This window comes from Variovorax ginsengisoli, from assembly GCF_030811835.1.
Classification (GTDB): domain Bacteria; phylum Pseudomonadota; class Gammaproteobacteria; order Burkholderiales; family Burkholderiaceae_C; genus Variovorax; species Variovorax ginsengisoli_C.
Window position 1 is genome coordinate 167,356 of record NZ_JAUSRO010000006.1, and the last position, 56,412, is coordinate 223,767.

The 56,412-nt window shown below is 65.4% G+C and carries 54 protein-coding genes and 1 pseudogene (1 of these 55 only partly in view); 35 read left to right on the top strand and 20 right to left on the bottom strand.

The window, feature by feature from the left end:
- Positions 1-42: 42 nt before the first annotated feature.
- From J2W36_RS10975 to bfr, 6 genes are all read right to left on the bottom strand, one after another.
- Complete coding sequence (locus J2W36_RS10975; protein WP_307689764.1) at positions 43-1,404, bottom strand: sulfite reductase subunit alpha; 1,362 nt, start codon at positions 1,402-1,404, stop codon at positions 43-45.
- Between the two features lie 3 nt (positions 1,405-1,407).
- Positions 1,408-2,454, bottom strand: coding sequence for an FAD:protein FMN transferase (locus tag J2W36_RS10980; RefSeq protein ID WP_307689765.1), 1,047 nt, complete (start codon positions 2,452-2,454; stop codon positions 1,408-1,410).
- 14 nt (positions 2,455-2,468) lie between these two features.
- A complete protein-coding gene (locus J2W36_RS10985; RefSeq protein WP_307689766.1) occupies positions 2,469-3,278 on the bottom strand; it encodes a DUF4198 domain-containing protein in 810 nt (269 codons plus the stop codon).
- A gap of 83 nt (positions 3,279-3,361) precedes the next feature.
- Entirely contained in the window at positions 3,362-3,892 is a 531-nt protein-coding gene (locus J2W36_RS10990; RefSeq protein WP_307689767.1) for a DUF2271 domain-containing protein, read from the bottom strand.
- A gap of 23 nt (positions 3,893-3,915) precedes the next feature.
- Positions 3,916-4,563 (bottom strand): PepSY-associated TM helix domain-containing protein, encoded by a 648-nt coding sequence (locus J2W36_RS10995; protein ID WP_307689768.1) that lies wholly within the window; start codon positions 4,561-4,563, stop codon positions 3,916-3,918.
- A gap of 183 nt (positions 4,564-4,746) precedes the next feature.
- Positions 4,747-5,223: a bacterioferritin gene (bfr, locus tag J2W36_RS11000; protein WP_307689769.1), complete on the bottom strand. Its 477-nt coding sequence runs from the start codon at positions 5,221-5,223 to the stop codon at positions 4,747-4,749.
- Positions 5,224-5,465: 242 nt separating this feature from the next.
- Here bfr and ahpC point away from each other — a divergent pair, with 242 nt between their 5' ends.
- The gene (ahpC, locus tag J2W36_RS11005) at positions 5,466-6,029 is read left to right on the top strand and encodes an alkyl hydroperoxide reductase subunit C (protein ID WP_307689770.1); all 564 of its coding nucleotides are present in this window, start codon (positions 5,466-5,468) and stop codon (positions 6,027-6,029) included.
- A gap of 88 nt (positions 6,030-6,117) precedes the next feature.
- Entirely contained in the window at positions 6,118-7,716 is a 1,599-nt protein-coding gene (gene ahpF, locus J2W36_RS11010; RefSeq protein WP_307689771.1) for an alkyl hydroperoxide reductase subunit F, read from the top strand.
- Between the two features lie 21 nt (positions 7,717-7,737).
- Here ahpF and ppsR read toward each other — a convergent pair whose 3' ends face one another.
- Entirely contained in the window at positions 7,738-8,559 is an 822-nt protein-coding gene (ppsR, locus tag J2W36_RS11015) for a posphoenolpyruvate synthetase regulatory kinase/phosphorylase PpsR (RefSeq protein ID WP_307689772.1), read from the bottom strand.
- A 197-nt stretch (positions 8,560-8,756) separates the two neighbouring features.
- On the opposite strand from ppsR, the gene ppsA reads away from it, so the two are divergent.
- From ppsA to dnaB, 6 genes are all read left to right on the top strand, one after another.
- Positions 8,757-11,150, top strand: a complete 2,394-nt coding sequence (gene ppsA / locus J2W36_RS11020) for a phosphoenolpyruvate synthase (RefSeq protein ID WP_307689773.1) — start codon at positions 8,757-8,759, stop codon at positions 11,148-11,150.
- A gap of 228 nt (positions 11,151-11,378) precedes the next feature.
- Complete coding sequence (gene rpsF, locus J2W36_RS11025; protein WP_307689774.1) at positions 11,379-11,756, top strand: 30S ribosomal protein S6; 378 nt, start codon at positions 11,379-11,381, stop codon at positions 11,754-11,756.
- Positions 11,757-11,772: 16 nt separating this feature from the next.
- Entirely contained in the window at positions 11,773-12,075 is a 303-nt protein-coding gene (gene priB / locus J2W36_RS11030; protein WP_307689775.1) for a primosomal replication protein N, read from the top strand.
- 21 nt (positions 12,076-12,096) lie between these two features.
- On the top strand, positions 12,097-12,378 hold the full coding sequence (rpsR, locus tag J2W36_RS11035; protein WP_007830781.1) for a 30S ribosomal protein S18: 282 nt from the start codon (positions 12,097-12,099) through the stop codon (positions 12,376-12,378).
- A gap of 15 nt (positions 12,379-12,393) precedes the next feature.
- A complete protein-coding gene (gene rplI / locus J2W36_RS11040; RefSeq protein WP_307689776.1) occupies positions 12,394-12,846 on the top strand; it encodes a 50S ribosomal protein L9 in 453 nt (150 codons plus the stop codon).
- Between the two features lie 180 nt (positions 12,847-13,026).
- Entirely contained in the window at positions 13,027-14,436 is a 1,410-nt protein-coding gene (dnaB, locus tag J2W36_RS11045; RefSeq protein ID WP_307689777.1) for a replicative DNA helicase, read from the top strand.
- 33 nt (positions 14,437-14,469) lie between these two features.
- Here dnaB and J2W36_RS11050 read toward each other — a convergent pair whose 3' ends face one another.
- The 3 genes from J2W36_RS11050 to J2W36_RS11060 all read right to left on the bottom strand — a co-directional run bounded on the left by J2W36_RS11050 (position 14,470) and on the right by J2W36_RS11060 (position 17,459).
- On the bottom strand, positions 14,470-16,266 hold the full coding sequence (locus J2W36_RS11050) for a PhoH family protein (protein WP_307689778.1): 1,797 nt from the start codon (positions 16,264-16,266) through the stop codon (positions 14,470-14,472).
- Between the two features lie 154 nt (positions 16,267-16,420).
- On the bottom strand, positions 16,421-16,897 hold the full coding sequence (locus tag J2W36_RS11055) for a peroxiredoxin (protein ID WP_307689779.1): 477 nt from the start codon (positions 16,895-16,897) through the stop codon (positions 16,421-16,423).
- 175 nt (positions 16,898-17,072) lie between these two features.
- Entirely contained in the window at positions 17,073-17,459 is a 387-nt protein-coding gene (locus J2W36_RS11060; protein ID WP_307689948.1) for an Mth938-like domain-containing protein, read from the bottom strand.
- A gap of 67 nt (positions 17,460-17,526) precedes the next feature.
- Here J2W36_RS11060 and J2W36_RS11065 point away from each other — a divergent pair, with 67 nt between their 5' ends.
- Genes J2W36_RS11065 through J2W36_RS11095 form a run of 7 tightly spaced genes read left to right on the top strand, consistent with a single transcriptional unit; the run spans position 17,527 to position 24,592 of the window.
- Positions 17,527-18,759 (top strand): pyridoxal phosphate-dependent aminotransferase, encoded by a 1,233-nt coding sequence (locus tag J2W36_RS11065; protein ID WP_307689780.1) that lies wholly within the window; start codon positions 17,527-17,529, stop codon positions 18,757-18,759.
- Positions 18,756-19,784 (top strand): DUF1176 domain-containing protein, encoded by a 1,029-nt coding sequence (locus J2W36_RS11070; RefSeq protein ID WP_307689781.1) that lies wholly within the window; start codon positions 18,756-18,758, stop codon positions 19,782-19,784. Before J2W36_RS11065 ends, J2W36_RS11070 begins: the two co-directional genes overlap by 4 nt.
- A 14-nt stretch (positions 19,785-19,798) precedes the next feature.
- Positions 19,799-21,121: a homoserine dehydrogenase gene (locus tag J2W36_RS11075; RefSeq protein WP_307689782.1), complete on the top strand. Its 1,323-nt coding sequence runs from the start codon at positions 19,799-19,801 to the stop codon at positions 21,119-21,121.
- The gene (gene thrC, locus J2W36_RS11080; RefSeq protein WP_307689783.1) at positions 21,121-22,536 is read left to right on the top strand and encodes a threonine synthase; all 1,416 of its coding nucleotides are present in this window, start codon (positions 21,121-21,123) and stop codon (positions 22,534-22,536) included. The genes J2W36_RS11075 and thrC overlap by 1 nt, the downstream gene beginning before the upstream one ends.
- Positions 22,532-23,101, top strand: a complete 570-nt coding sequence (gene mobB / locus J2W36_RS11085; protein ID WP_307689949.1) for a molybdopterin-guanine dinucleotide biosynthesis protein B — start codon at positions 22,532-22,534, stop codon at positions 23,099-23,101. Before thrC ends, mobB begins: the two co-directional genes overlap by 5 nt.
- On the top strand, positions 23,094-24,347 hold the full coding sequence (locus J2W36_RS11090) for a molybdopterin molybdotransferase MoeA (protein WP_307689784.1): 1,254 nt from the start codon (positions 23,094-23,096) through the stop codon (positions 24,345-24,347). The genes mobB and J2W36_RS11090 overlap by 8 nt, the downstream gene beginning before the upstream one ends.
- Complete coding sequence (locus J2W36_RS11095) at positions 24,344-24,592, top strand: MoaD/ThiS family protein (protein WP_307689785.1); 249 nt, start codon at positions 24,344-24,346, stop codon at positions 24,590-24,592. The genes J2W36_RS11090 and J2W36_RS11095 overlap by 4 nt, the downstream gene beginning before the upstream one ends.
- On the opposite strand, the gene J2W36_RS11100 is transcribed toward J2W36_RS11095, so the two are convergent.
- The gene (locus J2W36_RS11100) at positions 24,579-25,487 is read right to left on the bottom strand and encodes a 4-hydroxy-tetrahydrodipicolinate synthase family protein (protein WP_307689786.1); all 909 of its coding nucleotides are present in this window, start codon (positions 25,485-25,487) and stop codon (positions 24,579-24,581) included. The two genes, J2W36_RS11095 and J2W36_RS11100, sit on opposite strands and share 14 nt — an antisense overlap.
- Before the next feature lie 253 nt (positions 25,488-25,740).
- On the opposite strand from J2W36_RS11100, the gene J2W36_RS11105 reads away from it, so the two are divergent.
- Complete coding sequence (locus tag J2W36_RS11105) at positions 25,741-26,217, top strand: molybdenum cofactor biosynthesis protein MoaE (RefSeq protein WP_307689787.1); 477 nt, start codon at positions 25,741-25,743, stop codon at positions 26,215-26,217.
- Positions 26,218-26,226: 9 nt separating this feature from the next.
- On the opposite strand, the gene J2W36_RS11110 is transcribed toward J2W36_RS11105, so the two are convergent.
- The 5 genes from J2W36_RS11110 to J2W36_RS11130 all read right to left on the bottom strand — a co-directional run bounded on the left by J2W36_RS11110 (position 26,227) and on the right by J2W36_RS11130 (position 31,937).
- Positions 26,227-26,769 (bottom strand): hypothetical protein, encoded by a 543-nt coding sequence (locus J2W36_RS11110; protein WP_307689788.1) that lies wholly within the window; start codon positions 26,767-26,769, stop codon positions 26,227-26,229.
- Positions 26,770-26,818: 49 nt separating this feature from the next.
- On the bottom strand, positions 26,819-28,519 hold the full coding sequence (locus tag J2W36_RS11115; protein WP_307689789.1) for a hypothetical protein: 1,701 nt from the start codon (positions 28,517-28,519) through the stop codon (positions 26,819-26,821).
- 3 nt (positions 28,520-28,522) lie between these two features.
- Positions 28,523-29,845, bottom strand: coding sequence for a hypothetical protein (locus J2W36_RS11120; protein WP_307689790.1), 1,323 nt, complete (start codon positions 29,843-29,845; stop codon positions 28,523-28,525).
- Between the two features lie 130 nt (positions 29,846-29,975).
- Positions 29,976-30,812 (bottom strand): hypothetical protein, encoded by an 837-nt coding sequence (locus tag J2W36_RS11125; protein WP_307689791.1) that lies wholly within the window; start codon positions 30,810-30,812, stop codon positions 29,976-29,978.
- Positions 30,813-30,980: 168 nt separating this feature from the next.
- Entirely contained in the window at positions 30,981-31,937 is a 957-nt protein-coding gene (locus J2W36_RS11130) for a Bug family tripartite tricarboxylate transporter substrate binding protein (RefSeq protein ID WP_307689950.1), read from the bottom strand.
- A gap of 210 nt (positions 31,938-32,147) precedes the next feature.
- Between J2W36_RS11130 and clpB the strand changes: the two genes are divergently transcribed.
- The 10 genes from clpB (at position 32,148) to arfB (ending at position 42,903) form a co-directional block, all read left to right on the top strand.
- Complete coding sequence (gene clpB / locus J2W36_RS11135; protein WP_307689792.1) at positions 32,148-34,769, top strand: ATP-dependent chaperone ClpB; 2,622 nt, start codon at positions 32,148-32,150, stop codon at positions 34,767-34,769.
- Between the two features lie 6 nt (positions 34,770-34,775).
- Positions 34,776-35,099 (top strand): hypothetical protein, encoded by a 324-nt coding sequence (locus J2W36_RS11140; protein ID WP_307689793.1) that lies wholly within the window; start codon positions 34,776-34,778, stop codon positions 35,097-35,099.
- Positions 35,100-35,178: 79 nt separating this feature from the next.
- Complete coding sequence (locus J2W36_RS11145; protein ID WP_307689794.1) at positions 35,179-36,096, top strand: LysR family transcriptional regulator; 918 nt, start codon at positions 35,179-35,181, stop codon at positions 36,094-36,096.
- Positions 36,097-36,237: 141 nt separating this feature from the next.
- Positions 36,238-36,924 carry a DUF4286 family protein gene (locus tag J2W36_RS11150; protein ID WP_307689795.1) on the top strand — a complete coding sequence of 229 codons (687 nt, stop codon included), beginning with the start codon at positions 36,238-36,240 and terminating at the stop codon, positions 36,922-36,924.
- A gap of 45 nt (positions 36,925-36,969) precedes the next feature.
- Positions 36,970-38,295: an MFS transporter gene (locus J2W36_RS11155; RefSeq protein ID WP_307689796.1), complete on the top strand. Its 1,326-nt coding sequence runs from the start codon at positions 36,970-36,972 to the stop codon at positions 38,293-38,295.
- Positions 38,296-38,302: 7 nt separating this feature from the next.
- Positions 38,303-39,019, top strand: coding sequence for a DUF2848 domain-containing protein (locus J2W36_RS11160; protein WP_307689951.1), 717 nt, complete (start codon positions 38,303-38,305; stop codon positions 39,017-39,019).
- Between the two features lie 5 nt (positions 39,020-39,024).
- A complete protein-coding gene (locus J2W36_RS11165; protein WP_307689797.1) occupies positions 39,025-40,362 on the top strand; it encodes an amidase in 1,338 nt (445 codons plus the stop codon).
- 105 nt (positions 40,363-40,467) lie between these two features.
- Complete coding sequence (locus J2W36_RS11170) at positions 40,468-41,250, top strand: enoyl-CoA hydratase/isomerase family protein (RefSeq protein WP_307689798.1); 783 nt, start codon at positions 40,468-40,470, stop codon at positions 41,248-41,250.
- Positions 41,251-41,281: 31 nt separating this feature from the next.
- The gene (locus tag J2W36_RS11175) at positions 41,282-42,466 is read left to right on the top strand and encodes an acetyl-CoA C-acyltransferase family protein (RefSeq protein ID WP_307689799.1); all 1,185 of its coding nucleotides are present in this window, start codon (positions 41,282-41,284) and stop codon (positions 42,464-42,466) included.
- A 23-nt stretch (positions 42,467-42,489) separates the two neighbouring features.
- Positions 42,490-42,903: an alternative ribosome rescue aminoacyl-tRNA hydrolase ArfB gene (arfB, locus tag J2W36_RS11180; protein WP_307689800.1), complete on the top strand. Its 414-nt coding sequence runs from the start codon at positions 42,490-42,492 to the stop codon at positions 42,901-42,903.
- Between the two features lie 9 nt (positions 42,904-42,912).
- Here the strand turns inward: arfB and J2W36_RS11185 are convergent, their stop codons facing one another.
- Positions 42,913-43,872 carry a LysR substrate-binding domain-containing protein gene (locus J2W36_RS11185; RefSeq protein ID WP_307689801.1) on the bottom strand — a complete coding sequence of 320 codons (960 nt, stop codon included), beginning with the start codon at positions 43,870-43,872 and terminating at the stop codon, positions 42,913-42,915.
- Between the two features lie 161 nt (positions 43,873-44,033).
- On the opposite strand from J2W36_RS11185, the gene J2W36_RS11190 reads away from it, so the two are divergent.
- The 6 genes from J2W36_RS11190 to J2W36_RS11215 are packed head-to-tail and all read left to right on the top strand — an operon-like array spanning position 44,034 to position 49,766.
- Positions 44,034-45,266 (top strand): metal-dependent hydrolase family protein, encoded by a 1,233-nt coding sequence (locus J2W36_RS11190; RefSeq protein ID WP_307689802.1) that lies wholly within the window; start codon positions 44,034-44,036, stop codon positions 45,264-45,266.
- Positions 45,267-45,299: 33 nt separating this feature from the next.
- A complete protein-coding gene (locus J2W36_RS11195) occupies positions 45,300-46,520 on the top strand; it encodes an ABC transporter substrate-binding protein (RefSeq protein WP_307689803.1) in 1,221 nt (406 codons plus the stop codon).
- Between the two features lie 7 nt (positions 46,521-46,527).
- On the top strand, positions 46,528-47,403 hold the full coding sequence (locus J2W36_RS11200; RefSeq protein ID WP_307689804.1) for a branched-chain amino acid ABC transporter permease: 876 nt from the start codon (positions 46,528-46,530) through the stop codon (positions 47,401-47,403).
- A 16-nt stretch (positions 47,404-47,419) separates the two neighbouring features.
- Complete coding sequence (locus J2W36_RS11205; RefSeq protein ID WP_307689805.1) at positions 47,420-48,301, top strand: branched-chain amino acid ABC transporter permease; 882 nt, start codon at positions 47,420-47,422, stop codon at positions 48,299-48,301.
- Positions 48,298-49,056, top strand: a complete 759-nt coding sequence (locus J2W36_RS11210; RefSeq protein WP_307689806.1) for an ABC transporter ATP-binding protein — start codon at positions 48,298-48,300, stop codon at positions 49,054-49,056. The genes J2W36_RS11205 and J2W36_RS11210 overlap by 4 nt, the downstream gene beginning before the upstream one ends.
- Positions 49,053-49,766 carry an ABC transporter ATP-binding protein gene (locus tag J2W36_RS11215; RefSeq protein ID WP_307689807.1) on the top strand — a complete coding sequence of 238 codons (714 nt, stop codon included), beginning with the start codon at positions 49,053-49,055 and terminating at the stop codon, positions 49,764-49,766. The genes J2W36_RS11210 and J2W36_RS11215 overlap by 4 nt, the downstream gene beginning before the upstream one ends.
- A 21-nt stretch (positions 49,767-49,787) precedes the next feature.
- On the opposite strand, the gene J2W36_RS11220 is transcribed toward J2W36_RS11215, so the two are convergent.
- Positions 49,788-50,672, bottom strand: a complete 885-nt coding sequence (locus tag J2W36_RS11220; protein WP_307689808.1) for a LysR family transcriptional regulator — start codon at positions 50,670-50,672, stop codon at positions 49,788-49,790.
- Positions 50,673-50,770: 98 nt separating this feature from the next.
- Here J2W36_RS11220 and J2W36_RS11225 point away from each other — a divergent pair.
- Both J2W36_RS11225 and dkgB read left to right on the top strand, forming a co-directional pair.
- Positions 50,771-51,925, top strand: a pseudogene (locus tag J2W36_RS11225) (MFS transporter); the annotation flags it as partial.
- 129 nt (positions 51,926-52,054) lie between these two features.
- A complete protein-coding gene (gene dkgB / locus J2W36_RS11230) occupies positions 52,055-52,867 on the top strand; it encodes a 2,5-didehydrogluconate reductase DkgB (RefSeq protein WP_307689809.1) in 813 nt (270 codons plus the stop codon).
- A 33-nt stretch (positions 52,868-52,900) separates the two neighbouring features.
- On the opposite strand, the gene J2W36_RS11235 is transcribed toward dkgB, so the two are convergent.
- Both J2W36_RS11235 and J2W36_RS11240 read right to left on the bottom strand, forming a co-directional pair.
- Positions 52,901-54,574 carry a SulP family inorganic anion transporter gene (locus J2W36_RS11235; RefSeq protein WP_307689810.1) on the bottom strand — a complete coding sequence of 558 codons (1,674 nt, stop codon included), beginning with the start codon at positions 54,572-54,574 and terminating at the stop codon, positions 52,901-52,903.
- A 71-nt stretch (positions 54,575-54,645) separates the two neighbouring features.
- Complete coding sequence (locus J2W36_RS11240) at positions 54,646-55,476, bottom strand: AraC family transcriptional regulator (RefSeq protein WP_307689811.1); 831 nt, start codon at positions 55,474-55,476, stop codon at positions 54,646-54,648.
- 106 nt (positions 55,477-55,582) lie between these two features.
- On the opposite strand from J2W36_RS11240, the gene J2W36_RS11245 reads away from it, so the two are divergent.
- Positions 55,583-56,412 carry the 5' portion of an MFS transporter gene (locus tag J2W36_RS11245; RefSeq protein ID WP_307689812.1) on the top strand. 430 nt of this gene lie beyond the right edge of the window, so 830 of the gene's 1,260 nt are visible here — the first part of the coding sequence; its start codon is at positions 55,583-55,585; the stop codon falls past the right edge of the window.

The window sequence follows — 56,412 nt, forward strand, 5'->3', positions numbered from 1 at the left end:
CGATGCTCCGCGTTGTAGCCGAGCAACGCTCTTGCGCGGCTGTCAGTAAACGTCGCGCCGGTACCTGCCGCTGAGCGTCAGCTCTCGAACGGCTGCATCGCCGAAGATCTGCCTGAGCGCTGCGTCCACGCCCGATGCCATGCCTTCGAGGCTGCCGCACACGTACAGCGCGGCGTCGCGCGCCAGCCAGGCTTCGAGTGTGTCGGCGGCCTGCAGCAGTCGATGCTGCACGTAGCAGCGGCTTTCCTGGTCACGGGAGAAGGCGAGGTCCAGCCGTTGCAACACGCCTCGGCGCTGCCAGTCCTCGATTTCGCCATGGCACAGATGGTCGTGTGCAGCGTTGCGTTCCCCAAAGATCAGCCAATTGGCGTGGTGTCCGGCCCGGTCTCGGGCGCGCAAATGGCTGCGCAACCCGGCCAGGCCGGTGCCATTGCCGATCAGGATCAGGGGTCTGGCCGTGTTCGCATCGAGGCGGAAAGTGGGATGGGGTCTCAGACGCAACGCGACGGAATCGCCGACCGACAGGTGCGCCGTGAGCCAGCCCGAAGCGGCGCCCAGGCTGCCATCACTGCGCCGTTCCTGGCGCACGATGAGTTGCAGTTCACCATCGGCAGGGATCGAGGCGATGGAATAGTCGCGCGGTCGTGAGGGATCGCTCGTGAGTTCGATCCGCGCCAGATCGCCCGAGGTCCAGAACGGCAGGGCAGCGCCGTCGTGGTCGGGTCGAAATGCCAGTTCGAACACGGGTGCGCCGGCGCTCCCCGCGTTGAGCAATCTGCGCGCATGCAGGCGCCATGCGGTTGGCTCGTCAGGCGCCTGCCCGGCAGCGCCGTCGGCGCCCCAGGATGCCAGCCAGGTGGCCAGCAGCACGGGGTCGCCGTTGTCGACGTCCATCCGTGGCTGCAGGGGCGTGGCGCCGCTGGCCTGCAGCCAGCTGTCGAGCGCGCGGCCGAAGGCGCAGAAGTGCGTGTACTGGCGATCGCCGAGTGCCAGCACGGCGTAGCGCAGTCCGGGCAAGGAGGCGGCCTGCTGCATGGGCTCGGCAGCGAAAACGCCGGCGCCGTCGGGTGCATCGCCTTCGCCGTACGTGCTGGCGATGAAGAGCGCTTGCGCGGTGCCCGCAAGCGTCGGTAGATCGAGCGCGTCGAGCGAAAGCACGCGTACAGGCTTGCCCTGTGCCTGCAAGCCGCGCGCGGTCTGCCAAGCCAGGGCTTGCGCCTGCCCGGTCTGACTCGCGAAGAGCACGAGCACCGGCGCGACGGCCCCATCGCCAGCCAGCGTGGCCGCTTCGCGCGCCACAGCAGCACGACGGCGGCGCTGGCGCAGGTAGATGCCGGCGCACATCAGGCCATAGGCCAGCAAGATCGCGCCCGCGCCGAGTGCGCGCCAGGTGGTCTCGTTCATCCGTCAGCGGGGCGCCGCGCCCAGGGCCAGGTGCGTGTGCCAGGCCGTGCTGGCGAGGAGCCGCTGGGCGTGCCCGTCGCGGCAGACAAAGAGGGCTGCCACCGCATGCGCATCGGCGAAGGCCGGGCCGTCGACCGGGCCCAGCACCGTGAGCGCGGTGGCGAGCGCATCGGCGTGCATGCACTGCGCATGCAGTACGCTGACAGAGGCCAGCGCGGCGCTCGCGGGTTCACCGGTCCGTGGATCGATGGTGTGGCTCCAGCGGCGTCCACCCTGCGTGTGTCCATGCCAGCGATCGCCGGAGGTGGCGATTGCGAGGTCGGCCAGCGCGATGCGTGGTGCCGGCGCGTCGCCGGCGTCGACCTGCACCTGCCAGGCGCTGCCGTCGGGCCTGCGGCCGACGCCGCGCAATTCACCGCCCACTTCCATGAGCAGTTGCGTGATTTCCATGGCTTGCAGGGCGGCCACGACATGGTCGACGGCGAAGCCCTTGGCCACGCCGGAGAAATCGAGCGCCATGCCGCCGGGCTGCAGCACGGTGCGCGTGTTGCGGTCGAATGCAATGCGATGCCAGCCCACCCGTGCGCGCGCGTCGGCCAGCGAAGCGAGCCGTGGGTCGCGCAGTGGCCAGGCGGGCGGGTCCTGGGCTTCAGCACCGAAGCCCCACCAGGCGACCAGGGGGCCGACGGTCGGGTCGATCGCCCCGCCGCTGGCCTGAGCCCAATGCAGCGCGCAGTCGAGCACCTGCGCGAATTCGGGCGGCACGGCGCAGCGACTGCCTGGGGTCGCACGGCCGTAGCGGCTGATGTCCGAGTCGGGCTCCCACGTGCTCATCTGTTCGATCACCTGAGCCAGTGCCTGCTCGACCGCCTGCGCGATCGGCGCGAGTGGGCGCATCTGCGGGTTGTCGAACTTCAGCGTCCAGGTGGTGCCCATGGTGCGGCCCGAGAGGGTCTGCAGGCGTGACGGATCGGCGCGCCGTGCAAGGGCGACGTTCGCATAGCCGCCGGCCGGCCAGGTGGCGAAATTGGGGCGCGCGGCGGCGTTCACCTGGCGGTCGCGCGTCAGGGCATCACTTCGAGGGTCGCGGCGTAACTCACGCGGCGCTCCTTGGCCTGCGGCACCGAGGTCTTGCTGTCCTTGGTGCTGGCATCCAGCCAGTACATCCCGGCGGCAGGCCAGGTCACGTTGAATTGGCCCTTGTCGTCGGTCTTGAGCTTGAGCTCGGCCAACTGGTCGCGGTACTGGGTGTTGCCTGCCGTCACGGTGACGTCGAGGTCCCTGGCAGGCTGTCCGTCGAGCAGAAAGGTGAACGTGGCTTTTTCACCCTTGGCCAGGTCGGTGGGGCTGCCGGCGGCCACGAGTTCCAGACCCAGGCCGACCGGCTTGAGCGCGGTCGGCTTGCCGACCGTCACAAAGGTCTCGGTGCGCGAAACCGACTGGGTGATGGCCACGTCCTGGGCGTCGGCGGGGATGTCCTTGCCGATGGTCTCGGCCGTGCCACGGGCGCGCTTGGGCTGGCCCGTGGCCTTGTCCTTCCACATGGCGAAGGCGCCGGCATTGACCACGGCGATGCGGTAGGTGCCGGGCAGCGACGCGTTCACGTCGAACACCGAACGGTGCTTGAGGCGGGCTTCGGTCTCTGGCTTGAGCGTGCTGCCGTCGGGGGCGGTGATCTGCAGGTTGTCCAGGCGCAGCGGCGCATGGTTGGCCACGAAGAGGTCATTCGACACGGCCGCGTCGAAGGTGATGGTGTCGCCCTTGGAGAGCACGGTGCTCGACGGCAGCAGCCAGGCGTTGTGGGCCTGGGCCAGGCCGGCAGCGCCGGTCAGGAGGGCGGCGAAGGCGGCGGCGCGCAGGGAAAATTGAGTCATGACGGGGCTCCTGAGGTCGGGTGGGATCGGTGTGGATCGGGCGGTGGTGTGTCGTGTCTGCGGCAACGGGTCGCCGCGCGGCCTCAGGGCTTGAGTTCGAGCTTGATCTCGCCGAGCTCGGTGCTGCCGGCGGCGCTGAGCTGCTGCGCCTGGGTCGGCGGCCACTGGAAGGGCACCGTCACGACTTCGCGGCCACCCACTTCGCGGGCTGCTTCGACCACGAATTTGTAGGCACCCGGCGCCAGTCGGGGCAGCGCGGCGGAGCCTTCATTCAGGTTGATCGCATGCTTGCCGGCGGGCTTGGTCGCGCTGCTGACGCCGTCGATGGGCATCTGGAGTTCACGCCCGGTACGGCGCCACCACTGGCGCAGGTCCTTGAGCCACTTGGTCCCTTCGCCTTCGGGATTCTTGGTGGTGCGCGTGTCGTACCAGACGGCGGCCGTGCTGGCCACGGTGTTGTCCGCACGTTCGATCCACGCCGCCACATACGGGCGGTGGTACTCGGCGGCGTTGAGCCGGGGAACCTCGATGCTGACACCAAGCCCGGCCGAGAAGGCGGGCGCGCCGAACAGCGCGGCCAGGGCGGGAAGGGCGAGCGAATAGCGGACGTGCACGAAGAAACCTCTGTGTTGTAGGACTAGTGAATGAACAGCAGCGCGAGCAGCACGGGGATGACCAGTCCCATGCCGACCATCGGCCAGGTGAAGGGGCGGTTGCCCGCATGCATCTTGAGAATGAACAGGCCGGTGATGGAGAACAGCAGCGCTGCGCCGGCGAAGATGTCCAGGAACCAGCTCCAGGCCACGCCCGTGTGGCGGCCCTTGTGAAGGTCGTTGAAGTAGGAGATCCAGCCGCGGTCGGTGCGCTCGTATTCGGCTGCACCGTCCGCCAGGTTCACCCGCAGCCATGCGTCGCCACCCGGCCTCGGCAGCGAGAGATAGATTTCCTCGGCGGTCCATTCCGCGTCGCGCCCGGAAGTGTCGATGGCCCATTGCCGGTGGGCCCAGTCCTGCAGCGCGGCGGGCAGCGGCGCACGCCCCTTGGTGGCCGACTGGACGCGCGTCTGCTCGACCGCGAGGCTGGCGCGCAGCGCTTCGTCGATCGCGGCCTGCCGGTTCGTGACGTGGGGTTTGGCCTCGATCTGCGCGGAATGGTTGAGCGTGAAGCCCGTCACGCTGAACAGGATCATGCCGATAAGACACAGGGCCGAACTCACCCAATGCCATTCATGCAGCGTCTTGAGCCAGTAGGCGCGTCGGCGGTTGTCAGGAGGGGCGGCAGTCATGGGCGCTGCCGATTCTATCCTTGTAGATGAGAATGAATATTGTTTGTGTAGATTTTTTGTGCCGACGATTGGGTAGAAAGGACCGTCTTTACTGATGATCGCGCTATGAATTCAGGAGTGTGTGAAGTTCGGTAAAGCAAAAAAAACGGGACCGAAGTCCCGTTGTTCATGACCGGCCGAAGCTCAGGCGAGTTCGCCCATCTGCGACTGCAGGTAGTTCTGCAGCCCGACCTTGCCGATCAGGTCGATCTGGGTCTCGAGGAAGTCGATGTGCTCTTCGGTATCGTCCAGGATCTTCTGCAGCAGGTCGCGCGACACGTAATCGCGCACGGCTTCGCAATGCGCCATGCCGGCCTTGACGGTCGCTTGTGCGCCGTATTCGGCTTTCAGGTCGCACGCCAGCAGTTCCGGCACGTCTTCACCGACATTCAGCTTGGCGAGGTCTTGCAGGTTCGGCAGGCCGTCGAGCATGAAAATGCGGTCCATGAGCCAGTCGGCGTGTTTCATCTCGCCGATCGACTCTTCGTATTCTTTCTTCGCCAGCTTGTCCAGACCCCAATGCTTGAGCATCCGGTAGTGCAGGAAGTACTGGTTGATCGCAGTCAGCTCGTTCTTGAGTTGCGCCTGCAGGTGTTCGATGACTTGTGGGTCGCCCTTCATGTTCTTCTCCTTGGTTCCAAAACACCGATTGTCAGGGTTCTCCACGGGGTGTTGCAACGAGAGGCCCCGCCTTGGCAGTCTGCATGCGGCTGAGGGTGATAAGCGTTCGTGTTGTGTGTCGGCGTGATGTCTGTTTCATAGCGCTGGCCGATGCAATTGATAGTTCAATACTATCAAATATGTGTTTTTGGTAGCTATACTCATGGCTTACCTTTTCTTCACCGCACTGCCAAGGAAGCACCATGTCCCTGATCAATACCTCCGTCCAACCGTTCAAGACCCAGGCCTATCTCAACGGCAAGTTCATCGATGTGTCCGACGAGACGCTCAAGGGCAAATGGTCGGTCCTGATCTTCATGCCTGCCGCGTTCACCTTCAACTGCCCGACCGAAGTGGAAGATGCGGCCGACAACTACCCTGAATTCCAGAAGCTCAATACCGAGGTCTACATCGTCACGACCGACACGCACTTCTCGCACAAGGTGTGGCACGACACGTCGCCTGCCGTGGGCAAGGCCAAGTTTCCGCTGGTGGGCGACCCGACCCACACGCTGACCAACGCTTTCGGCGTGCACATTCCCGAAGAAGGCCTCGCACTGCGCGGCACCTTCGTGATCAACCCGGACGGCATCATCAAGACCGCCGAAGTGCATTCCAACGAAATCGCCCGCGACGTCAAGGAAACCCTGCGCAAGCTCAAGGCTGCGCAATACACGGCAGCCCACCCGAACGAAGTGTGCCCGGCCAAGTGGAATGACGGCGACAAGACCCTCGCCCCGTCGTTCGACCTCGTCGGCAAGATCTAAGCGTCCAGGCGCGCGAACCCGGGTGCATGATGACCCGGGTTTTTTTGTCCCCAGTTGATAGTTTTTAGATATCGAAAGTGAGTTCACCATGCTCGACACCGCCACCAAAGCCCAGTTGAAGAGTTACCTCGATCGCGCTACACAGCCGATCGAAATCGTCGCTTCGCTCGACGACAGCAAGGCGTCGGGCGAGGTCCTTTCGCTGCTCAAGGACGTTGCCGAAAGTTCACCGCTCGTGAAGCTCACGGAAAGCCGTGACGACAACCATCGCAAGCCCTCGTTCTCGGTCAACCGGCCGAGCGAAAACCACGGCCCGCGCTTTGCCGGCTTGCCGATGGGCCATGAATTCACGTCGCTGATCCTCGCCTTGCTGCAGATCGGCGGCTATCCGCCCAAGGTCGAGCAGGAAGTGCTCGAGCAGATCCGTGCGCTCGACGGCGACTTCGAATTCGAGATCTACGTCTCGCTGACTTGCCATAACTGCCCCGACGTTGTTCAGGCGCTGAACCTGATGGCCGTGCAGAACCCGCGCATCCGCGCCACGATGATCGAAGGTGGCACCTTCCAGGACGAAGTCAAGGAGCGCCAGATCATGGCCGTGCCGACCGTGTTCCTCAACGGAACCGAATTCGGCCAGGGCCGCATGTCGCTCGAAGAAATCCTCGCCAAGATCGACACCGGTGGTGTCGAGCGCGAGGCCCGCAAGATCAGCGAAAAGGCGCCTTTCGACGTGCTCGTGGTGGGTGGCGGTCCCGCTGGCGCGGCCGCGGCGGTGTATGCCGCGCGCAAGGGCATCCGCACCGGTGTCGCCTCGGAGCGCTTCGGCGGCCAGGTGCTCGACACGTTGGGCATCGAGAACTTCATCTCGATCAAGGAAACCGAAGGACCGAAGTTCGCCCATGCGTTGGAAGAGCACGTGCGCGACTACGACGTGGACATCATGAACCTGCAGCGCGCCAAGTCGCTGCAGTCGCAGGACGGCATGATCGAGATTGAACTCGAAAGCGGCGCGCGCCTGAAGAGTCGCAGCGTGATCATCTCGACCGGCGCGCGCTGGCGCAACATCAACGTGCCCGGCGAGCACGAATACAAGAACAAGGGCGTGGCCTATTGCCCGCATTGCGACGGCCCGCTGTTCAAGGGCAAGCGTGTGGCGGTCATCGGTGGCGGCAACTCAGGTGTGGAAGCGGCGATCGATCTGGCCGGTATCGTCGGCCACGTGACGCTGATCGAGTTCGACAAGCAGTTGCGCGCCGATGCCGTGCTGCAGCGCAAGCTGCTGAGCCTGAAAAACGTCAGCGTGCACATGAATGCGCAGACCACCGAGATCACCGGCGACGGACAGAAGGTCAATGGCCTGGTCTACAAGGACCGCGTCTCGGGCGAGAGCCACACGGTGCCGCTCGAAGGCGTGTTCGTGCAGATCGGCCTGGTGCCCAACACCGACTGGCTCAAGGGCACGGTCGAACTGTCCAAGCACGGCGAAATCGTGGTGGATGCGAAGGGTCAGACCTCGCTGCCGGGCGTGTTCGCCGCCGGCGATGCGACGACGGTGCCGTACAAGCAGATCATCATCGCCGCAGGCGAGGGCGCAAAAGCTGCACTCAGCGCCTTCGATCACCTGATCCGCACGTCGGCACCCGAAGAAGACAAGCCGGTCGCCGCGGTGGAAGCCGCCGCAGCCTGAGGGTTGCCTGGACGTGAGCGATCAGTAGATGAGGCGCTCTGGGCGCAGCTCCTGCAGGATGGTCGTCGCGATCTCCTCGATCGACTTGGTCGTCGTCGACAGCCAGCGGATGCCTGCGCGCCGCATCATCGCCTCGGCCTCGCTGATCTCGTTGCGGCAGTTCTCCAGGCTCGCATAGCGTGAGTTCGGCCGGCGTTCGTTGCGGATTTCGCTCAGGCGTTCAGGCTGAATGGTCAGCCCGAACATCTTTTTTCGGTGCGGCAGCAGTGCGGGTGGCAACTGGCGGCGGTCGAAATCCTCCGGAATCAGCGGGTAGTTGGCGGCCTTCAGTCCGTGCTGCATGGCCAGATAGAGCGAGGTGGGCGTCTTGCCGCTTCGGCTCACACCCACCAGGATCACGTCGGCGCCCTCGAGATCGCGGTTGCTTTGGCCGTCGTCGTGCGCCAGGCTGAAATCGATCGCCGCAATGCGGTCGTTGTATTCCTTGCTCTTGCTCACGTCGCTGAAGCGGCCGATGCGGTGGTTCGATTTCATCGCCAGCTCGATCTCCAGCGGCCGCACGAAGGTGCCGAACATGTCCAGCAACATGCCCTTGCAGCCGGTTTCGATGACTTCAAGAATGTCCATGTCGGCCAGCGTCGTGAAAACGATGGGGCGCAGACCCTCGAGTTCGGCCGTGTGGTTGATCTGCCGTACCGCCTGGTGCGCCTTGTCCACCGTGTCGGTGAAGGGCAGGCGGATGTGACGCGGTTTGATCTCGAACTGGGCGAGAACAGCGTTACCGAACGTTTCGGCGGTGATGCCGGTGCCGTCGGAGACGAAGAAAACAGAGCGGGTGTGCATGGTTGCTGGCGGTCTTGTCCTGCGACGCGCCCGGGCTTGACGCGCCTACAATCGCGCCCATTATGCGGATTCCCGTTGCGGGGGTCCCGTTCAAGAATTCCATCCATGCCCAGCGCGCCCGCACCCCAGAGCAACGAGAACGATCGTGCCGCGCCGTCTGCTGCATGCGGCACAGGTTTTAACTTCTGGAGCTTCCCATGTCTGCACTCTTCGAAGCGACCGCACTGGTCGTCCCGTTTGAAAACCTGAGAATGACCGATGTCGAGTCGGTGGGTGGCAAGAATGCCAGCCTCGGCGAGATGATCTCCCAATTGCCTCAGGGCGTGCGCGTCCCTACCGGGTTCGCCACCACGGCGCACGCCTTCCGCCAGTTTCTGGCGCACGATGGCCTGGCCGATCGCATCAGCCAGAAGCTGGCCGCGCTCGACACCGACGACGTGCGCGCACTCGCCACCGTTGGCGCTGAAATCCGTTCCATGGTCGAGGCCCAGCCCTTCCCGGCTGACCTGCAGAAAGCCATCGGCGATGCATTCGCCACGCTGAGCGCAGGCAACCCGGCCGCGTCCTTCGCCGTGCGATCGTCGGCCACCGCCGAAGACCTGCCCGACGCGTCCTTCGCCGGCCAGCAGGAGACCTTCCTGAACGTGGTCGGCATCGACGACGTGCTGCACAAGATGAAGGAAGTGTTCGCTTCGCTCTACAACGACCGCGCGATCAGCTACCGCGTGCACAAGGGCTTCGAGCACGATGTGGTGGCGCTGTCAGCGGGCGTGCAGCGCATGGTTCGCTCCGACCTGGGCGCGGCGGGCGTGATGTTCACCATCGACACCGAGTCCGGCTTCGAGGACGTGGTGTTCATCACGTCGAGCTATGGCCTGGGCGAGACGGTGGTGCAGGGCGCTGTGAACCCTGACGAGTTCTACGTCCACAAGCCGACCCTCAAGGCCGGCAAGCGCGCGGTGATCCGACGCAACCTGGGCTCCAAGCTGATCCAGATGGAGTTCGCCACGCCCGAGGAAAAGGCCGCCACCGGCAAGCTGGTGAAGACCACCGACGTGAAGGCCGAGCACCGCAACCGTTATTCCCTGAGCGATGCCGACGTCGAACAACTGGCGCGTTATGCGCTCGTCATCGAGGAACACTACGGTCGTCCGATGGACATCGAGTGGGGCAAGGACGGCACCGACGGCCACCTCTACATCCTGCAGGCCCGTCCCGAGACGGTCAAGAGCCAGCAGCAGGGCAAGGCCGAGCAGCGCTACAAGCTGCTGGGCAAGGGCACCGTGCTGGCCGAAGGTCGCGCGATCGGCCAGAAGATCGGCACGGGTCCCGTGCGCCTGGTCTACAACATCAGCGAGATGGACAAGGTCCAGGCTGGCGACGTGCTCGTTACCGACATGACCGACCCGAACTGGGAACCCGTCATGAAGCGCGCCAGCGCCATCGTGACCAACCGCGGCGGCCGCACGTGCCACGCGGCGATCATTGCGCGCGAACTCGGCATTCCAGCCGTAGTGGGTTGCGGCGATGCAACCGATCTGCTCAAGGAGGGCACGCTGGTGACGGTGAGCTGCGCCGAGGGCGACACCGGCTACATCTACGACGGCCTGCTCGAGACCGAAGTGACCGAAGTCGTGCGGGGTGAAATGCCGCCGGTCGACGTGAAGATCATGATGAACGTCGGCAACCCGCAGCTGGCCTTCGACTTTGCACAGTTGCCCAACCACGGCGTGGGCCTGGCGCGTCTCGAATTCATCATCAACAACAACATCGGCGTGCATCCGAAGGCCATCCTCGACTATCCCAACGTCGATGCTGACCTGAAGAAAGCCGTGGAGTCGGTTGCCCGGGGCCACGCTTCGCCACGTGCGTTCTACGTCGACAAGGTGGCCGAAGGGATTGCAACCATCGGTGCTGCCTTCTGGCCCAAGCCCGTGATCGTGCGTCTGTCGGACTTCAAGTCCAACGAATACCGCAAGCTGATCGGCGGCAGCCGCTACGAGCCGGAAGAAGAGAACCCGATGCTGGGCTTCCGCGGTGCCGCGCGCTACGTGAGCGAGGAATTCCGCGAGGCCTTCCTCATGGAATGCGAGGCGATGCGCCGTGTGCGCAATGACATGGGTCTGACCAACGTGCAGATCATGGTTCCGTTCGTGCGCACGCTGGGCCAGGCCGAGCGCGTGACCGGCCTGCTGGCCGAACAGGGCCTCAAGCGCGGTGAGAACGATCTGAAGATCATCATGATGTGCGAAGTGCCGAGCAACGCGATCCTGGCCGACGATTTCCTGAAATTCTTCGATGGCTTCTCGATCGGTTCGAACGACCTGACCCAGCTCACGCTGGGCCTGGACCGCGACTCCGGCCTCGAGCTGCTGGCGGCCGACTTCGACGAGCGCGATCCTGCCGTCAAGGCCATGCTCACGCGCGCCATCACGGCGTGCAAGGCGGCAGGCAAGTACGTCGGCATCTGTGGCCAGGGTCCCAGCGACCATCCCGACTTTGCCATGTGGCTGGCCGAGCAGGGCATCGAGTCGATCTCGCTCAACCCGGACAGCGTGATCGAAACCTGGAAGCAGCTGGCCGCGAAATAGGGCTCGCCCCCAGGCTGCGCGCACTGCGTGTCGCTGCGCCTTCCCCCTGCCGGGGGCGCGGCCTGCGGCCCGGCGAAGCCGGGTCCGTGGCCGCTTACGCGAAGGCCGAAGGGCGGCCTCTTGCGATTTTTTCTAAGGTCGGTCTATAATGGCCGGCTTTGCCTTGCCACACTGCGCCGACGCTGCGGGTGGCTTTATCCCTTCTACGGAAGATCCATAAGGAGTGCCATGCGTCACTATGAAATCATTTTGCTGATCCACCCGGACCAGAGCGAACAAGTTCCGGCCATGCTGGAGCGTTACAAGGGTCTCATCACCACCGGTGGTGGCAAGATCCATCGCGTGGAAGACTGGGGCCGTCGTCAGCTGGCTTACCAGATCAACAAGCTCAACAAGGCGCACTACCTGTGCGTCAACATCGAAGCTGAACAAGCTGTGATGGCTGAGTTGGAACACGCGTTCAAGTTCAACGACGCCGTGCTGCGCCACCTGACCGTGGTCAAGAAGAAGGCTGACACCGGTCCTTCGTCGATGATGAAGACGGTCGAGCGCGAAGAAGCCCGCAAGGCTCAGCAGGCCGAATACGCCGCAGCCAACAACAGCTGAGCGTGTGACGGATGGCTTGGCAACCCAGGCGGTCAATCAGCTTTTGCTGACCGCCTGCGTCGCCGAACTCGGTACCTTGCGTTTCACGCCTGCCGGACTGCCTGCACTCGACCTGAAGCTCGAACACGAGTCGACGGTGATCGAAGCAGGCAAGCCTCGGCAAGTCAAGGCAGCCTTGAAGGCTGTCGCGTTCGGCGCAGTGGCCGAACGGCTCGCAAGACAGGCAATGGGCAGCCTCTGGCGTTTCCAGGGTTTCCTCGCCACACCGGGTACGGCCAAGCATCCCGTGCTTCACGTCCAGGATTTTCAGCAAGATTAATTTTCGAAGAGAGGTCCCGAAATGGCCACGTTCAAGAAATTCAACAAAGACAAGCGCCCCAAGCGCAACACCCAGTCGCTGCTGTTCAAGCGCAAGCGCTTCTGCCGCTTCACCGTCGCCGGCGTCGAAGAAATCGACTACAAGGACATCGACACGCTGCGTGACTTCATCAGCGAAAACGGCAAGATCATTCCCGCACGCCTGACCGGCACGCGCGCGATCTACCAGCGTCAGCTGAACACCGCCATCAAGCGTGCGCGCTTCCTGGCGATGGTGCCCTACAGCGACCAGCACCGCGTCTAAGAGGAGCCAGACACCATGCAAATCATTCTTCTGGACAAGGTCCTGAACGTCGGCGCCCTGGGCGACATCGTCAAGGTCAAGGACGGCTACGCCCGCAATTTCCTGATCCCTACCGGCCGTGCACGCCGTGCAACGACTGCCAACAAGGCCGAATTCGAAGCCAAGCGCGTCGAACTCGAAAAGGCTGCGGCTGCCAAGCTGGCCGACTCGCAAGCCCAGGGCGAAAAGCTCGCAGGCTCGGTCGTCAAGGTCACGCAAAAGGCGGGCGTCGATGGTCGCCTGTTCGGCTCGGTCACCAACGGTGACATTGCCGAAGAGCTGAACAAGCTCGGCTACAAGGTGGCCAAGTCGCAGGTGCGCATGCCCAACGGCCAGATCAAGGTCGTTGGCGACAGCACCGTGAGCGTTTCGCTGCACACCGACGTCGTGGTCGACATCACCGTGACGGTGTACGGCGAAACCGCCTGATCGTCCGACGCGCTTCGTGCGCGCGCCAAAGGCCGCCTTCGGGCGGCTTTTGTTTTGGGGATTGCCTTTTTGTGCAAGGTTGTCCTCGTCGCTCCACCGAAAAATCACTGTTTATCCACAGTGTTATCCAGTGGTGCGTTCTGCCCATGCGTCGTAGCATGGGCGGTTGCAAGGAAATCAATGTCCGCCGTTTTCTCCTATGCCGATCACGATGCGTCGGCCGATCGCCAAGTCGCGCAGTTGCGCATTCCGCCCCATTCGATCGAGGCGGAGTCCAGCGTGCTCGGTGGGCTGCTGCTGGACAACGGGGCCTGGGACCGCATGGGTGACCTGCTGGTCGACGGCGACTTCTATCGCTACGAACACAAGCTGATCTACGCAGCCATCGGCACGCTCATCAACGCGTCGAAGCCGGCGGACGTGATCACGGTGTTCGAGCAGCTGCAGAACCTTGGCAAGGCCGACGACATCGGCGGTCTCGTCTACCTCAACTCGCTCGCGCAGTACGTGCCCAGCGCGAGCAACATCCGACGTTACGCGGAGATCGTGCGCGAGCGTTCGATCCTGCGCAAGCTGGTCTCGGCTGCCGACGAGATTGCGACCGAAGCCTTCAATCCCCAAGGCAAGGCGGTCGACAAGATTCTCGACGAAGCCGAACAGAAGATCTTCAACATCGGCGAGGAAGGCTCGCGCATGAAGCAGGGCTTCCAGGGGATGCACACCCTGGTGGTCGACCTGCTGGACCGCGTGACCGAGATGGCGGACAACCCGAACGACATCACGGGTGTGCCCACCGGCTTCGTCGACCTCGACCGCATGACCTCCGGCTTCCAGGCCGGCGACATGATCGTGTTGGCGGCGCGCCCGTCGATGGGCAAGACCGCCTTCGCCATCAACATTGCCGAACACGTGGCACTCAATGAAGGCCTGCCCGTGGCGGTGTTCTCCATGGAAATGGGTGCTGCCCAGTTGGCGGTGCGTATCGTCGGCTCGATCGGCCGCATCGACCAGGGTCACCTGCGCACAGGCAAGCTCACCGACGAGGAATGGCCGCGCCTGACCGAGGCGATTGAAAAGCTGCGCACCATCTCATTGCACATCGACGAAACACCTGGCCTGACGACCAGCGAGTTGCGCGCCAACTCGCGGCGGCTGGCCCGCACCTGCGGCCAGCTCGGGCTGATCGTGGTCGATTACCTGCAGCTCATGAGCGTGTCGAGCGCCATGAACGACGAGAACCGCGCCACGGCCGTCGGCGAAATCTCGCGGGGCCTGAAGATGCTTGCCAAGGAACTCAAGTGCCCGGTGATCGCGCTGTCGCAGTTGAGCCGTGGCGTGGAGTCGCGCACCGACAAGCGCCCGATGATGAGCGACCTGCGCGAATCGGGTGCCATCGAGCAGGACGCGGACGTGATCATGTTCATCTACCGCGACGACTACTACGACAAGAACAGCAAGGAGCCCGGCGTGGCCGAGGTGATCATCAGCAAGCAGCGCAATGGCCCGACGGGCACGGTGAAGCTGGCCTTCCTGAAGTCGATCACCAAGTTCGAGAGCCTGGCTGGCGGCGGTTACGGCAACGACTTCTGAGCGCCGCCGCCGCGGCGTACCGATGGCCGTGGGTCAAAGCACCTCGCTTGCGAAATCCGCCAGTCGCGAGCGCTCTCCGCGTGCGAGCGTGATGTGCCCGCTGTGCGGCCAGCCTTTGAACTTGTCGACCGCGAAGGTGAGGCCCGACGAGCCTTCGGTGAGGTAGGGCGTGTCGATCTGCGCCAGGTTGCCCATGCAGATGATCTTGGTGCCCGGCCCCGCGCGGGTGATCAGCGTCTTCATCTGCTTGGGCGTCAGGTTCTGCGCCTCGTCGATGATCACGTACTTGTTGAGGAAGGTGCGTCCGCGCATGAAGTTCATGCTCTTGATCTTGATGCGGCTTCGGATCAGTTCGTTGGTGGCCGCGCGGCCCCATTCACCGGCGCCCCCGCCGTCACCCTTGGCCAGGAACTCGAGGTTGTCGTCGAGCGCGCCCATCCATGGGCCCATCTTTTCTTCTTCGGTGCCGGGCAGGAAGCCGATGTCCTCGCCCACGCTCACCGTCGCTCGGGTCATGATGATCTCGGTGTAGCGGCGGTCGTCGAGCACCTGGGTCAGGCCGGAGGCCAGCGCCATGAGCGTCTTGCCGGTGCCGGCCGTGCCGGTGAGCGTGACGAAGTCGATCTCCGGGTCCATCAGCAGGTTCATCGCGAAATTCTGTTCGCGGTTCTTCGTCGAGACGCCCCACACTGCATTCTTGCCGGAGCTGTAGTCCTTGAGGGTCTTGAGCACGGCCGTCTTGTCGCGGATCTCGGTGACGCGCGCGTACATGCTCGGCTCGCCCGGTGCCTCGAAATAGACGAACTGGTTGATGTAGAGGTTGGGCACCAGAGGGCCGCTGATGCGGTAATAGGTGCTGCTGCCACTCTGCCAGCTCTCCACCGTCTTGCTCTGGCGCGTCCAGAAGTCCGGTGGCAGTGCGAGCGAGCCGGCATAAAGCAGATCGCCGTCTTCCAGCGTCTTGTCGTTCTGGTAGTCGTCGGCGGCCAGGCCCAGCGCACGCGCCTTGACGCGCATGTTGATGTCCTTGGACACCAGCACCACTTCCTGTTTGGGCCGGCCCGGCGCGTCTTTGGCGTACTTGTCGCGCAGCGACTGCACCACGCCAAGGATCTGGTTGTCGGCCTTGCCCTGGGGCAGGCTCGTTGGCAGCGTGTAGTCGAGCGTCTCGGTCTGGAAGAACAGCTTGCCGCCGGCGCCGCGATGGCCCGTGGCGTCGAGCTTCAGTCCCTTGGCGATGTCGGCGTCCTTGGCGCCGGCCAGTGCGTCCAGCGTGCGGCTGGTTTGGCGGCCGTTGCGTGCGACTTCGGTCGTGCCCTTCTTGTGGCCGTCGAGCTCCTCGAGCACGATCATCGGCAGGTAGATGTCGTGCTCCTCGAAGCGGAACAGGCACATCGGGTCGTGCAGCAGCACGTTGGTGTCGAGCACGAAGAGCTTGGCCGGCCCGCTGGCCTTGCGGCGGGCGCGGACGGCGGGCGCAGGTGCCGCCGCCGCAGCCAACACCGGTGCGGGTGCGGGTGCGGGCGCTATGGCGGCAGGTGCTGGCGCGCGTTCTGCACGCACAGGGGGCATGCGTTCGGGCGCTGGCGCGGGCTCGGTCCGGGCGGCAGGACGTGGCTTGGTCTCGATCTGGCGCGCAACGGCGGGCGCAGCACCAGCGTCCTGCGTGGCGTCGAAGCGCTCCAGTGTCTTCGGTGCCGCGTTTCGCACATCGTCAGCGCCCCGGTTGCTGGTGCGGCGCGCTGGCTTTTGCGAGGCTCGTGCGGGCGCGTCGATCGCGTCAGGCGAAAGGAGGGCTGCGCGTTTATTGGGGGCGGGAGGCAAGGGCATGTAGCAGTTCGCTCGCAAGAAAGAGGGGGCCAGAAAGCCAAAAAGCCGCCTGACTGCCAGGGCGGCTTCTTTTGGTGGGTGCGGTCATGATGCGCAATGGCATGCGGCCATTATGCACATCGCGCGGACCCGCTCCGCAATCTGCAATGCGCGATCAGGCGGCCTTTTTCAGCGCTTTCACTGCCTTGAGCACGTCTTCGACGTGGCCCGGCACCTTGAGGCCGCGCCATTCCGCCTTCAGCACGCCGTCCGCGCCGATCAGGAAGGTGCTGCGCTCGATGCCCTTGACCTTCTTGCCGTACATGATCTTGTTCTTGACCACGCCGAACATGTGGCACATCTTTTCTTCAGTGTCGGCAATCAGTTCGAAGGGGAGTTCGAGCTTGGCCTTGAAGTCGTCATGCGACTTCATGTTGTCGCGCGACACGCCGAACACCGTGGCGCCAGCTTTTACAAAGTCCTTGTAATGATCGCGAAACTGCATTGCTTCGGTGGTACAACCGGGTGTGTTGTCTTTCGGATAGAAGTACATCACCAGCACATGGCCGAGGTGCGAGGTGTTCGAGACCTTGAGGCCGCCGGTGGCGTTAGACTCGAATTCGGGGATGGGTTTGTTGACAACGATCGCCATGAAACTTGTTTTCTCCGTTGGATTCCAACTGCAAGGTGGTGCCTGCATTGGAGGATTGGTCGTTGCTTAACTGCGCAAGATAGCTTCGCGGACTGCACTTGAATGCAGTCGGCTGGGGCAAGGCTCGCTGGCGGATCGCCGGTTTGCAACCTGCGATTTTACTCCGAAATGGGGGTCACTTGCCAGCCGCTGGCTGTTCGATCAACAGCGCGGCGAGCACATGACGTCCTTCGCCTGCCAGGATGTTGTACGTGCGGCAGGCCGCCGCCGTGTCCATGGTTTCCAGCCCGATGCGACGCGCCATGAGGGGCTGGAGCCAGACGGGTTGCGGAAAGCGGATCCGGCTCCCGCTGCCGAAGATGACCATTTCGGCCCCAAGTTCTGCCAGCTGCGCAAAGTGCCGCGCCTCCAGGCTGGAGAAATCGGCGCAATCCCAGGCAAAGCGTTCGCCGTTCGAACCGATCACCACGCTGGAATGGATTTTTTCGTTGTTCACGGCAAGCCAGCCGGGGCCGTGCGCGGTCACTGTCTGGACGTCGGGTCTGTCGGGCTGGAGCTTCATCGAGAGGGTGTTGGGAACTGTGGTCAAATTATAGGTTTTCCCTATGCAAGAGCCCTCTGGAGGGACTTTGAAACAGCTCAAGAAATCGGCCAAGCTGGCCAATGTGCTCTATGACATCCGCGGCCCCATCATGGAGGCGGCGCAGCGCATGGAGGAAGAAGGCCAGAAGATCATCAAGCTCAACATCGGCAATCTCGCCGTGTTCGGCTTCGACGCTCCGGAAGAAGTCCAGCAGGACATGATCCGCAACCTGCCGGCGTCGGCGGGTTATTCGGACAGCAAGGGCATCTTCGCTGCGCGCAAGGCGGTCATGCACGAGACCCAGAAGCAGGGCATTGCAGGGGTCACGCTGGACGACATCTATCTGGGCAACGGCGCGAGCGAGCTGATCGCCATGTCGACCAATGCCTTGCTCGACGACGGCGACGAGTTGCTGCTGCCCGCGCCGGACTATCCGTTGTGGACCGCCGCGACCAGCCTGTCGGGCGGCAAGCCGGTGCACTACCTTTGCGACGAGGCCAACGGCTGGATGCCCGACCTGGACGACATGCGCGCCAAGATCACGCCGCGCACCAAGGGCATCGTGGTCATCAATCCGAACAACCCGACCGGCGCACTCTATTCGGTCGAACTGCTCAAGGGCATCGTGGCGATCGCACGCGAACACGGCCTCGTGCTGTTCGCCGACGAGGTCTACGACAAGGTGCTCTACGACGACGTCAGGCACACGGCCATCGCGAGCCTGTCGACCGACGTGCTCACGCTGACCTTCAACTCGCTCTCCAAGAGCTACCGCTCCTGCGGCTATCGCGCTGGCTGGCTGGTGGTGTCGGGCGACAAGAAGCCTGCGCGCGACTATATCGAGGGCCTGACCATGCTCTCGAACATGCGCCTGTGCGCCAACGTGCCGGGTCAGTGGGCCATCCAGACGGCCCTGGGTGGCTACCAGAGCATCAACGATCTGGTCGGCAAGGGCGGCCGCCTGCGTCGGCAGCGCGACCTGGCCTACGAGCTGATCACGGCCATCCCGGGCGTGAGTTGCGTGAAGCCTGTGGCCGCGCTCTACATGTTCCCCAGGCTCGACCCCGCGGTCTACCCGATCAAGGACGACCGCCAGTTTTTCCTTGAACTGCTCAAGGAAACCAAGGTGATGCTGGTGCAGGGCACCGGCTTCAACTGGGCCACGCCCGACCACTTCCGCATCGTCTTCCTGCCCCATGAGGAAGACCTGCGCGAAGCGATCCAGCGGATCGCGAAATTCCTCGAGCGCTACCGGCTGCGCGGCGGCGAGGGGGCATGACATTCGCCTGGCTAGCTGCGACGCTGTCGCTGGCGACATCGGTCGCCGGCGCGGCCGGGCAGGACCCTGTCGCGTTTTCGCACGGTGACTGGGAGCTCGTCTGCGACAACACGCGCACCTGCCGGGCCGCGGGCTACCAGGACGAAAGCACCAAGTCGGAGCCGGTGTCGATGCGCATCACCCGCGCCGCAGGGCCGGGCACGGCCATCGATGTCGAACTGCAGATCGGCGGCGAGGCCGAAGTCAAAGGCACGTTGCGGTTCAAGGTTGGCAGTGCCACCGTGTCCGGCCTTCAGGGTGATGCGCCGAGCTTCGATGCGAAGCAGGTCCGCACCATTCTTCCGGCGTTGCTCGCGAGCGAAGAGGCGACCATCGTCGCCGGAAATCGCGGCGCCTGGACGCTGTCGCTCACCGGCCTCACTGCCGTGCTGTTGAAGATGGACGAAGTGCAAGGCCGGGTGGGAACACCGGGCGCGCTGGTGCGTCGCGGCGCCAAGCCCGAATCTTCCGTGCTGCGGCCTGTAGACGCGCCGGTGGTGCATGCCGTCAGGCCGCCCGCCACGCGGCCCGAGGACGCGGCGCTGGCCGCGCGCATCTTCCCGCTGATCGACCTCACTGAAGTCAAGGAGCGCTGTAACGACAGCGCAGGCGTGGGCGCCCAGTCGCTCGGCGTCGTTCGACTGAGCGGCAGCAAGGTGATGCTGTCCCTTGGCTGCAGCGCGGGTGCCTACAACTCCCTGACTTTGCTCTGGACCGCCAACGACAAGCCGCCCTACGCGCCCGTCGCCCTCAAGGTGACCGGTGACTACGACAGCAGGGACGCCAGTGTCACTGCGGCCTTCAAGAACCGCGGTGTCGGCGACTGCTGGTCGAGCGAGACGTGGCACTTCAACGGCAAGGAATTCGTGCGTACCGCTGCCGTCGGCGACAGCATGTGCCGCGGCTTTGCCGGCGGCGCCTGGAGTCTGCTCAGCTACGTCAGCCGCGTCGTCTTTGCGCCTGCCGCTACCCCATCCAAACCATGAACGCGACCTCCTCCATGAAACCCATCCAAGTCGGCCTGCTGGGCATCGGCACCGTCGGAAGCGGCACCTTCAACGTGCTCCAGCGAAACCAGGAAGAAATCAAACGCCGTGCCGGGCGTGGCATTGAAGTCACCATGGTCGCGGCGCGCAACCTCGAGCGTGCGCGCTCCATCGTGGGCGACGGCGTCCAGGTGGTGGTCGATGCGCGTGCCGTGATCGCCAACCCCGAGATCGACATCGTGGTCGAACTCATCGGCGGCTACGGCATTGCCAAGGAGCTGGTGCTCGAAGCCATTGCGGCCGGCAAGCACGTGGTGACGGCCAACAAGGCGCTGCTGGCAGTGCATGGCACCGAGATCTTCGCGGCGGCCCAGACAAAGGGCGTGATGGTGGCCTTCGAGGCCGCGGTGGCCGGTGGCATTCCGATCATCAAGGCACTGCGCGAGGGCCTGACGGCCAACAGCATTCAGTGGATCGCCGGCATCATCAACGGCACCACCAACTTCATCCTTTCCGAGATGCGCGACAAGGGCCTGGACTTTGCGACGGTGCTCCAGGAGGCGCAGCGCCTGGGGTACGCCGAGGCCGATCCGACCTTCGACATCGAAGGTGTCGATGCCGCGCACAAGGTCACGCTGATGAGCGCCATCGCCTTTGGCATGCCGGTGCAGTTCGACCGCGCGCACGTCGAAGGCATCACCAAGCTCGCGGCGCAGGACATCAAGTACGCCGAGCAACTGGGCTACCGCATCAAGCTGCTGGGCATCACGCGCCGCGCCAAGGATGGCATCGAGCTGCGTGTGCACCCGAGCCTGGTGCCGGCCAAGCGCCTGCTGGCCAACGTCGAAGGGGCGATGAACGCCGTGGTCGTGCACGGCGATGCCGTCGGCACCACGCTCTACTACGGCAAGGGTGCGGGCAGCGAGCCGACGGCCTCTTCGGTGATCGCCGACCTGGTCGACATCACGCGCCTGCACAGCGCCGATGCCGCCCACCGCGTGCCCTACCTGGCCTTTCATCCGAACGCCATGAGCGACCTGGTCGTGGTGCCGATGCGTGAGGTCGTGACCAGCTACTACCTGCGCCTTCGCGTGGCCGACGAGGCCGGCGTGCTGGCCCAGGTGACCGGCCTGCTGGCCACCGCCGGCATCAGCATCGACGCGGTGCTGCAGCGCGAGGCCGACGAAGTGGGCGGCGAAGGCTCGACCCAGACCGACCTGATCATCCTGACCCACAACACCCGTGAAGGCACGCTCGACGACGCCATGGCGCAGCTGCAATCGCTGCCGACCGTGCTCGCGCCGATCGTGCGCATCCGCAAGGAGGAGCTGGCCTGATGCGTTACTTTTCCACCCGAGGCGACCAGACGCCTCGCCGGTTCTGCGACATCCTGCTCGAAGGCCTCGCACCCGATGGCGGGCTGTACCTGCCCACCCACTATCCGCAGGTCGATGCGACCCAGTTGGCCCAATGGCGCACGCTCTCGTATGCCGATCTCGCCTTCGAGATCCTGTCGCTCTACATCGACGACATTCCTGCCGAGGAACTCCACGCGCTGTGCGTGAAGACGTACACGCCCGAAGTGTTCGGCACGGACGAGATCGTGCCCCTGCGCGAACTCGAGGACGGCGTGTACCTCGAAGCGCTGTCGAACGGCCCGACGCTCGCGTTCAAGGACATGGCGATGCAGTTGCTGGGCAACCTGTTCGAATACGAACTGGGCCGCCGCGGCGAAGAGCTCAACATCCTGGGCGCCACCAGCGGCGACACGGGCAGTGCGGCCGAGTATGCGATGCGCGGCAAGAAAGGGGTGCGTGTCTTCATGACCTCGCCGGACGGCCGCATGAGCCCGTTCCAGCAGGCGCAGATGTTCAGCCTGCAGGACGCCAACATCCACAACATCGCCATCGACGGCGTGTTCGACGACTGCCAGGACATCGTCAAGGCGGTGTCCAACGACCTGGCGTTCAAGCGCAAGTACAAGATCGGCACGGTCAACTCGATCAACTGGGCGCGTCTGCTCGCGCAGGTCGTGTACTACTTCGCCGGGTACTTCCAGGCCACGGGCTCGAACGACAGGCAGGTGAGCTTCACCGTGCCGTCGGGCAACTTCGGCAACGTCTGCGCCGGCCACGTGGCGCGCATGATGGGCCTGCCCATCCACACGCTGGTGGTTGCCACCAACGAGAACGACGTGCTCGACGAGTTCTTCCGCACCGGCGTCTACCGCGTGCGCAGTGCGGCCGACACGCATGAAACCTCCAGCCCGTCGATGGACATCAGCAAGGCGAGCAACTTCGAGCGCTTCGTGTTCGACCTGCTGGGTCGCAGCGGCGAACGCACGCGCGCACTGTTCGAGACCGAGATCGGTCGCACGGGTCGCTTCGACCTGAGCGCCGACCCGGCCTTCGCGCTGGCGGCCACGCGCTTTGGCTTCGCCAGCAGCCGCAGCACGCACGCCGACCGCCTGGCCACCATTCGCGACACCGACAAGCGTTTCGCGACGCTGGTCGACACGCACACGGCCGATGGCCTGAAGGCCGCGCGCGAGCACATCACGCCAGGCGTGGCCATGGTGGTGCTGGAGACGGCGCTGCCCATCAAGTTTGCGGCGACCCTCGTCGAGGCCCTGGGCCACGAGCCGTCCCGGCCGGCCCGCTTCGAAGGCATCGAGGCGCTGCCCAAGCGCGTCGTCAAGCTGCCGCGCGACGCGGAGGCCGTGAAGGCCTACATCGCCGCGCATTGCGATTGAAGCGGTTGCACCGCGCATGAACGTCGTCAGTTTTGCGGGCTATTCGGGCGCGGGCAAGACCACGCTGGTGGAGCGCCTGATCCCGGTGCTCAAGCTGCAGGGTCAGCGGGTGTCGGTGGTCAAGCATGCGCACCACAAGTTCGACATCGACCATGCGGGCAAGGACACCTTTCGCCATCGCGAGGCCGGTGCCTTCGAGGTGGTGGTCGCGTCCGACCGGCGGCTCGCGCTGATCCGCGAGTTCGAGCAGCAACCGACCGTGCTGTCGGTGCATGCGCTTCTGGCCGAGCTCGATCCTGGGGTGGACTGGGTGCTGGTCGAAGGCTTCAAGCAGAGCGACCTGCCCAAGATCGAGATCTGGCGAGAGCCGCAGCCAGGGGAAAAGCCGCGGCCCTTGCGCTATCCCGACGACGCCTGCATTGTCGGTATCGCGACGGATGCACCCGGGCGGCTGCCGCCAGACTTCTCGCTGCCGGTCTTCGACGTCAACGACGTCGATGCGATCGGCGCCTGGCTGCTCGCCCACGCGACGCGCTTCGAATACAAGGTGGAAAGCCATGTCTAACCCTGCTCCTTCTTCGCGACCACCGTTGATGCCGCTGGACGAGGCGCTTGCCCGCCTGCTCGCGCAGGCGACGCCGCGCGTCGGTACCGAATGGGTGTCGACCTTCGAGGCCGACGGCCGCGTGCTGGCACAGGACGTGGTCTCCGGCCTCACCGTGCCGCCCCGCGACAACAGCTCCATGGACGGCTATGCCGTGCGCGCGGCGGATTGCGCCGCGCCTGCGGCCGAACTCGTGGTGGCGCAACGTATACCGGCCGGCACGGTCGGCACACCGCTGCTGGCCGGCACGGCCGCGCGCATCTTCACCGGCGCGCAGGTTCCCGAAGGCGCCGATGCCATCGTGATGCAGGAAGACGCCACGGCGCTGCCGGAAGACGGCGGGCTGGGCCGCGTGCGCATCGGCCTGCCCCCGACCGCGGGCCAATGGATCCGACGCGCGGGCGAGGATGTGGCCAGCGGCGACGTGGTGCTCGCGCAGGGCACGCGCCTCACACCGGCTGCGCTGGGCCTGGCCGCCAGTGTCGGCATGGACCGGCTGCAGGTCGCTCGGCGCCCGCGTGTGGTGCTGCTGTCGACCGGTGACGAACTGGTGATGCCTGGCGAGGTGGCGCCCGAGGCGATGAAGCCCGGCGCCATCTACAACTCGAACCGCTTCTTCATGCGCGCGCTGCTCACGCGGCTGGGCTGCGAGGTGAGCGACATGGGCATCGTGCCCGACCGGCGCGATGCCACCATCGAGGCGCTGCGCACGGCCGCCGCGCACAACGACCTGATCGTCACCACCGGCGGCGTGTCGGTGGGCGAAGAGGACCACATCAAGGCTGCCGTGCAGGCGCTGGGCGAACTGCAGCTGTGGTCGCTGTCGATGAAGCCCGGCAAGCCCTTCGCCTATGGCCGTATCGGCAATGCACACGTGACGGGGCTGCCGGGCAACCCGGTGTCGAGCTTTCTCACCTTCTTGCTGCTCGTGCGCCCCTTCCTGCTGACGCTGCAGGGCGCGACGCGGGTGGCGCCGGTGCCGGTGCCGATGCGTGCCGACTTCGACTGGCTGCGCCCCGATCGCCGCCGTGAGTTCCTGCGCGCGCGCCGAAATGCCGCGGGCGGGCTCGACCTGTTTCCCAACCAGAGCTCCGGCGTCCTCACCTCCACGGTGTGGGGCGACGGCGTGATCGACACGCCCGCCGGCCAAGCCTTCCGCGCGGGCGCCCTGGTTCAGTTCATCGGTTTCGACACCTTGCTCGCATGAAGATTTCCATCCGTTATTTCGCCTCCGTGCGCGAAGCGCTCGGCAGCGGCGAAACGATCGAGTCCAGCGCCCCCACGCTGGCGGCGCTGCGCGAGGAACTCATCGCGCGTGGCGGTGCCTACGCTAGCGCGCTGGCGCATGGCAAGGCCGTGCGCATGGCGCTCGACCAGGTCATGAGCGCCGAAAGCGCGCCGCTGCGCGACGGCAGCGAAGTCGCGTTCTTCCCGCCCGTCACCGGGGGCTGAGCACGGCCGCGTGCGCCGCCAGCAGGCGCGTGCGCAATGCGGCGCTCGCAGGCGTCATCGGCGCGCGCAGTTCGTCCGCCAGGTCGCCCTGGTGCGCCAGCAATGCCTTCACAGCCGCCGGATTCGGTTCGGCAAACATCGCGTCGATCAGCGGCACCAATGCTTGCCAGAGCCCGCGTGCGTCGGCAAGGCGCTCCTCGCGGATCGCTCGCATCATGGCGACGAAGCGGTCGGTATGCAGATGCGCGCTCGCAGCAATGGCGCCCGTGCCACCCTCGCAGAGCAGGCTGAAGATCTGGGCGTCCTCGCCGGCGAGCATCTGCAGGCGGCCATCGGCCAGCAACGCGCGGGTCTTGCCCGCGTCGCCGCCGCAATCCTTCACCGCCTGGATGCGGGGGTGCTCGGCCAGTGCGCGCATCGTCGACAGGGCGAGCGTGCTGCCAGTGCGGTAGGGAATGTCGTAGACCACGATCGGGACGCCGCTGGCGTCGGCGATGGCGGCGAACCAGGTGTGCAGGCCGTCCTGCGATGGCCGGATGTAGCTCGGCGGCGGCACCAGCAGCGCGGCCAGTGGTCGGCTGGCCAGACGTCGCACTGCCGACAGGGTGTGGCCGAGGTGCTCGCCGGCCAGGCCCATCATGCGTGGCAGCTCGGGCGTTGCGGCCGCGACGGTGTCGAGCACCGCCAGCTTCTCGTCGTCGTCGAGCGCGGCGGCTTCGCCGGTCGAGCCGCACACGACAAGGCCTGCAATGCCCGTGGACCCCAACCGGCGTGCCAGCGCGGCGAGCGCCACGTGGTCGACGGCACCCGCCCGAAACGGGGTGACGAGCGGGACCCAGAGGCCTGAAAAGTCGGCGGTGGTGGCCGTGGTGGAAGCGTTTGAAAAGTGATGCACGCGAGAACTCCTGAGAGGATTCGACCGAGGGATCAACCATCGTCCGATGCGCGCACGAGCCACTTGACCTGGGAGAGGTGGGGTTCCGTCGCTCATCCGACGACGGAACCCGAAGCTCCGGTCAGTTGAGCTTGGGTTTTTTGCTTTTGCTGCTGCCGACGCACGCCGGGCGCATTGCTTCGAGTGAAGAAATGGCGGACTGGAGCGTGCGGCAATGCATGGCGCGAGTGTAGCGCGATGCCACAATTCGGGCATGAGTAGTGCGCGCGTTTTCATCCAGACCCATGACTTCGATCTCCAACAGGAGGTCGCCGCCCTGCATGCGGGCGACTGCCGGGTTGGCGCGGTCTGTACCTTCGTCGGCACGGTGCGCGACCGCAACCATGGCAGCGACGTGTCGTCGATGGAGCTGGAGCACTACCCGGGCATGACCGAGAAAGCCATCGAAGCCATGATCGACGATGCGCACCGGCGTTTCGACATCCTCGGCGCGCGGGTGGTGCACCGCATCGGCATGCTGGAGCCGCCGGACCGCATCATGATGGTGGCCGTGGTGTCGGCCCATCGCGGCCAGAGCTTCCAGGCCTGCGAGTTCCTGATGGACTACCTGAAGACCCAGGCGCCGTTCTGGAAGAAAGAACGCACGCCCGAAGGCGCCCGTTGGGTCGATGCACGCGTCGCCGACGACGCGGCCCTGGCGCGCTGGGGCATCGACGCCCCCAATGCGTGAATCAGAGCGTCACCGGGCCTCGACTTGAACATACTCGCCATACCTCTGCCGGTCTCTCTTACCCACCTTGGCGCACAAGCGGTCATTGCATAGCGTGACATCTGCCTGGTTGTAGGCCCTCATGAGGTCGGCGGACAGTTGACTTTTGCGAATCTCCTCCTGGTAGTGCCAGGACAACCACCCTCCGCCTGCCAGAAGGATCGCCAGGCTGCCCAGCGTGATGCCGGCAACCTTCCAGATCAACGCCTTATGCAGTGTTTCTGCGCGCAGCAGTTGCGTAGTGAATGCCTTCGACGCCTGCTGCAATTGATCGCCCGCCTCACGCAAGCGCTGCTCATAGGCGGCGACGGGCCGCTCGATGCCGGATCGAACGCTGCCCATCACCTCGTCGGGAATGCGACGCAAATGCGCGTCGGCCGACTGCCGAACCATGCCCGGCACCTGTTGCGGGAGTTGCTGCAACTGATTGCCGGTGTGCTCGCAGCGGCGCTCGAACTGCTCGACAAGCGCTGCAATCTTGCTGACCAATACCATGCTCTTTTCTTCGTTCATTTCTTCCCTTTCTCTCCCGTTCCAGGCAATGGCGATCTAATCCTGGGTGTCACATGCGCATGACGGGACCATTGACCTGCTGCGCGGCTTGTTGCAGTTGGGCCTGCTGCTGTGCGGCCCATTGCTCCTGCCGGTCGACGGTTGCGACCGCTTCGGCGCGCGCCTCGCGTCCCGGTGGTAGATCGGCCAAGATCTGGATCATCTTGCGGAAGGACGCGTCGTCGCCCGACTGCGCGGCCGCGAGCATGCGGTCCAGATAGATGGAGAAGTCGGCTGTGGGCGAGAGCTCCCGCTGTGCGTGTGGCGCGCCGGGAGAAGGCGAGACTTCATGATCATGCGGGTCGCCGGATTTCGCCGGGGACGATCCCGTGGCGCCGGGAATCACCGGCACGTGCTGGTGGCTGTTGGGCGTGCCAGGCGGGGTGTCGGTGTGATCGAAATGATGCGGGACCGGTGGCAACTGGCTGGTGTCGTTGTAGGGCTGCGGCGTACCGGGGTCTTTTCCGATGGTGATGCCGTTGCGCTCCATCAGGTCTTCGCGCAGCCCCAGGCGAGACATGTCGACCTGCATGTTTGGCCTGTGGCCGTTGACCGGCTGGGCGAAGTCGAGTTCTGCATTGATGGCGGCGCCCATCGCAATGGCACCGTAGTAGTTGCGGTAGTCGGAGTCGCCGTGAAAGCCGATGCCAGTGGTTTGGTTCTCCGGTGCGCCGGGTGTGCCTTTGGGCGGCTTGTCGAAGTAATACTGCCCCGCCGCAGCAATGTTTGCGGGGGTTGGTGAAAGGGTGGCGTCGGGGTTGAAGGTCAGGCCAGAGCGGGGTTGAGCTGATTTGATAGCTTTGTTTAGTTCAACGAAATCGAGAACTCTGGAATTCTCGGTTTTCAACATTTCACCGAGCCCAGCTGATGGCGTTATTTGGCGCTGCCGACTCAACAACGCATTCCATCCCGCAATTTGGGCGCTGGCCTCATCCTCGCGAGAAGCTTGAATCAGCTTGCCGATAGGTTCGGTGTAGTCGTGCGCGAGGCGGTTGCTTTGGGCGATCTGTCGAGTCTCGGTGTCGAGAGAGCGATAGGCTTCGATCGACGCAGCATGATTGAAGGCGTGCTGGACTTCATGGCCCAATACGAAGGTCATGTCGGCTGAACCGAATTTGGCGAATTGATCTGGTGGCACCGCCAAACTGCTCGGCGGCAGACTCATGGTCTTGGTATTGCCGTTGTAGGTACCGCCGGCCACTGTGCCACTTAGCGGCGTAAAGTGCTGCAAAGGCGCTTCCTGTCCAGGCTCTGGCGGCGTAACCGCCTTCTTTATCTCCTGCGCCAGCACCGGTGAGCCGTTGATGGTCGATTGCAGGTTGTCCACCATCCCCTGCGTGACCGGACGGCGGAGCTTGCTGGCGCAATCGTCGTAGTCGCTTTGGGCAAAGCGCAATGACAAGTCTTGCAGACGCAGCGTCGCGCTCAAGTCTGCACTGGCTGCTGTGCCAGTGGGCGCAAAACTGCTGGACGGCAATGTCACGACGCCGGAAGCCTTGTCATACGTGCCAGCCAGATTTGGCTGGACACCAGCCTGCGACAGCGCAAAGCCCTTGAGGTGACCGTCGGTAGCGGCTTGGCTCAAGTGCTCCTGCAAGCGGGCATCGCTGGCAATGGCAGCACGCAGTTGCGCTTCGTGCGCGGGGGTGAGGCCAGGTTGGGCGGCGAATTGGGCAAGGGCCGCTTGTAGCTGGGAATTGGGGTTCGCCATGGGTTATCTGACGGCGATGGATTGCACGCAGGCATGGCGCAGCTTTTCGTCTGGGGCATCCGCTTCGCGCCAACGGGTTATCTGCACCACGACGCTTTTGCGCGCAAAAAAATAAACTGGAAGGCGCCGGAAATTAGGTGGAGGCGTTTCGAGGAGCCCGGTATTTTCATTGCGACGGGGCGGCAACGTCGGATACGTTTCGTACTGGGCCATGTCCTCCCGTTCCTGAAATCCCATGTCCTTTAGCGCCGTCACGTAAGCGTCGTAGTCCATCGCGCAGACTGGGGTCATTCTTGCGGAGTCATCGTCGTTGAGGAACTGATAGGTAACGCCCTTCAAATTCGGAGAGCGAAGATTGTTGTGGTAATCAATGCCGTAGTACCACCCCGACGGCGGTAGATGAACCGTGAAAGAGTAGAGATCCCCAGCAGGTGCATACGCCATGCGAAGTTGGGTTACCCTTCGCACCCGCTCCAACGATAACTCGTCGAAAGAGTTGAGACTGTCGATCAGCTTGAGCATCCGTCGCCCCATCTCTTCCGGCGTTAAGTCGGGGTATTCGTCGAGCATGTGGGGGCGGTAGGTTTCTGTGGAGGTGTTCATGGGTTTTGGTTCTTCGGGTGTCGGTGCCGGGAATTGGGCGCAGGCGGCCAACACCAGTGCTGCAAAGATTGGAAGGGTGAGCTTGCGCGAACCCCGAATCAGTCTCTCGATGGGTCCGGTGTAGTCATGCGCCAGGCTGTTGCTCTGGGCGATCTGCAAGGCCTCGGTGTTAAAGGACTGGCTGGCCGTAGTCATGCCGGCATGGTTGAAGGCATGCTGGGTTTCATGACCCAGCACGAAGGTCATGTCGACCGAATTGAATCGAGACGAAGGTACTGCCAAACTGCTCGGCGGCAAGCTCATGGTCTTGGTATCGCCGTCGTAGGTGCCGCCGGCCACCGTGCCGCTGAGCGGCGCAAAGTGCTGCAAGGGTGCTGCCTGCCCCGGCCCCGGTGGCGTGACCGCCTTCTTCATCTCCTGCGCCAGTGTTGGCGAGCCATTGATGGTCGACTGCAGGTTGTTCACCATCTCCTGCGTGACCGGAAGGCGGAGCTTGCTGACAGGGTCGTCGTAGTCGCTCTGGGCAAAGCGCAGAGCCATATCCTGCAAGCGCAATACTGCGCTCAAGTCTGCGCCGGCAGTTGTGCCGGTGGGCGCAAAACTGTTGGATGGCAGGGTCACGACGCCGGAAGCCTTGTCATACGTGCCGGTCAGATTCGGCTGGGCACCAGCCTGCGACAGCGTAAAGCCCTTAAGGTGGCCATCGACAGCGGCCTGGTTCAAGTGCTCCAGCAACCGGGCATCGCTGGCTATAGTGGCACGCAGTTGCGCTTCGTGCGCGGGGGTGATGCCAGGTTGGGCGGTGAATTGAGCGAGGGCCGTCTGTAGCTGGGAATTGGGGGGTTGCCATCGTTTATCTGACGGCGATGGATTGCACGCAGGCATGGCGCAGTTTTTCGTCCGGAGCGTCTGCTTCGCGCCAACGGGTGATCTGCACCACCACGTTTTTGCGCGTAAAAAAATAAACGGGTAGTCGCCGGAACTTGGGTGGAGGTGTTTCGAGGAGCTCTGTCCGCTCGTTGAGACGGGGCGGCAACGTCGGATAGGTTTCGTATTGGGCCATGCCCTCTTGTTCCTCGAAACCCATGCCCGTTAGCGCTGTCACGTAGGCGTTGTAGTCCATCGCGCAGACCGGCGTCATTTCTGCAGACTCGTTCTTGTTGTTGAATCGATAGGTGACACCCTTCAAGCCCGGAGCTCGAGGGGTGTTGTCATAGTCGAAAACATAGTACCAGCCCCATGTTGGCAGGTTCATCCCAAAAGCGTACGACGTCCCTGAGGACATTTCGTGCAACGGCAGCCGCATCACCTCCCGCACCCTTTCCAACGACAACTCGTCGAGTAACTTAATGCTGTCGATCAGCTTGAGCATTCGCCGTCCCAACTCTTCCGGCGTGAAATCAGGGTATTCGTCCAATGTGTGAGGACGGTAGGTTCCTGCAGACATGGCCACGGGCGGGATGACTTTGGTTGAGGTCGGCGGGGGCGGGAACTGGGTGCACGCACCCAAGGTGAACGCCGCAACGATCGGGACGGCAAGACTCCGAACCATCTGAAATATCATGGCGACGCCGCCTCCCTTGCCTGGCTTTGCTTTATCCGAGGCGCCTGCGGGTGATGGACTCCAACCAGGCGTGTGAAGCAGCTTTTTTAGCAGGCGCGTTGGCTTCACGCTCGAGATGACCCGCACGCTGACGTCTGGCGTGTGAATTAATCAACGACAAAGCGCTGGAATCGAGGGGAGGGCGCGAATGGTCGCATTCGCTCTACCAAGCGAATACTGGAAAAGGTACTCAAAACCGCAGGCCACCGCCGCACCTTGGGAATTCAGGACGGTGGCGCTCCTATGCGTCGACAGTTACAGCGGCTTGAAACCGCTGCTCTGGATGATCTTCTCCCAGCCCTGCGTGTAGGTGCGCACGCGGCCGGCGAACTGGCCCTGCGGTTCATAGCCGACGGTCAGGCCCATGCCGGTGAGCTTGTCCTTGACCTCGGGCATGGCGAGCACCTTCGACAGCGCGTCGCCGAAGCGGTCGATGACGGGCTGTGGCGTGCCCACGGGCGCGAAGATGCCGTAGTAGGGCAGGTCTTCCAGATTGGCGAAGCCGAGTTCGGTGAAGGTCGGCACCTGCGGCAGCAGCGCCTGGCGCTTGGCGCCGATGGTGGCGATGATGCGCACCTTGCCCGCCTTGTGGTTCTCGATGAAGTCCGGCACCGACGCGATGCCCGCGCTGATCTGGTTGCCCAGCATGTCGGCCGTCATGGGCGCGCTGCCGCGGTACGGCGCCGACTGGATGTCGAGCTTGTACTTGTCGGAGATCATCTTCACCAGGAACTCAGGGATGGATGCAGGAGCCGGGATGCCAATGGTTTCCTTGCCGCCGCGTTGCGTGCGGACCCACTTGATGTATTCGTCGAAGCTCTTGGCGGGCGTGCCGCCCGAGACCGCCAGGACATTGGCGAAGGTCGCGAAGCCGGCCACCGGTACGAAGTCGGCGGCCGGGTTGAAGCCGGGGTTCTTCACCACCAGCGGCAGGATGGAGATGGTGTGGTCGTGCGACAGGAAGAAGGTGTGGCCATCCGCCGGCGAGGCCTTGAGCGCCTGCGCGGCGATCTGGCCGCCGGCGCCTGCGCGGTTTTCCACCACCACCGGCACGCCCAGCTGGTCCTTGAGTTTTTCGCCCAGCGTGCGCGCAATGGCGTCGCTGCCGGCGCCTGCCGGAAAACCGACCAGGAGCCGCAAGGGCGTGCCGCCCTGCGCAAAGGCCGCAGGCAGTGCGCCAGCCAGCAGGCAGGCACCGAGCGCGCCTGCCATGCCCAGGCGCCTGAACTTGCGGAAGGAAGAGGAATTCTTTGATGCAGACATGGGACGAATCCAGGGAAAAAGAGTAGTTTGTACGAGCAATATCAATGCCACGGCACAGGTTTTTTGGACGGCCAACGCCAGGAATCCTCTTGAACGGATGTGACCGCGCCCAATATGAAACCCAACATCGAAGCGTGACGCTTCCGGAGGCTACATCACATGCGACAAGACAAACTCACCACGAAGTTCCAGGAAGCCCTGGGCGACGCCCAATCGCTCGCGCTGGGCAACGACAACGCCTACATTGAGCCGGTGCACCTGCTGGCGGCCATGCTGCGCCAGGACGAAGGTCCACGTGCGCTGCTCGAGCGCGCTGGCGCCAACGTGCCCGGCCTCACCCAGGCCGCCGAGGCCGCGATCAAGAAGCTGCCGCAGGTGCAGGGCGGCGAAGCGGTGCAGGTGGGCAGCGAGCTCGGCAAGTTGCTGCAGGCCACCGAGAAGGAGGCCATCAAGCGCAACGACCAGTTCATCGCGGGTGAATTGTTTCTGCTCGCGCTGGCCGACTCGAAGGCCGAGGTGGGCAACCTGGCGCGCAGCCATGGCGTGACGCGCAAGTCGCTCGAAGCGGCCATCGACGCGGTGCGGGGCGGGCAGGGCGTCAACAGCGCCGACGCCGAGGGCCAGCGCGAGTCGCTCAAGAAATATTGCCTGGACCTGACCGAGCGTGCGCGCATGGGCAAGCTGGACCCCGTGATCGGCCGCGACGAGGAGATCCGCCGCGCGATCCAGGTGCTGCAACGACGCACGAAGAACAACCCGGTGCTCATCGGCGAACCCGGCGTCGGCAAGACGGCCATCGTCGAAGGCCTGGCGCAGCGCATCGTCGCGGGCGAGGTGCCTGATTCGCTCAAGGGCAAACGCGTGCTGTCGCTCGACATGGCCGCGCTGCTGGCGGGTGCCAAGTTCCGCGGCGAATTCGAGGAGCGCCTCAAGAGTGTGCTCAACGAACTGGCCAAGGACGAGGGCCAGACCATCGTCTTCATCGACGAGCTGCACACCATGGTGGGTGCCGGCAAGGCCGAAGGCGCGATGGATGCGGGCAACATGCTCAAGCCGGCGCTGGCGCGCGGCGAGCTGCACTGCGTGGGTGCGACCACGCTCGATGAATACCGCAAGTACATCGAGAAGGACGCCGCGCTGGAGCGCCGCTTCCAGAAGATCCTCGTGGGCGAGCCCAGCGTGGAGGCGACCGTCGCCATCCTGCGCGGCCTCAAGGAAAAGTACGAAGTGCACCATGGCGTGGACATCACCGACCCGGCCATCGTGGCTGCGGCCGAGCTGAGTGACCGCTACATCACCGACCGCTTCCTGCCCGACAAGGCGATCGACCTGATCGATGAGGCCGCGGCCAAGATCAAGATCGAGATGGACTCCAAGCCCGAGCTGATGGATCGCCTGGACCGCCGCCTGATCCAGCTCCAGATCGAGCGCGAGGCTGTGCGCCGCGAGAAGGACGAGGCCTCGCAGAAGCGCTTCGGCCTGATCGAGGAAGAGATCGCACGGCTGCAGAAGGAGATCGCCGACTACGACGAGATCTGGCAGGCCGAGAAAGCCCAGGCACAAGGCAGCGCACAGGTGCGCGAGGACATTGACAAGCTCAAGTTCCAGATCGAGGAGCACACCCGCAAGGGCGACTTCAACAAGGTCGCCGAGCTGCAGTACGGCCAACTGCCGGCGCTGGAAAAGCGCTTGAAGGAAGCCCAGGAGAGCGAGACCACCAAGGGCAAGTCGAGCGCCCCCACGCTGCTGCGCACGCAGGTCGGCGCCGAAGAAATCGCCGAGGTCGTGGCGCGCGCGACCGGCATCCCGGTGTCCAAGCTGATGCAGGGCGAGCGCGACAAGCTGCTGCTGATGGAGGCCAAGCTGCATGAGCGCGTGGTGGGCCAGAACGAGGCCATCGGTGCGGTCGCCAACGCGATCCGGCGTTCGCGTTCGGGCCTGTCGGACCCGAACCGCCCGACCGGCTCCTTCCTGTTCCTCGGCCCGACCGGCGTGGGCAAGACCGAGCTGTGCAAGGCGCTGGCGGGCTTCCTGTTCGACAGCGAAGACCACCTGATCCGCATCGACATGAGCGAGTTCATGGAGAAGCACTCGGTGGCCCGCCTGATCGGCGCGCCGCCGGGCTACGTGGGCTACGAAGAGGGCGGCTACCTGACCGAGGCCGTGCGCCGCAAGCCCTACAGCGTGCTGCTGCTCGACGAGGTCGAGAAAGCGCATCCGGACGTCTTCAACATCCTGCTGCAGGTGCTCGACGACGGCCGCCTGACCGATGGCCAGGGCCGCACGGTGAACTTCAAGAACACGGTGATCGTCATGACCAGCAACATCGGCTCGCCGATCATCCAGGCGATGGTCGGTCGACCCGGTGAGGAGATCAAGGAAGCGGTGTGGGACGAGCTCAAGAACCATTTCCGTCCCGAATTCCTCAACCGGATCGACGAGACGGTCGTGTTCCATGCGCTGGATGCGAAGAACATCGAGTCGATCGCCGCCATCCAGCTCGAAGTGCTCAAGATGCGGCTGGCGAAGATGGACCTGGCGCTGGACGTGTCGCCAGCTGCGCTGGCGGAGATCGCCAAGGTCGGCTTCGACCCGGTCTTTGGTGCGCGGCCGCTCAAGCGGGCGATCCAGCAGCGCATCGAGAACCCGCTGTCGCGGTTGCTGCTGGACGGGACGTTCGGGCCGAAGGACACGATCCGGGTCGAAACCGACCCGATCCTCTCGCCAGGCCAGTTCAGCTTCACGCGGGCCGGGGAACATTCGGGCACGAACGTAGACTAAGGAAAGATGTTCAATTTTCTACTTCGAGTCATCCTGTTCCTGCTCGGCCTGGTGTTCGCCGCGAGCCTGCTGTGCGCGGTGCTGCTGCTGGGTGCCGTCTGGGCCTTGCGCGCGGGCTGGGCGCGCCTGACTGGCAAACCCGTCACGCCGTGGGTGATGCGTTTCGATCCGCGCCATGGTTTCAACCGCTTCAACGCGGCCAGCCGTCCAGCCGAACCCACTGCATCCGACGTGGCCAATGCAAGGGCGCGCGGTGAGTCGGTGCGCAGCCCGGTCGTCGCTTTGGGCGGTGCCGAGGATGTGACCGACGTTTCGGTCAAGCCCCGTTAGCTGACTGCGACTTGCCGCCTCGGCAATCCCTGGTGGGGTGGGCGATTCACGGCGAGAATGCCGTCGCAGGTGCCCTCCCATGAATACCAGATTTGTCGAAGCCTTTCTCTGGGCCGCGCGGCTAGGCAGTTTCCGTGCGGCCAGCGATCGCCTGCACATCACGCAGGCGGCCGTATCCAACCGTGTGGCTTCGCTCGAAGAGGACATCGGCGCTCGCCTGTTCGAGCGCGATGGGCGGGAATTGCGGCTGACGCCGGTGGGCGTGCGGCTCATGGACTATGGCGAACGCCTGCTCGAGCTTCGGCGCGAGATCGTTTCGCTGGGCCGTCCTCGCGCCGACTTGCTGGGCCTGGTGCGCATCGGTGCCATTGAAACGGTGGTGCACACCTGGTTGCTGGGTTTCCTGACCAACCTGCGTTCCACTTACCCGGGCATCGAGGTGCAGTTGACCTCCGAGACCACGTTCGCGCTGCACCGCGGCCTGCGTGAGGGTGCGCTCGACATTGCGCTGCAGACCGACCATATCGCTGGTGCGGGCATCGTGAGCACGCCATGCCTACCCATGCCCATGGGCTGGGTGGGGCCGCAAGGCGCGGAGCCGGCACAGACCGTCGAGCAACTGCTGCGCCAGCCGGTGTTGACCATGAGCCCTGGCTCGCAGCCGCACGAAGCGCTCAAGAACCTGTATCGCGCGGTGGGTATCCCGCTGGGCAAGGTGCACTGCGTGAGTTCCATTTCGGCATTGGCACGATTGGTGAAGTCGGGCTTTGGCAATGCCCTGGTGCCGCTGCCGCCGGTGTTCGAGTACGTGGCCAGCGGCGATCTGCGCATCATCGAATGCGACGCGCTGATCTCGCCGCAGCGGCTGGTGGTGAGCCATCTGGAAGCTGCCGACTCCGATGTCATTCGCCTCGTCGCGGAGCTGGCATGCCGCGCGTCCGACCAGTTCACGGCCTCTGCGTTTGCACCAACCTGGAGCGGCAGTTCAGAGGGTTAACCCTCTTGAACGTGCATTTTCGCCCCAGGAAGAGGCCAGTAATTCTTGTGCCTGCGGCACAGAAAAACTCGTTTGTGACAGTGCCACCCCGCGACGGAAGATCGCGCCTTCATTTCTCGAAGGCCCGCCTGATCTTCCGCCATGACCCCTCTGGACACTTCCCTCCCTGACACCGATGCAGCCGCCGCGAATGGACTGCTGTTCGTCGCTTCCGACGTCGATGCCGACGACGATGCTGATTTCAACCGCTGGTACGACCAGGAACATGTGGAAGAACGGGTGCGTATTCCGGGTTTCCTGTCTGGCGCACGCTACACGTCGCTCGAAGGCGGCCGCAAATACCTCGGCTTGTACCGCACCCAATCGTTGGCCGTGTTCCGCTCGCCCGACTACCGCGCGGCTTTCGAGAAGCAGACGCCGTGGTCGGTGGCCAACCTCGACCGCATGCGCCAGCCGATCCGTCGTGTCTGCGCAGTGCGCGCCGTCACGGGCTTGGGCAGCGGCAGCCATGCGGTCGTGTTGCCCCTCCCGATGGCCGCCGATACCGAAGCGCTGGTGGCCCGGGCTGCACGCATCGGCAAGGCGCTCACCGAGCAGGCAGGCTTTGTGCAGTCCTACCTGCTCGTGCCCGACACCGCATTGAGCACGCCATTGCCGCGCGAATCGACCGAAGGCCGCGTGCTGCAGCCGATGCTGGTGATCGAGACGAGCAGCGCCGCCGCCGCATGCACCGCGCGGACCACGGCCGCCGTGGCCTTCGATGCCGACCCAGCCACCGGCTGGCTGCTCGCACTCGGCTGGAAGCTGAGCGCGGCCGAGCTGCGCTGATCTTTCAGTCTTGTCCTTCCGACTTCACCGAACAAAGGTATTGCGATGACCGAACATGTTCTTCCCGCTGCGGCCTCCGCAGCCAAGCCCGGCGCGCCCGGCTCCCCCAAGATGGGCCGTCTGGCCATGGCCAGTTCCATCGGCACCACGCTCGAGTGGTACGACTTCACGGTCTATAACATCATGGCTGCACTGGTCTTCAACGCGGTGTTCTTCCCGTCCTTTGACCCGCTGACAGGCACCATCCTGGCCTTCTCGACCTATGCGGTCGGCTATATCTCCCGCCCGCTGGGCGGCATGGTGTTCGGCCACCTCGGCGACCGGCTCGGCCGGCGCTTCGTGCTGGTGGCCACGCTGGTCATCATGGGCATTTCCACCGGCCTGATGGGCATGCTGCCCACCTATGCCACGTGGGGCATCTGGGCGCCTGTCGCACTTGTGGCCTTGCGTTTCGTCCAGGGCGTAGCGCTCGGGGGTGAATGGGCCGGCGCCGTGCTCCTGTCGATGGAACACGGCAAGCCCGACGAGCGCGGCCGCAACGCCTCGTTCACGCAGGTGGGCCCTTCGTGCGGCACGCTGATCGGCACCGGCTTCATCGCCATCGTGTCGGCGTGGCTGAGTCCCGAGGAGTTCCAGGCCTGGGGCTGGCGTCTGCCGCTGATCTCCAGCGTTGCGCTGGTGCTGTTTGGCCTGTGGCTTCGCCGTGGTGTGGACGAGACGCCCGTGTTCCGCGAGATGGAGGAGAAGAAAGCCACCGCCAAGACGCCGATCAAGGAGGTGTTCACGCAGCACTGGCGCAGCCTGCTGGTCGCCGGCGGCTCGCGCATCGGCTCCGATGTGCTGTACGCGCTGGTCGTCGTATTCACCCTCACCTATGTCACGACGGTGCTGCACCTGTCGCGTCCGCTGGCGCTCACCGCCACGATGATCGGTGCGGCCTGCAACGCGATCGCGGTGCCATGGTTCGGCAGCCTGTCGGACCGCATCGGTCGTCGCCCGGTCTACATTGCCGGCGCGCTGCTGGGCATGGTGTGGGCCTTCGTGTTCTTCGTTTTGATGGACAGCGCGCAGCCGGTTGCCATTTGCGCAGCGGTGGTGGTCGGTCTGTTGATTCACGCCATGATGTACGGCCCCCAGGCCGCCTTCGTGACCGAGCAGTTTCCCGGCCGCGTGCGTTACGCGGGCGCCTCGCTGGCCTACACGCTCGCCGGCATCGTGGGTGGCGGCTTTGCGCCGCTGATCATCGCCAGCCTGTTCAAGTCGTGGGGTACCACCGTGGCCGTGTCGCTGTATGTGGTAGTCGCATTGAGCCTGACGCTCATCGCACTCGTGGTGGCCCGCGAAACCGCCAAACGCCCTCTGGAGACCTGAGATGACGATGCACCCTCTGAATTTTGCCTGCGAGAGCATCGCCGCCGACGGCACGCGCTCTACCGCCTTGCACAGCGTCGCGCCCCGCGCGCTGGTGGTGGCGGGATGGACCGGGCGCGATGTCGCAGCCATCGAACATCACATCGAAGAACTCGCGGCCATCGGTGTTCCGCGCCCATCGAGCGTGCCGTTGTACTACCGCGTCGCCGCCCAGTTGTTGACGCAATCGCCGTCCATCGAGGCGCTGGGTGAACAGAGTTCCGGCGAGGCAGAGCCTTTGTTCTTCTTCTCCCGGGGGACGTGGTGGCTGAGCGTGGCATCAGACCATACCGACCGGCAGGTCGAGAGCTACTCCGTGGCCGTGTCCAAGCAGATGTGCGCCAAACCCGTGGCCCAAACTGCGTGGCGATGGGAAGACGTACAGGCACACCAGGACACGCTGGAACTGCGCTCGCGCATTCTGGAAGACGGCCGGTGGGTCGACTACCAGCGTGGAACGCTCGCGTCGATCCGTCCGCTGGCCGCGCTGCGCGACGGCGTTCCCGGTACCGATGTCGCGCCCGAGGGGCTCTTCATGACCTGCGGGACACTCGGCGCGTTGCCCAACGCCAAGGGCGAGGGCATCCGCCCCGCGGTCGAGATGGAGATCGAGATCCACGACCCCCGACTGCAGCGTCGCATCGTCCACCGCTACGCCGTGCAGGCGCTGGAAGTGGTAGCGTGACGGGTATGAAAAACGCCACCATTTCCGTGCTGCGCGAGCGCATTGCGCGCGGCGAAACCTCCCATGAAGCATGGGTCGCGCAAGCCCTCGAAGGCGCATCGTCCGACGCGGCGAAGCATGTCTTCACGCGGCTCTATGGCGACGCCGCCCTGGCCGCCGCGCGCCATGCCGATGCATCGCAGCGTGCCGGCGTGGTGCTGCCTGCGCTGTCCGGCCTGCCCGTCACCATCAAGGACCTGTACGACGTGGCCGGCGAGACAACGATGGCCGGCTCCGTCGTGTGCGACGGCGAGCCCGCCGCGACGGCGGACGCCGTGGCCGTCGCGCGCCTGCGCACGGTCGGCGCGGCGATCGTCGGCAAGACCAACATGACCGAGTTCGCCTTCTCGGGCGTCGGCATCAACCCGCACCACGGCACGCCGCGCAACCCGGCCGACGCTGCGGTGGCGCGCATCCCCGGCGGGTCGTCGTCGGGCGCGGCGGTGTCCGTCGCGCTCGGCCTGGCGGTGGCAGGGCTGGGCTCCGACACGGGCGGCTCGATCCGCATCCCGGCCGCGCTGTGCGGTCTGGTCGGCTTCAAGAGCACGCAGTCGCGCGTGCCGCTCACCGGCGCCTTCGAGTTGGCACGCTCGCTCGACACCGTGTGCGCCATGACGCGCAGCGTCGCCGACTGCCTGCTGGTCGACGCCGCCATTGCCGATACGCCCCTCGCGGTGCGACGCCGTCCGCTGCAGGGCATGCGCCTGGCAGTGCCGCGCACGCTGATGTTCGATGGCATCGAGCCAGCCGTGGCCCAGGCCTTCGACCGCGCGCTGGGCGTGCTGTCGGCTGCGGGCGCCATCGTGGTCGACATCTCGCTGGCCGAGTTGGCCGAGATCTCGCAGATCAATGCCCCTGGCGGCTTCTCGCCGGTCGAGGCCTCTGCCGTGCACCGTGCCCGCATCGGTGCGCAGCGCGCCCGCTTCGACCCGCGCGTCGCGGCACGCATCGATCTTGGCATGTCGGTGAGCGCGACCGACTACATCGTCATGCAGGACCGCCGCCGCGACTGGATCGGCCGCGTCGAAGGTGCCCTCGAAGGCTTTGACGCGCTGCTGTGCCCCACGGTGCCGATCGTCGCGCCGGCCATCGACGCGCTGGTGACCGACGAGGCCTTCTTCAAGGCCAACGGCCTGCTGCTGCGCAACACCTTCGCGATCAACTTCCTCGACGGTTGCGCCTTCAGCCTGCCGTGTCAGCGCGAAGGCGAGTTGCCGGTCGGGTTGATGCTGTCTTCGGTGCGTGGCGACGACGCGCGCCTGGCTGGCGTGGCATTGGCGGTGGAGTCGGCGCTGGCTGGCTGATCGGCGCCTCGATGTGCGACGGGTGGGCGGCGCCTGTCGCCTGCTGGTCTCGGGATGGGTGAGCCTTTGCCTATGATCCGGCGATAGCCTGATCAAGGACGAGACATGCACACCGATTCCCCTTTGGTGCTGGGCCGCGAAGGCGCCGTTGCCACGCTGCGCTTCAACCGGCCCGCTGCGCTGAACGCCATCGACGTGCCGATGGCGAACGCTTTTCTCGCCGCGGCACGCGAACTGGCTGCCGACCCGAGCGTGCGCGCCGTGCTGGTCAGCGGCGCCGGCAAGGGCTTCATGGCCGGCGGCGATCTCGCCGTTCTGCAGGCCGACCCGCTGCAGGGCGCGGCCGACCTGATCGGTCCGCTGCACGAAGCGCTCACCGTGCTCGCCGCCATGGACGCACCTCTGGTCGCGCAAGTGCATGGCGTGGCGGCCGGCGCCGGCCTGAGCCTGATGCTGCAGGCCGACTTCGTGCTGGCCGCCGAGGGCACGCGCTTCAACCTGGCCTACGTGAACATCGGTGCCAGCTGTGATGTGGGTGCTTCGTGGGCGCTGCCGCGGCTGGTGGGCTTGCGCCGAGCGCTGGAAATCGCGATGCTGGGCGAGATGTTCGATGCGGCCACCGCCGAGCGCATGGGCCTGATCAACCGCGTGCTGCCGGCTGCCGACCTCGAGCGCGAGGCGATGGCCTTCGCACAACGTCTCGCCCAGGGGCCGACAGTGGCGCTCGGCCGGTTGCGCCGCCTGATGCGAACCTCGTTCGAGCGCGACCTGCCGGGCCAGCTCGACGCAGAGTCGGCCGCGTTCCTGGAATGTGCCAGCAGCGATGATTTCCGACTCGGCATCGACGCCTTCTTCGCGAAGAAGACACCCACCTTCACCGGCCGCTAGGCCGACACCCCTTCATCTTCAGGAGCAACCCATGAGCATCCAGGACATCTTCGTCGTCGGCACCGCCCGCACCGCCATCGGCACCTTCGGCGGCGCGCTGAAGGACGTGCCCAACACCCAACTCGCGACCACCGCGGTGAAGGCCGCCATCGAGCGCAGCGGCGTCGCGCCCGACGCCATCGGCCACGTCGTGATGGGCAACGTGATCCCCACCGACGTGAAGGACGCGTACCTCAGCCGCGTGGCGGCCATCGATGCGGGCTGCCCGATCGAGACGCCGGCCTTCAACGTCAACCGCCTCTGCGGCTCGGGCCTGCAGGCCATCGTGTCGGCGGCGCAAGCCATCGCGCTGGGCGACTGCGACATCGCCATCGGCGGCGGTTCCGAGTCGATGAGCCGCGGCCCGTACTTCGACACCTCGGCGCGCTACGGCATGCGCATGGGCGACGCCGTGCTGGTCGACTACATGCTCGGCATCCTGCACGACCCGTGGGAGAAGATGCACATGGGCATCACCGCCGAGAACGTGGCCGCACGCTACAAGATCTCGCGCGAAATGCAGGACGCGCTGGCTGTGCAGAGCCAGCAGCGCGCCGCCGCCGCCATCGCGGCCGGCCGCTTCAAGGAACAGATCGTTCCGGTCGAGGTGAAGACGCGCAAGGGCGTCGTGCTGTTCGACACCGACGAACACGTGCGCGCCGACACCACGGTCGAATCGCTGTCGAAGATGAAGCCGGCCTTCAAGAAGGACGGCCTGGTGACCGCGGGCAACGCCTCGGGCATCAACGACGGCGCCGGCGCGGTCGTGCTGGCCAACGCCGACCGCGTGAAGGCCCTGGGCCTGAAGCCGATGGCGCGGCTGGTGGGCTATGCGCATGCCGGCGTCGAGCCCGCCTACATGGGTACCGGCCCGGTGCCGGCCACGCGCAAGGTGCTCGAGCGCACGGGCCTGAAAGTGGCCGACCTCGACGTGATCGAGTCGAACGAGGCCTTCGCGGCGCAGGCCTGCGCGGTGATCCAGGAGCTGGGCTTCGACCCCGCCAAGGTGAACCCGAACGGCTCGGGCATCTCGCTGGGCCACCCGGTCGGCGCGACCGGCGCGATCATCACGACGAAGGCGATCGCCGAGCTGCACCGCACCGGCGGGCGCTATGCCCTGGTCACGATGTGCATTGGGGGCGGGCAGGGCATCGCCGCCATTTTCGAAAGGGTCTGAGATTCGGGCGCGACAATCGCCCGATGACGCCGCGCCATGCCCTCCTTCAGATCGACCCCGACGAGGTCGAGATGAGCGCCATCCGCGCACAGGGAGCGGGCGGCCAGAACGTGAACAAGGTGTCGAGTGCGGTGCACCTGCGCTACGACATCCTGGCTAGCTCCCTGCCGCCGGACGTGAAGGAGCGCCTGCTGGCATTGCGCGACAGTCGCATCACCCAGGAGGGCGTTCTGGTGCTCAAGGCGCAGCAGCATCGCACGCAGGAAATGAACCGCAGCGATGCGCTGGCGCGGCTGCAGGCGCTGGTCGACAGCGTCGCGACCCCGCCGCGCGTGCGTCGGGCTACCAAGCCGACCTATGGCTCCAAGCAGCGGCGCCTCGAAGGCAAGAGCCAGCGCTCCGAGACCAAGAGCCTGCGCGGTCGCGTCAGGGACTGAGAGGCGGCATCAGGCAGCTGGTGCCGGCTGCGGGCTGCAGAAGATGCACGATGGTGCCGGCGCGGCCGGCATGCTGGTCTCGTGGTTGCAGCAGTGCTCCAGCCAGCCGCCGACCAGCCGGTACACCGACAGGTTGGTGCGGGTGGTGGGCGCACACAGGTAGTAGCCCAGCGGGCTCTCGAAGCGCCGGCCCAGTGGCTCCACCAGTGTTCCGGCCTGGATCTCGTCTTCCACCAGGCAGGTTGGCACGATGCCCACGCCGAAGCCGGATACGGCGGCGCGGATGATGAGCGAGTACAGGTTGAAGCCGGGGCCGAAGCGGCTGCCGCTGGTGTCGCAGCCGTTGGCCTCCATCCAGTCCTGCCAGGCCAGCGGCACCTCGATGTGCTGCAGCAGTGTGGCGCGCTGCAGGTCGTCGGTCGTGCGCAGGGGCAAGGCATCGCGCAACTGGGCGCTGCAGACAATGCTGGTTTCCTTGCCGACCAGATAGCGCGCATTGGCACTCGGCCAGTTGCCGTAGCCGTACTGGATGGCGGCATCGAATTCGTGCGACACCGCGAAGTCGTGCGCGTGCTGGTAGCGCACGAAGTTCAGCGACACCTGCGGCAGGGTGCGCTTGAAGTGGCCGAGCCGCGGAAAGAGCCATTGCGCTGCAAAGGTCGGCGGCACCGACATGTTGAGCGTGCCGCCGTCGCCACCGTGGGACATCAGCTGTGCAGTGGCCGATTCGAGCGCGGCCATGGCCGGCCGCGTGGCGTTCAGGTAGGTCGCGCCCGCATCGGTCAGCTCCAGCCCCGACGGCTTGCGGACAAACAGCTTCTGGCCCAGATAGTCCTCCAGCCCCGCGATGTGGCGGCTGATGGCGCTCTGCGTCACGCACAGCTCCTTGGCGGCCATGGTGAAGGCCTGGTGCTTGGCGGCCGAATGGAAGGCGTTCAGTTCCGAGATGGTCGGGCACAGGCGGCGCATGCGGGGGTATGAGTGGTAGTCATGGACGGGTGAGATTTTAGGCGTTGCGGTCAAGGCGGGCTGGCCCGATAAATGCACCCTCTGGCATTGAATTGCGCATGGCGCGGTGCAACCGTGCCATGAGTAATGTTGAAGTCCCTTGACGAAACCCTGAATCTTTCATGACCGCTTTGTTGATTGAAAACAGCCGTGTGCTGGATGTGCATGCGCTGAACTTGCGCAGTGGCCTGTCGGTCCTGGTGCAGGACGGCCGCATTGCCGCTGTCGGCGCCGACGTGCAGGCCCCCGCCGGCGCCACGGTGATCGATGCCAAGGGCATGACACTGATGCCCGGACTGATCGATTGCCACGTGCACACGGTGGCCTCGTCGTTCAATCTGGGCACGGTCGCCAAGATGCCCAACGTGTTCGTGATGCTGCGCTCGCTGCCCATCATGAAAGGCATGCTGGAGCGTGGCTTCACCTCGGTGCGCGATGCGGGCGGTGCCGACTGGTCGCTGGCCGAAGCGGTGCGTACCGGGTTGGTACCAGGCCCGCGCATCTTTCCGTCGGGCAAGGCGCTGTCGCAGACCGGCGGCCATGCCGACTTCCGCCAGCGCAACGACGACCTGGACGTGTGTTCGTGCGCCTACAAGCTGGGCAATATCGGTCGTGTGGTCGATGGCGTCGATGCCTGCCGCATCGCTGTGCGCGAGGAAATTCTCAAGGGCGCGACACAGATCAAGGTGATGGCTTCGGGCGGCGTGGCGTCCCCCAACGACCCGATCGGCAACCTCGGCTACTCCGAAGCCGAGCTGCGCGCCGTCGTCGAGGAGGCGTCCAACGCCAACACCTACGTGATGGCCCACGCGTACACGCCGCGCGCCATCGCCCGCGCCGTGCGCTGTGGCGTGCGCACCATCGAGCACGGCAACCTGGTCGACGCCCCCACGGCCGAACTGATGGCCGAGCTGGGCGCTTTCATGGTGCCCACGCTCATCACCTACGAAGGTCTGGCCAACGAGGGCGAGCGCTACGGGCTGCCGGCCGCGTCGATCGCCAAGATCGACTCCGTGCGCGGGCAAGGCCGTGCCGCCATCGAAATCCTCGCCAAGGCTGGCGTCAAGATGGGCCTGGGCAGCGACCTGCTGGCCGAGACGCATTACCTGCAGGCCGACGAACTGCAACTGCGCGCCGACGTGCTGGGCAATGGCCCGGTGCTGCAGCAGGCCACCCTGATCGGCGCCGAGATCCTCGGCCAACAAGGCCAGCTCGGCGAAGTGACGGCCGGCGCCATGGCCGACCTGTTGCTGGTCGACGGCAATCCGCTGACCGACATCGGCTGCCTGCTGAACCAGGGCGAGCGCATCCGCGCGATCGTCAAGGACGGCGCGATCTTCAAGAACACCCTCTGACTCCCCCTTTTTTTTGTCCTCCGGAAGACAACCATGCAACGTAGAAACTTCGTCAAGCTCGGCGGCGCCGCTGCCGCACTGCAATGCCTGCCCACCATCGGCTTCAGCCAGCAGGGCGACGTGTTCCGCATCGGCTCGCTCACGCCCATCACCGGCGCAGGCAGCCCCTACGGCCCCGGCATGCAGCAGGCCATCCGCTTGGCCGTGGACGAGATCAATGCCGCGGGCGGTGCCGGCGGCCGCAAGCTGGAACTCTTCACCGAAGACGACCAGACCAAGCCCGACGCCGCCGTGCTTGCCGCCAAGAAGCTGATCGAAGTGAACAAGGTGCAGGCGCTGCTGGGCACCTGGGCCTCGGGCGTGACGCTGGCGGTGATGCCGCTGACCGACGCGGCCGGCATCATCGAGATGAACGTCTCGGGCGCGCCGGCCATTTCCACGCTCGACACCAAGGACCTGGTGTGGCGCTTCCAGGCCACCAACGACCGCTTCGGCGCAGCCTTTGCCGAGATCTGCACCAAGCGCGGTTTCAAGCGGCCCGCCACGATGGCGTTCAACAATGCCTCCGGACTTGGCAACGTCGAGGGCTTCACGCGCGCCTGGACCCAGCGTGGTGGCAAGGTGGTCGAGCACGTCACTTACGAGCCGGCCCGCCCGAGCTACCGCAGCGAGCTGCAGAAGATCCTCGCGGCCAAGCCCGACGTGATCGTGATGGGTTCGTATCTGCCCGACACGACCATTCTGCTGCGCGAGTGGTTCCAGGCCGGTGGCGACAACAAGTGGATCATCCCCGGCTGGGCGGCCAACCCCGATCTCGTGAAGGCGCTGGGCGCAGAGGTGTGCGAAGGCATCATCTCGGTGGACACCGTGTCCAATGAAAAGAGCGCTTCGTACGCGCACTTCGACGCGGCCTTCACCAAGGCCAGCGGCAAGGCCGCATCGACCAACATCTACGCCGCGATGGCCTACGACATGGTGATCGCGCTGGGCCTGGCGATGGAAGCCGCCGGTCCGCGCGCCACGGTCGAGCAGATCAACGCCAGGATCCGCGACGTCTCCAACGCACCTGGCACGGCCGTGTTCACCTTCGCCGAAGGCAAGGCGCAGCTGGCCAAGAAGGCCAAGGTGAACTACGAAGGTGCCTCGAGCAAGTTGGACTTCGACAAGGCGGGCGATGCGACGCCCGACTTCGGTGTGTACGTCATCGAAAAGGGCCAGTTGGTGCGCCGCGACGTCGTGTCGATCACGATGTGATGATGCAATGAGCTGGATCGACTTCGCCAACCTGCTGATCAACGGCCTGATCGAAGGCCTTGTGGTGGCGCTGCCCGCCCTGGCCATGACCCTGGTGATGGGCGTCAACCGCTTTCCCAATGCGGCCGCGGGTGACTTCATGACCACCGGGGCCTATGCCGCTGTCGCCGTGCAGATGCTGGGCGGCTGGCCCCTGTGGGCCGCCGCGCTGGCCAGCATGGCAGCCACCGCCGTGGTGTCCGCCGGTTCGTATGCGCTGATCTTCCGCAAGCTTGCCGGACGGCCGATGGTGTCGTCGATGCTCGCGGCCATCGGCCTGGGCTTCCTGCTGCGCAGCCTGATCTCGTTCTTTGCCGGGCACGACCAGCGCACCTTCGACCTGCCGCTGATGCGCGCCTGGAACTTCGGCGGCGTCCGCGTGCTGCCGACGGACCTCGTCATCGCGGGCATTGCTGCGGCCTGCCTGCTGGTGGTGTTCGTGCTGATCTACCGCACCAGCTTCGGCCGTCAGTTGCGCGCCGTGGCCGACAGTGCCGATCTGGCGCGTGCCAGCGGCATCCGCGCCAACGGCCTGATGCTCAGCCTGTGGCTGTTGGTGGGTGCACTCTCGGCCGTGGGCGGCGTACTGCTGGGCATGAAGTCCATCGTCAGCCCCGAGATGGGCTGGGAGAGCCTGATTCCTGCCTTCGCCGCCATGGTGCTGGGCGGCATTGGCAGCCCGGTGGGCGCGGTGCTGGGCGCGCTGCTGCTGTGCGTGGCGCAGGAACTGTCGGTGCCGCTCCTGGGACCGTCGTACAAGCTGGTACTGTCGTTCGTCGTGCTCGCGCTGGTGCTGCTGCTGCGACCAGCCGGCGTCATGGGCCGAGTGCAGCTGGTGCGCTGAGCAAGGAGACCAAACCATGATTGCTTACCTCTGTGCCATTGGCATCATCGCGCTCATCTACTGCCTGCTGGCGCTGGGCCTGAACCTGCAGTTCGGCCTCACGCGGCTGGTGAACTTCGGCGTCGTGGCCTTCTTTGCCGTCGGCGCCTACACCTCGGGCCTGCTGTCTTTGCAGGGCGTGCCGTTGCCGCTGAGCTTCCTGGCGGCGGGCGTGCTGTCGGGCCTGCTCGCGTTGCCGATCGGCCTGCTGTCGCTGCGCCTGCGCGACGATTACCTGGCCATCGTCACGCTGGGCTTCTCCGAGGCCGTGCGCATCTCGATCCAGCAGGAGAGTTGGCTCACGCACGGCGTGCAAGGCCTGCCCGGACTGCCCAAGCTGTTTGCTTCCTGGGGTGGCGCGGCGTCCGACATGGCGATTTTCGCCACGCTGCTGGTGCTGGTCGCGCTGGTGTCGTGGGGCACGGTGCGCCTCGCGCGCAGCCCCTTCGGGCGGCTGCTCAAGGCCATCGGCGACGACGAGGCGGCGCTGTCCGCACTGGGCAAGGACCCCGCCTGGTTCAAGGTGCAGGTGTTCATGCTGGGCGCGGCGCTGGCAGGCTTGGCGGGCGCGTTCTACGCCCACTTCATCACCTTCATCACGCCCGAGCAGTTCATCCCGCTCATCACCTTCTACGTGTGGATGGGCCTGGTGATGGGGGGTGCGGGCACGGTGCGCGGTGCTGTGTTCGGCTCGCTGCTGCTGATGGTGTTCCTGGAGGGCTCGCGCTTCGCCAAGGACTGGGTGCCGGGCGTGTCCGAAGTGGGCATGGCCAGCCTGCGCCTGGCGGCGGTGGGGCTGGCGCTGATCCTGGTCACGCTCTACCGACCGAATGGCCTCTTCGGAGGCAAGGCGAAATGATGCTCAAGGTAGAAGCCGTGACACGGCAATTCGGCGGGTTCAAGGCGGTCGATGGCGTCTCGCTGCAATTGGCCAGGAACGAGATTCTGGGCATCGCCGGCACCAATGGCGCAGGCAAGAGCACGTTGTTCGCCGCCATCGCCGGCCAACAGCCGGCCGATGCGGGGCGCATCATGTTCGACGGGCAGGACATCACGCGCACGCCGCCGTACCGGCGCGCCCGCATGGGCCTCGTGCGCACCTTCCAGATTCCGCGTGAGTTCAAGAGTCTCACGGTGCACGAGAACCTGCTCGCCGCCGCGGCCAACCCGCAGGGCGAGCGCCTGGTCAACGCTTTTTTCCAGACGCGTGGCCTGCGTGCGCATGAGGCACAACTGGCCGACAAGGCCGATGGCATTCTGCAGTTCCTCAACCTCGCGCGGGTGCGGGACGTGAAAGCCGGCGGGCTGTCGGGCGGGCAGAAAAAGCTGGTCGAACTGGGCCGTGTGCTCATGCTCGACCCGCGCTGCATCCTGCTGGACGAGCCCTTCGCTGGTGTCAACCCGGTGCTGATCGAAGAGATTTGCGACCGCGTGCGTGAACTGCATGCGCGCGGCATTGCCTTCGTGGTGATCGAGCACCATCTGCAGGCGCTGAAGGCGTTGTCGAACCGGTTGATCGTGATGGACCGCGGACGCGTCCTCGCCGAGGGCGACCCACGCACCGTGCTGGACGACCCGCGGGTGCAAGAGGCTTACATGGGAGGCGTCGTATGAGCGCGGTGGTCAACCTGCTGCAGATCGCGCAACTGCGCGGCGGCTACTCGGACGTCGACATCATCCACGGCATCGACCTGGCCGTCGCGCCGGGCGAGATCGTCACCATCGCCGGCACCAACGGTGCCGGCAAGTCGACGGTGGTGAAGGCGCTGCTGGGCCTGCTGCCGCGGGTGTCGGGCACGGTCCTGCTGAACGGGCGCGACATCACCCGACTGTCGGCCGAGGACCGCTTCGACGCGGGCCTGGCCTACGTGCCGCAGGTGGCCAACGTGTTCCCGTCGCTGACCGTGCGCGAGAACCTGCTCGTGGTGCGTGGCGTGCCGAACGTCAGGCGCCGCATGGACGAGGTGCTGGTCGATTTCCCCGCGCTGGTGGAACGCCTGCCGCAGTCGGCCGGCGACCTGTCGGGTGGCGAGCGTCAGCAACTGGCCTTCGCCCGCGCGCTGATGCCGTCACCACGCATCATGGTGCTCGACGAGCCCACGGCCGCACTCGCTCCCTCACTGGTGGGCAAGGTCTTCGACATGGTGCGCAAGCTGCCCGCCTCGGGCGTGGCCGTGCTCATGGTCGAGCAGCGCGCGCGCCAGGCGCTGCAGATCAGCCATCAGGGCTACATCCTCGACCAGGGGCGCTGCGTGCTGCAGGGGCAGGCGCAGGCGTTGCTGGGCGACGAACGGATGGCGCAGTTGTATCTCGGGAACCACTGAGCGGCGCCATGGCGGGGGCGGTCAGCCCAGGTGTTCGGAAACGAAATCCAGGAAGGACGTGATTCGCGCCGACAGTTGCGTGTTGCGGTAGTACACCGCGTGGATCGGCTGGCGAAGGTCGGCCGTGTCGCGTGCCAGCACCTGCACCAGATCGCCGCGGGCGCGGTCGGCGGCGGTCATGAAGTCAGCCAGGCACACCAGGCCCACGCCGGCCAGCGCGAGCTGGCGCAAGGTCTCGCCGCTCGATGCGGTCAGCATCGGCGCGATGGGCCAGTCCTCGCCATGCGCGCCGCGCAAGGGCCAACGGTTGAGCGCTTCGGGCTGGGTGAAGCCGAGCAGCATGTGGTTGGCGAGGTCCGCCACGCGCTTGGGCCGGCCTTGCGCCTGAAGGTAAGCCGGGCTCGCGAGCACGCGCAGCCGGTGGCTTCCCAGCGGGCGGGCATGCAGCGTCGAGTCGCGCAGCGCGCCGATGCGGATGGCGATGTCGGTACGGCGTTCGAGCAGGTCGATGTTCAGGTCGTCGGTGTCGAGCTCGAGGTTGATCTGCGGAAAGCGTCGCCTGAATTCCGGCACCAACGGCACGACGACATGGAGCATGAATGGAGAAGCGGCGTTCACGCGCAAGCGCCCGGCGGGCTGTTGGCGGCGTGCCGCCATCTGCTCTTCGGCGTCGTCGATGGCGTCCAGGATGCTGCGGGCGCGCACCAAGAAGGCCTGGCCTTCCTCGGTGAGCGCAAGGCGCCGTGTGGTGCGGTGCATGAGCGTGGTGTCGAGCTTCTGTTCGAGCCGGCTGAGCGCGCGGCTGATGCCCGAAACCGTCTGTGAAAGCTGCTCTGCCGCCGCGGTGATCGACCCGGCGTCCACCACGGCGCGAAAGGCGGAAAGTTCTTCGATCGTGGTCTTCATTGTTGACTCCAGATCAATTGACTTTGCGAGCTTAAGGGGTTTTTCTGCAAAGGTAAAAAGCCGAGACTTCGGTTCTTTCCCGAACCACCGGAGCTTCCATGCCCATTGCTCTTCTCGCGCTGACTCTCAGCGCCTTCGCCATCGGCACGACCGAGTTCGTGATCGTCGGCCTGTTGCCGACCGTGGCGGCCGACCTCGGCATCAGCCTGCCCTCGGCCGGCCTGCTGGTCAGCCTGTACGCGCTCGGCGTCGCCGTCGGCGCGCCGGTGCTGACCGCCCTGACCGGCAGGGTGCCGCGCAAGGCGCTGCTGCTCGGCCTGATGGCGCTCTTCACCGCCGGCAACCTGCTGGCCTGGCAGGCGCCCAGCTACGAGACGCTGGTCGCGGCGCGCGTCCTCACCGGCCTGGCGCACGGCGTGTTCTTCTCGATCGGCTCGACCATCGCCACCGGCCTGGTGCCCAAGGAAAAGGCGGCGAGCGCCATCGCGGTCATGTTCACCGGGCTCACGGTGGCGCTGGTCACCGGCGTGCCGCTGGGCACCTTCATCGGCCAGCATTTCGGCTGGCGCGAGACCTTCCTCGCCGTCTCGGCGCTGGGCGTGATCGCCTTCATCGGCAGCTGGATCTTCGTGCCGAAGAACATCCGCCACAGCGCGCCGGCCTCGCTGGTGCAGCAGGCCAGGGTGCTGGCCGAGCCGCGCCTCCTGCTGGTCTACGCCAAGACGGCCATCGGCTACGGCGGCTCGTTCATTCCCTTCACCTTTCTCGCCTCGATCCTCACCGACGTGTCGGGCTTCAGCGCCGGTGCGGTCGGCTGGGTGATGCTGGTGTATGGTGTGTCGGTTGCGGTGGGCAACATCTGGGGTGGCAAACTGGCCGACCGACTCGGACCGATCCCGGCATTGAAGATCATCTTTGCGCTGCTGGCCACCGTGCTGCTGGTCTTGCAGTTCACCGCGCCGCACAAGTGGCTGGCGCTGGCCACCGTGCTGGCGTGGGGCGCGGTCGCCTTCGGCAACGTGCCGGGCCTGCAGGTGTACGTGGTCAAGCAGGCGGAGCGCTTCACGCCGCAGGCGGTCGACGTGGCCTCGGGCCTGAACATCGCGGCCTTCAACCTCGGCATCGCCGGCGCGGCCTGGGCCGGTGGGTTGATCGTCACGCACCTTGGGCTGATGCACACGCCGTGGATCGGCGCACTGGTGGTGCTCGTTTCGCTGGCCCTCACGCAATGGAGCGGAAAGCTCGACCAACGCAACGAAAAGTTTGTCGCACACCCCCAAGCTTCGTTTCACTCCGCCCACCCCCCTGCGGGGGGCAACGCCAGCGGCCCGGCAAAGCCGGTTCCGCGGCATTCCACGAACTGATTTACAAGGAGAGTTTCCATGAACACGAACACCATCCCCGCCTTCGGCCTCGGCACGTTCCGCCTGAAGGACCAGGTCGTCATCGACTCGGTCAAGACGGGCCTCGAACTCGGTTACCGCCTCGTCGACACGGCGCAGATCTACGGTAACGAGGCTGAGGTCGGCCAGGCGATCGCCGAAAGCGGCGTGCCGCGCGACGACATCTTCATCACCACCAAGATCTGGACCGCGAACTACGCCGAGGACAAGCTGGTGCCCAGCCTGAAGGACAGTCTTCAGAAGCTGCGCACCGACCACGTCGACCTGACGCTGATCCACTGGCCGTCACCGAACAACGCGGTGCCGGTCGCCGAGTTCATGGGCGCCTTGATGCAAGCCAAGGCGCAGGGCCTGACCAGGCGCATCGGCATCTCCAACTTCAACATCGCGCTGATGAAAGAGGCCATTGAGGCCGTGGGCGCCGAGCACATTGCAACGAACCAGATCGAGCTGTCGCCCTTCCTTCAGAACCGCAAGGTGGTTGATTTCGCGAAGAGCCAGGGCATCCACATCACCTCGTACATGACGCTGGCCTACGGCAAGGCGCTGAAGGACCCGGTGATCGAGGCCATGGCCTCGGCCCGAAACGCAACGCCTGCGCAGGTGGTGCTGGCCTGGGCCATGCAGCTCGGCTACGCGGTGATCCCCTCATCGACGAAGCGCGAGAACCTGGCGAGCAACCTGCTGGCGCAGCAACTTCAGCTCAGCGATGCCGACATGGCACAGATCGCACGGATGGACCGCGGCGAGCGCCTCACCAGCCCCGAGGGCCTGGCGCCGGCCTGGGACTGATGAAAAAGCAGGACGCGCAAGACGGCTTGCGTGTCACTTCCCGCTGGTGGCCTGCAACGCCGCCAGCGTTTCCGCATCGGTACGGTAAGCGAAGAACATCGGGCCGGGCGTCAGCAGGCCGGCACGCTCGAGCACCTGCTGCGCGGGCAGCTTGAGCCCCGACAGGTGCAGGCGCACGCCTTGCGATTCGAGCAACCGGCGGATGCTGCCAAAAACCTCCGCGCCCGTGATGTCCACGCGGTTGATCGGATGGGCGAAAAGACACACGTCGGTGAGTCCTGGCCGTTCGGCCAGCGCGACGGTGATGGCGCGCTCCAGCGTGCTGCCCGAGGCGAAGTCGAGTTCGGCATCCATGCGCAGCGCGTAGAGATGGGGCGCCAGCGGCGGCAGGTGCCACAGGTGCCGGTCGCGCAGGCTGCCGTCGGCATGCAGGCCGACCTCGATGATGCGCGGGTGCAGGTGCCGGTACATGTAGTGCGCCAGCGCCGCCAGCAGGCCGCCGAGCACCCCCCAGTAGATCGACGGCGCCGTGGCGATGGTCAGCGCAAAGGTGCCCAGCGCGATGGCCGCCTCGATGCGCGAGATGCGCCAGAGCGCGACAAAGGCCGAAGGCCGCATCAACCCGAGCGTGGCGGTGACCACGACCGAGGCCAGCACCGCCTGCGGCACATGGAACAGCAGCGGCATCGCCCAAAGCAGCGCCGCCGCAACCACCGCCACGCTGAAGAGCGTCGACCACTGCGTCTTGGCCCCGGCATAGAGCGTGATGGCGGAGCGCGAGAACGACGAACTGGTGGGGAACGACCCTGTGAGGCCCGAGGCGATCTTGCCCAGGCCCTGGCCGATCAGATCCTGGTTCTCGTTCCAGAGCTTGCCCGCACGTGCGTTGTCGACCTTGGCGCTCGACGCCGTTTCCAGAAAGCTCACCAGCGTGATGAGGAACGCCGGCAGCAGCAGGGCGCCGACCTGGTCGAGCGTGAGGCCGCCTGGCAAGTAGAAGGCGGGCAGGCCGGACGGCAGCTTGCCGATGACGGCCCCGCCTTCGAGCGCGTAGCCGATGGCCGCGCTCACCGCTGCCGCCACGGCCACCAGCACCATCGTGGTCGGAACACGTGGCACGAAGCGCTTGCCCAGCCACAGCATCGCCATGCCGCCCAGGCCGAATGCAACAGCAATGAGATCGGGCGGTGGACCCCGCAACAACTGGGCGTAGCTGCGTCCGGTGAAGCCGAGCAGCGCGGGCAGTTGGGACAGGGTGATCAGCACGGCCGCCCCCTGCGTGAAACCCATCAGCACTGGCGAATTGACCAGGCGCAGCAGCCAGCCGAAGCGCGCAGCGCCGAGCACGAACTGCATCGCCCCGGAAAACAGCGTGAGCCACACGGCGAGCGCGACCCATTCCTGGCTGCCCCTGATCGCCAACGGCGACAGCGAGGCTCCCACCAGCAAGCTCGTGAGTGCGGTCGGCCCGACCGACAGGCGTGCCGACGAACTGAAGAGCACGGCGATCAGCGCCGGAAACAGCGCCGCATAGACCCCGGTGACCAGTGGCATGCCTGCCAGCGCCGCGTAGGCGACACCTTGCGGGATCACCATCAGGGCCACGGTGATGCCGGCTGACGCCTCGTTCAAGAGCAGTGCGCGGTCGGGGCGCGGCCAGGCGAGGAAAGGGAGCCAGCGCTGGAGTTGCGCACGTGTCAACGTCATGGAGAAGGCGGTGGCCGCAACGGGAATTCGAGGGGGTCGATCATACGGAAGCACCGTGACACGCTGCAGTCTCAGCGCGTTTTCTTGTGCTGGAAGGCGGTCGGCGACTGACCGGTCGCGGCCTTGAACATGGCACAGAAGGCGCTGTCGGTCGCATAGCCGCTGGCGTTGGCGACCTGGCTCACAGGCATGCCGCGTGCGAGCAGTGGCAGCGCATGCGCAAGGATCGCCTGCTGGCGCCAGGCCTGCCAGCTCATGCCCAGTTGGCTGCGGAACATGCGCGCCACGGTGCGTTCGCTCGCGCCGATGGCGGCCGCGCGCTCGGCCAGCGTGGCGCTGGCAGCCGGGTGGCGCAACAGGGTTTCGCAGAGCTGGCGCAGCCGCTTGTCGGCGGGCAACGGCACGTCGATGCGGATCTGTGTGGCGCGTTCCAGTTCGTCGACCAGCAGGGGCGCGATCCAGCGTTCGCGCTGTGCGGCATGCGGGTCACCGCCGGGCTGATGGTCGGGCGTGGTGTCCAGCGCCAGCATCAATGCCCGCAGCAAGGGGCTGATCTCCAGCACCTCGCACTTGTCCCAGGCGGGCGACACCCAACTGTGGAGGTAGATCGTGCGCAGTTCCGCATCTTCGATCAACGTGATGCTGTGCGGCATGTCGGCGGGCACCCACAGCGCACGCGACGGCGGCACGATGTAGCTGCCGTCCTGGGTCGACAGGCGGATCACCCCGCGCGTCGAAAAAGTCAGCTGCGGCCACGGATGCTGGTGCAGGGCCACGAAGGTGTCGGCCTGCAGGAAATGCTCCTTGGCCCGCAGCGGGCGCATGGCGTCCGGCGCGTAGAAGTGCGGGGTGAGGGGGCCGACGATATGGGCCGGACCGTCCGTCGAATCAAGCTTTGGCATGGTTTCGATAAATGTTGTCCATGTATCGCCATTCTGCCGTGGCTATCGCCTCTACGATCGAAGCGCCCCTGTGTTTTTTCAGTCACCGTTTCATCGCCGATCGCCCATGTCCTCCTCTACATCCTCTCCCGCCGGCAGCGGCCCCACCTTGCGCGCCGACGCGCAGCTCATCGGCCTGGTCGGCCTCGCTCATGCGGTCAGCCACTTCAGCCAGTTGATCCTGGCGCCCTTGTTCCCTTGGCTCAAGGACGCGTTCAATGTGAGCTACGTGGAGCTCGGCGCGGTGCTCACCGTCTTTTTCGTCGTCTCGTGCCTGGTGCAGGCCGCCTCCGGTTTCATCGTCGACAAGATGGGTCCCAGGCCCGTGCTCTTCGTCGGCTTGGGCATGCTGGGCATCGCCGCTTTCGGGTACGCGAGCGCGCAGAGCTACTGGATGCTGCTGGTGAGCGCGGTGTTCGGCGGCATCGGCAACGGCGTGTTCCATCCGGTCGACTACACGCTGTTCAACCGCAAGGTCGCGCCGACCCGGCTCGGCCATGCGTACAGCGTGCACGGGATCACCGGCAGCCTGGGTTGGGCGCTGGCGCCGGCCTTCGTCGTGCCGTTGGCGATGGCCTATTCGTGGCGCGTGGCACTGGCCGCCGCTGGGGTGCTGGCCATTGCCGTGCTCCTGGTGCTGTGGGTGTACCGCGGCGTGCTGGCGCTCGACGTGAAGGCGGTGCAGAAAGCCACCGGCCAGGGCACGGCCGTGTCGGGCAGCGAGTTCGGCTTCCTGCGCATACCGGCGGTCTGGATGTGCTTTGCGTTCTTCTTCTTCTACGCGATGGTCATCAGTGTGGTGCAGACCTTCGCGCCGGTGGCCGCTGGTCACCTGCACGCGGTACCGGTCGCGCTGGTGGCGGTGTGCCTCACGGTGTACATGGTGGCCAGCGCGGG

Bases quoted from the DNA above. Each gene is read 5' to 3' on its own strand.
- J2W36_RS11055 (WP_307689779.1), bottom strand. From the start codon at position 16,897: ATGGCGATCGTTGTCAACAAACCCATCCCCGAATTCGAGTCTAACGCC.
- J2W36_RS11145 (WP_307689794.1), top strand. From the start codon at position 35,179: ATGAATACCAGATTTGTCGAAGCCTTTCTCTGGGCCGCGCGGCTAGGC.
- rpsR (WP_007830781.1), top strand. From the start codon at position 12,097: ATGGCCACGTTCAAGAAATTCAACAAAGACAAGCGCCCCAAGCGCAAC.
- J2W36_RS11105 (WP_307689787.1), top strand. From the start codon at position 25,741: ATGAGTAGTGCGCGCGTTTTCATCCAGACCCATGACTTCGATCTCCAA.
- J2W36_RS11090 (WP_307689784.1), top strand. From the start codon at position 23,094: ATGTCTAACCCTGCTCCTTCTTCGCGACCACCGTTGATGCCGCTGGAC.
- ppsA (WP_307689773.1), top strand. From the start codon at position 8,757: ATGTCTGCACTCTTCGAAGCGACCGCACTGGTCGTCCCGTTTGAAAAC.
- J2W36_RS11205 (WP_307689805.1), top strand. From the start codon at position 47,420: ATGATTGCTTACCTCTGTGCCATTGGCATCATCGCGCTCATCTACTGC.
- bfr (WP_307689769.1), bottom strand. From the start codon at position 5,223: ATGAAGGGCGACCCACAAGTCATCGAACACCTGCAGGCGCAACTCAAG.
- J2W36_RS11155 (WP_307689796.1), top strand. From the start codon at position 36,970: ATGACCGAACATGTTCTTCCCGCTGCGGCCTCCGCAGCCAAGCCCGGC.
- clpB (WP_307689792.1), top strand. From the start codon at position 32,148: ATGCGACAAGACAAACTCACCACGAAGTTCCAGGAAGCCCTGGGCGAC.
- ahpF (WP_307689771.1), top strand. From the start codon at position 6,118: ATGCTCGACACCGCCACCAAAGCCCAGTTGAAGAGTTACCTCGATCGC.
- dkgB (WP_307689809.1), top strand. From the start codon at position 52,055: ATGAACACGAACACCATCCCCGCCTTCGGCCTCGGCACGTTCCGCCTG.
- J2W36_RS11140 (WP_307689793.1), top strand. From the start codon at position 34,776: ATGTTCAATTTTCTACTTCGAGTCATCCTGTTCCTGCTCGGCCTGGTG.
- arfB (WP_307689800.1), top strand. From the start codon at position 42,490: ATGACGCCGCGCCATGCCCTCCTTCAGATCGACCCCGACGAGGTCGAG.
- J2W36_RS11075 (WP_307689782.1), top strand. From the start codon at position 19,799: ATGAAACCCATCCAAGTCGGCCTGCTGGGCATCGGCACCGTCGGAAGC.
- J2W36_RS11215 (WP_307689807.1), top strand. From the start codon at position 49,053: ATGAGCGCGGTGGTCAACCTGCTGCAGATCGCGCAACTGCGCGGCGGC.
- J2W36_RS11220 (WP_307689808.1), bottom strand. From the start codon at position 50,672: ATGAAGACCACGATCGAAGAACTTTCCGCCTTTCGCGCCGTGGTGGAC.
- J2W36_RS11185 (WP_307689801.1), bottom strand. From the start codon at position 43,872: ATGCGCCGCCTGTGCCCGACCATCTCGGAACTGAACGCCTTCCATTCG.
- dnaB (WP_307689777.1), top strand. From the start codon at position 13,027: ATGTCCGCCGTTTTCTCCTATGCCGATCACGATGCGTCGGCCGATCGC.
- J2W36_RS11060 (WP_307689948.1), bottom strand. From the start codon at position 17,459: ATGAAGCTCCAGCCCGACAGACCCGACGTCCAGACAGTGACCGCGCAC.
- J2W36_RS11070 (WP_307689781.1), top strand. From the start codon at position 18,756: ATGACATTCGCCTGGCTAGCTGCGACGCTGTCGCTGGCGACATCGGTC.
- J2W36_RS10985 (WP_307689766.1), bottom strand. From the start codon at position 3,278: ATGACTCAATTTTCCCTGCGCGCCGCCGCCTTCGCCGCCCTCCTGACC.
- J2W36_RS11235 (WP_307689810.1), bottom strand. From the start codon at position 54,574: ATGACGTTGACACGTGCGCAACTCCAGCGCTGGCTCCCTTTCCTCGCC.
- J2W36_RS11095 (WP_307689785.1), top strand. From the start codon at position 24,344: ATGAAGATTTCCATCCGTTATTTCGCCTCCGTGCGCGAAGCGCTCGGC.
- J2W36_RS10975 (WP_307689764.1), bottom strand. From the start codon at position 1,404: ATGAACGAGACCACCTGGCGCGCACTCGGCGCGGGCGCGATCTTGCTG.
- rplI (WP_307689776.1), top strand. From the start codon at position 12,394: ATGCAAATCATTCTTCTGGACAAGGTCCTGAACGTCGGCGCCCTGGGC.
- J2W36_RS11190 (WP_307689802.1), top strand. From the start codon at position 44,034: ATGACCGCTTTGTTGATTGAAAACAGCCGTGTGCTGGATGTGCATGCG.
- J2W36_RS11115 (WP_307689789.1), bottom strand. From the start codon at position 28,519: ATGGCGAACCCCAATTCCCAGCTACAAGCGGCCCTTGCCCAATTCGCC.
- ahpC (WP_307689770.1), top strand. From the start codon at position 5,466: ATGTCCCTGATCAATACCTCCGTCCAACCGTTCAAGACCCAGGCCTAT.
- rpsF (WP_307689774.1), top strand. From the start codon at position 11,379: ATGCGTCACTATGAAATCATTTTGCTGATCCACCCGGACCAGAGCGAA.
- J2W36_RS11165 (WP_307689797.1), top strand. From the start codon at position 39,025: ATGAAAAACGCCACCATTTCCGTGCTGCGCGAGCGCATTGCGCGCGGC.
- ppsR (WP_307689772.1), bottom strand. From the start codon at position 8,559: ATGCACACCCGCTCTGTTTTCTTCGTCTCCGACGGCACCGGCATCACC.
- J2W36_RS10995 (WP_307689768.1), bottom strand. From the start codon at position 4,563: ATGACTGCCGCCCCTCCTGACAACCGCCGACGCGCCTACTGGCTCAAG.
- J2W36_RS11175 (WP_307689799.1), top strand. From the start codon at position 41,282: ATGAGCATCCAGGACATCTTCGTCGTCGGCACCGCCCGCACCGCCATC.
- J2W36_RS11110 (WP_307689788.1), bottom strand. From the start codon at position 26,769: ATGAACGAAGAAAAGAGCATGGTATTGGTCAGCAAGATTGCAGCGCTT.
- J2W36_RS11210 (WP_307689806.1), top strand. From the start codon at position 48,298: ATGATGCTCAAGGTAGAAGCCGTGACACGGCAATTCGGCGGGTTCAAG.
- thrC (WP_307689783.1), top strand. From the start codon at position 21,121: ATGCGTTACTTTTCCACCCGAGGCGACCAGACGCCTCGCCGGTTCTGC.
- J2W36_RS11050 (WP_307689778.1), bottom strand. From the start codon at position 16,266: ATGCCCTTGCCTCCCGCCCCCAATAAACGCGCAGCCCTCCTTTCGCCT.
- J2W36_RS11130 (WP_307689950.1), bottom strand. From the start codon at position 31,937: ATGGCAGGCGCGCTCGGTGCCTGCCTGCTGGCTGGCGCACTGCCTGCG.
- J2W36_RS11240 (WP_307689811.1), bottom strand. From the start codon at position 55,476: ATGCCAAAGCTTGATTCGACGGACGGTCCGGCCCATATCGTCGGCCCC.
- J2W36_RS11200 (WP_307689804.1), top strand. From the start codon at position 46,528: ATGAGCTGGATCGACTTCGCCAACCTGCTGATCAACGGCCTGATCGAA.
- J2W36_RS11160 (WP_307689951.1), top strand. From the start codon at position 38,303: ATGCACCCTCTGAATTTTGCCTGCGAGAGCATCGCCGCCGACGGCACG.
- J2W36_RS11195 (WP_307689803.1), top strand. From the start codon at position 45,300: ATGCAACGTAGAAACTTCGTCAAGCTCGGCGGCGCCGCTGCCGCACTG.
- J2W36_RS11150 (WP_307689795.1), top strand. From the start codon at position 36,238: ATGACCCCTCTGGACACTTCCCTCCCTGACACCGATGCAGCCGCCGCG.
- J2W36_RS11170 (WP_307689798.1), top strand. From the start codon at position 40,468: ATGCACACCGATTCCCCTTTGGTGCTGGGCCGCGAAGGCGCCGTTGCC.